The sequence below is a fragment of the Thalassovita autumnalis genome, assembly GCF_001458255.1.
Taxonomy (GTDB): domain Bacteria; phylum Pseudomonadota; class Alphaproteobacteria; order Rhodobacterales; family Rhodobacteraceae; genus Thalassobius; species Thalassobius autumnalis.
This window is the reverse complement of sequence record NZ_CYSB01000005.1, coordinates 1-55,134: the sequence shown is the minus strand read 5'-3', so window position 1 is coordinate 55,134 and position 55,134 is coordinate 1. Positions and strand designations below refer to the sequence as shown.

At 60.0% G+C, this 55,134-nt stretch carries 59 protein-coding genes (1 of these 59 only partly in view); 20 read left to right on the top strand and 39 right to left on the bottom strand.

Annotated features, from left to right (window positions below; translation table 11 throughout):
• Positions 1-101, bottom strand: the 5' end (the start) of a protein-coding gene (locus TL5118_RS01250; protein ID WP_058243373.1) for a DUF1467 family protein. The gene continues 181 nt to the left of window position 1, outside the view; only the first 101 of its 282 coding nucleotides appear in the window; the start codon lies at positions 99-101; its stop codon lies off the left edge, out of view.
• Positions 101-505 (bottom strand): methylmalonyl-CoA epimerase, encoded by a 405-nt coding sequence (gene mce / locus TL5118_RS01245; protein WP_058243374.1) that lies wholly within the window; start codon positions 503-505, stop codon positions 101-103. Before mce ends, TL5118_RS01250 begins: the two co-directional genes overlap by 1 nt.
• A gap of 146 nt (positions 506-651) precedes the next feature.
• On the opposite strand from mce, the gene TL5118_RS01240 reads away from it, so the two are divergent.
• The gene (locus tag TL5118_RS01240) at positions 652-1,368 is read left to right on the top strand and encodes a response regulator (protein WP_058243375.1); all 717 of its coding nucleotides are present in this window, start codon (positions 652-654) and stop codon (positions 1,366-1,368) included.
• On the opposite strand, the gene TL5118_RS01235 is transcribed toward TL5118_RS01240, so the two are convergent.
• From TL5118_RS01235 to TL5118_RS01205, 7 genes are all read right to left on the bottom strand, one after another.
• On the bottom strand, positions 1,365-2,063 hold the full coding sequence (locus tag TL5118_RS01235) for a GNAT family N-acetyltransferase (protein WP_058243376.1): 699 nt from the start codon (positions 2,061-2,063) through the stop codon (positions 1,365-1,367). The genes TL5118_RS01240 and TL5118_RS01235 overlap by 4 nt on opposite strands.
• Positions 2,064-2,182: 119 nt before the next feature.
• Positions 2,183-3,418, bottom strand: coding sequence for a DUF1501 domain-containing protein (locus TL5118_RS01230; RefSeq protein WP_058243377.1), 1,236 nt, complete (start codon positions 3,416-3,418; stop codon positions 2,183-2,185).
• Positions 3,419-3,428: 10 nt separating this feature from the next.
• Positions 3,429-4,934 carry a DUF1800 domain-containing protein gene (locus TL5118_RS01225; RefSeq protein WP_306345411.1) on the bottom strand — a complete coding sequence of 502 codons (1,506 nt, stop codon included), beginning with the start codon at positions 4,932-4,934 and terminating at the stop codon, positions 3,429-3,431.
• A 95-nt stretch (positions 4,935-5,029) separates the two neighbouring features.
• Entirely contained in the window at positions 5,030-6,811 is a 1,782-nt protein-coding gene (gene aspS / locus TL5118_RS01220; protein WP_058243378.1) for an aspartate--tRNA ligase, read from the bottom strand.
• A 131-nt stretch (positions 6,812-6,942) separates the two neighbouring features.
• On the bottom strand, positions 6,943-7,608 hold the full coding sequence (locus TL5118_RS01215) for a CPBP family intramembrane glutamic endopeptidase (RefSeq protein WP_058243447.1): 666 nt from the start codon (positions 7,606-7,608) through the stop codon (positions 6,943-6,945).
• A gap of 81 nt (positions 7,609-7,689) precedes the next feature.
• Positions 7,690-8,352, bottom strand: a complete 663-nt coding sequence (locus tag TL5118_RS01210; protein WP_058243379.1) for an aminotransferase class IV family protein — start codon at positions 8,350-8,352, stop codon at positions 7,690-7,692.
• Positions 8,289-9,428 carry an aminodeoxychorismate synthase component I gene (locus TL5118_RS01205; protein WP_058243380.1) on the bottom strand — a complete coding sequence of 380 codons (1,140 nt, stop codon included), beginning with the start codon at positions 9,426-9,428 and terminating at the stop codon, positions 8,289-8,291. The genes TL5118_RS01210 and TL5118_RS01205 overlap by 64 nt, the downstream gene beginning before the upstream one ends.
• 207 nt (positions 9,429-9,635) lie before the next feature.
• Between TL5118_RS01205 and carB the strand changes: the two genes are divergently transcribed.
• Positions 9,636-12,965 (top strand): carbamoyl-phosphate synthase large subunit, encoded by a 3,330-nt coding sequence (gene carB, locus TL5118_RS01200; protein WP_058243381.1) that lies wholly within the window; start codon positions 9,636-9,638, stop codon positions 12,963-12,965.
• A gap of 440 nt (positions 12,966-13,405) precedes the next feature.
• Here the strand turns inward: carB and TL5118_RS01195 are convergent, their stop codons facing one another.
• Positions 13,406-14,281 (bottom strand): helix-turn-helix transcriptional regulator, encoded by an 876-nt coding sequence (locus tag TL5118_RS01195; RefSeq protein WP_082626260.1) that lies wholly within the window; start codon positions 14,279-14,281, stop codon positions 13,406-13,408.
• Positions 14,282-14,285: 4 nt separating this feature from the next.
• Positions 14,286-14,744, bottom strand: coding sequence for a hypothetical protein (locus tag TL5118_RS01190; RefSeq protein ID WP_058243383.1), 459 nt, complete (start codon positions 14,742-14,744; stop codon positions 14,286-14,288).
• 371 nt (positions 14,745-15,115) lie between these two features.
• Between TL5118_RS01190 and TL5118_RS01185 the strand changes: the two genes are divergently transcribed.
• Positions 15,116-15,709 (top strand): thymidine kinase, encoded by a 594-nt coding sequence (locus TL5118_RS01185; protein WP_058243448.1) that lies wholly within the window; start codon positions 15,116-15,118, stop codon positions 15,707-15,709.
• Positions 15,710-15,886: 177 nt separating this feature from the next.
• Here TL5118_RS01185 and TL5118_RS01180 read toward each other — a convergent pair whose 3' ends face one another.
• The 6 genes from TL5118_RS01180 to TL5118_RS01155 all read right to left on the bottom strand — a co-directional run bounded on the left by TL5118_RS01180 (position 15,887) and on the right by TL5118_RS01155 (position 20,383).
• Entirely contained in the window at positions 15,887-17,008 is a 1,122-nt protein-coding gene (locus TL5118_RS01180) for a beta-ketoacyl-ACP synthase III (RefSeq protein ID WP_058243384.1), read from the bottom strand.
• Positions 17,009-17,129: 121 nt separating this feature from the next.
• Complete coding sequence (locus tag TL5118_RS01175; protein ID WP_058243385.1) at positions 17,130-18,095, bottom strand: 2-hydroxyacid dehydrogenase; 966 nt, start codon at positions 18,093-18,095, stop codon at positions 17,130-17,132.
• A complete protein-coding gene (locus TL5118_RS01170) occupies positions 18,095-18,469 on the bottom strand; it encodes a tRNA-binding protein (protein ID WP_058243386.1) in 375 nt (124 codons plus the stop codon). The genes TL5118_RS01175 and TL5118_RS01170 overlap by 1 nt, the downstream gene beginning before the upstream one ends.
• Entirely contained in the window at positions 18,429-19,244 is an 816-nt protein-coding gene (gene proC / locus TL5118_RS01165) for a pyrroline-5-carboxylate reductase (RefSeq protein ID WP_058243387.1), read from the bottom strand. The genes TL5118_RS01170 and proC overlap by 41 nt, the downstream gene beginning before the upstream one ends.
• A 41-nt stretch (positions 19,245-19,285) precedes the next feature.
• Positions 19,286-19,786 (bottom strand): type III secretion system chaperone family protein, encoded by a 501-nt coding sequence (locus TL5118_RS01160; RefSeq protein ID WP_058243388.1) that lies wholly within the window; start codon positions 19,784-19,786, stop codon positions 19,286-19,288.
• 354 nt (positions 19,787-20,140) lie between these two features.
• Positions 20,141-20,383: an accessory factor UbiK family protein gene (locus TL5118_RS01155; protein WP_058243389.1), complete on the bottom strand. Its 243-nt coding sequence runs from the start codon at positions 20,381-20,383 to the stop codon at positions 20,141-20,143.
• A gap of 97 nt (positions 20,384-20,480) precedes the next feature.
• On the opposite strand from TL5118_RS01155, the gene lgt reads away from it, so the two are divergent.
• The 5 genes from lgt to TL5118_RS01135 all read left to right on the top strand — a co-directional run bounded on the left by lgt (position 20,481) and on the right by TL5118_RS01135 (position 24,499).
• Entirely contained in the window at positions 20,481-21,383 is a 903-nt protein-coding gene (gene lgt / locus TL5118_RS01150) for a prolipoprotein diacylglyceryl transferase (protein WP_058243390.1), read from the top strand.
• On the top strand, positions 21,380-22,441 hold the full coding sequence (locus TL5118_RS01145) for a class I SAM-dependent methyltransferase (protein WP_058243391.1): 1,062 nt from the start codon (positions 21,380-21,382) through the stop codon (positions 22,439-22,441). The genes lgt and TL5118_RS01145 overlap by 4 nt, the downstream gene beginning before the upstream one ends.
• Positions 22,438-23,193 (top strand): peptidoglycan editing factor PgeF, encoded by a 756-nt coding sequence (gene pgeF, locus TL5118_RS01140; RefSeq protein ID WP_058243392.1) that lies wholly within the window; start codon positions 22,438-22,440, stop codon positions 23,191-23,193. Before TL5118_RS01145 ends, pgeF begins: the two co-directional genes overlap by 4 nt.
• A 249-nt stretch (positions 23,194-23,442) precedes the next feature.
• Complete coding sequence (locus TL5118_RS21690) at positions 23,443-23,571, top strand: hypothetical protein (protein ID WP_278044369.1); 129 nt, start codon at positions 23,443-23,445, stop codon at positions 23,569-23,571.
• A 169-nt stretch (positions 23,572-23,740) separates the two neighbouring features.
• Positions 23,741-24,499, top strand: a complete 759-nt coding sequence (locus tag TL5118_RS01135; RefSeq protein ID WP_058243393.1) for a Hint domain-containing protein — start codon at positions 23,741-23,743, stop codon at positions 24,497-24,499.
• A gap of 16 nt (positions 24,500-24,515) precedes the next feature.
• Here the strand turns inward: TL5118_RS01135 and TL5118_RS01130 are convergent, their stop codons facing one another.
• Positions 24,516-25,016 (bottom strand): Lrp/AsnC family transcriptional regulator, encoded by a 501-nt coding sequence (locus TL5118_RS01130; protein WP_058243394.1) that lies wholly within the window; start codon positions 25,014-25,016, stop codon positions 24,516-24,518.
• A 197-nt stretch (positions 25,017-25,213) separates the two neighbouring features.
• Here TL5118_RS01130 and trxB point away from each other — a divergent pair, with 197 nt between their 5' ends.
• From trxB to TL5118_RS01110, 4 genes are all read left to right on the top strand, one after another.
• Positions 25,214-26,155, top strand: a complete 942-nt coding sequence (trxB, locus tag TL5118_RS01125) for a thioredoxin-disulfide reductase (protein ID WP_058243395.1) — start codon at positions 25,214-25,216, stop codon at positions 26,153-26,155.
• Positions 26,156-26,160: 5 nt separating this feature from the next.
• Positions 26,161-26,496: a ribonuclease E inhibitor RraB gene (locus tag TL5118_RS01120; RefSeq protein ID WP_058243396.1), complete on the top strand. Its 336-nt coding sequence runs from the start codon at positions 26,161-26,163 to the stop codon at positions 26,494-26,496.
• A 168-nt stretch (positions 26,497-26,664) separates the two neighbouring features.
• Complete coding sequence (locus TL5118_RS01115) at positions 26,665-28,749, top strand: bifunctional sulfate adenylyltransferase/adenylylsulfate kinase (RefSeq protein WP_058243397.1); 2,085 nt, start codon at positions 26,665-26,667, stop codon at positions 28,747-28,749.
• A gap of 149 nt (positions 28,750-28,898) precedes the next feature.
• On the top strand, positions 28,899-29,489 hold the full coding sequence (locus TL5118_RS01110) for an NAD(P)H-dependent oxidoreductase (RefSeq protein WP_058243398.1): 591 nt from the start codon (positions 28,899-28,901) through the stop codon (positions 29,487-29,489).
• A 33-nt stretch (positions 29,490-29,522) separates the two neighbouring features.
• Here the strand turns inward: TL5118_RS01110 and TL5118_RS01105 are convergent, their stop codons facing one another.
• Positions 29,523-30,158 (bottom strand): cation efflux transmembrane domain-containing protein, encoded by a 636-nt coding sequence (locus tag TL5118_RS01105; RefSeq protein ID WP_058243399.1) that lies wholly within the window; start codon positions 30,156-30,158, stop codon positions 29,523-29,525.
• A 73-nt stretch (positions 30,159-30,231) separates the two neighbouring features.
• On the opposite strand from TL5118_RS01105, the gene TL5118_RS01100 reads away from it, so the two are divergent.
• Entirely contained in the window at positions 30,232-30,648 is a 417-nt protein-coding gene (locus TL5118_RS01100) for a MerR family transcriptional regulator (RefSeq protein ID WP_058243400.1), read from the top strand.
• Between the two features lie 79 nt (positions 30,649-30,727).
• On the opposite strand, the gene TL5118_RS01095 is transcribed toward TL5118_RS01100, so the two are convergent.
• Complete coding sequence (locus TL5118_RS01095; RefSeq protein ID WP_058243401.1) at positions 30,728-30,964, bottom strand: DUF1150 family protein; 237 nt, start codon at positions 30,962-30,964, stop codon at positions 30,728-30,730.
• Between the two features lie 4 nt (positions 30,965-30,968).
• Positions 30,969-31,382, bottom strand: coding sequence for an Hsp20 family protein (locus tag TL5118_RS01090; RefSeq protein WP_058243402.1), 414 nt, complete (start codon positions 31,380-31,382; stop codon positions 30,969-30,971).
• 197 nt (positions 31,383-31,579) lie between these two features.
• On the opposite strand from TL5118_RS01090, the gene TL5118_RS01085 reads away from it, so the two are divergent.
• The 3 genes from TL5118_RS01085 to TL5118_RS01075 are packed head-to-tail and all read left to right on the top strand — an operon-like array spanning position 31,580 to position 33,412.
• Positions 31,580-31,804 (top strand): YdcH family protein, encoded by a 225-nt coding sequence (locus tag TL5118_RS01085; protein WP_058243403.1) that lies wholly within the window; start codon positions 31,580-31,582, stop codon positions 31,802-31,804.
• A 47-nt stretch (positions 31,805-31,851) separates the two neighbouring features.
• Positions 31,852-32,340 carry a 5-(carboxyamino)imidazole ribonucleotide mutase gene (purE, locus tag TL5118_RS01080; protein ID WP_058243404.1) on the top strand — a complete coding sequence of 163 codons (489 nt, stop codon included), beginning with the start codon at positions 31,852-31,854 and terminating at the stop codon, positions 32,338-32,340.
• Positions 32,333-33,412 (top strand): 5-(carboxyamino)imidazole ribonucleotide synthase, encoded by a 1,080-nt coding sequence (locus TL5118_RS01075; protein ID WP_058243405.1) that lies wholly within the window; start codon positions 32,333-32,335, stop codon positions 33,410-33,412. The genes purE and TL5118_RS01075 overlap by 8 nt, the downstream gene beginning before the upstream one ends.
• A gap of 99 nt (positions 33,413-33,511) precedes the next feature.
• On the opposite strand, the gene TL5118_RS01070 is transcribed toward TL5118_RS01075, so the two are convergent.
• The 3 genes from TL5118_RS01070 to TL5118_RS01060 form a co-directional block, all read right to left on the bottom strand.
• On the bottom strand, positions 33,512-34,633 hold the full coding sequence (locus tag TL5118_RS01070; RefSeq protein ID WP_058243406.1) for an alpha-D-ribose 1-methylphosphonate 5-triphosphate diphosphatase: 1,122 nt from the start codon (positions 34,631-34,633) through the stop codon (positions 33,512-33,514).
• 48 nt (positions 34,634-34,681) lie between these two features.
• Entirely contained in the window at positions 34,682-35,413 is a 732-nt protein-coding gene (locus TL5118_RS01065; protein WP_058243407.1) for an esterase/lipase family protein, read from the bottom strand.
• A 99-nt stretch (positions 35,414-35,512) separates the two neighbouring features.
• The gene (locus TL5118_RS01060) at positions 35,513-36,331 is read right to left on the bottom strand and encodes a DUF6473 family protein (RefSeq protein ID WP_058243408.1); all 819 of its coding nucleotides are present in this window, start codon (positions 36,329-36,331) and stop codon (positions 35,513-35,515) included.
• 177 nt (positions 36,332-36,508) lie between these two features.
• Here TL5118_RS01060 and TL5118_RS01055 point away from each other — a divergent pair, with 177 nt between their 5' ends.
• Complete coding sequence (locus TL5118_RS01055; protein WP_058243409.1) at positions 36,509-37,384, top strand: 3-hydroxybutyryl-CoA dehydrogenase; 876 nt, start codon at positions 36,509-36,511, stop codon at positions 37,382-37,384.
• 131 nt (positions 37,385-37,515) lie between these two features.
• Here TL5118_RS01055 and TL5118_RS01050 read toward each other — a convergent pair whose 3' ends face one another.
• The 7 genes from TL5118_RS01050 to TL5118_RS01020 all read right to left on the bottom strand — a co-directional run bounded on the left by TL5118_RS01050 (position 37,516) and on the right by TL5118_RS01020 (position 42,895).
• Positions 37,516-38,367 (bottom strand): lysophospholipid acyltransferase family protein, encoded by an 852-nt coding sequence (locus tag TL5118_RS01050; protein ID WP_058243410.1) that lies wholly within the window; start codon positions 38,365-38,367, stop codon positions 37,516-37,518.
• Positions 38,368-38,436: 69 nt separating this feature from the next.
• Positions 38,437-38,715: an HPr family phosphocarrier protein gene (locus TL5118_RS01045; protein WP_058243411.1), complete on the bottom strand. Its 279-nt coding sequence runs from the start codon at positions 38,713-38,715 to the stop codon at positions 38,437-38,439.
• Between the two features lie 3 nt (positions 38,716-38,718).
• Complete coding sequence (locus TL5118_RS01040) at positions 38,719-39,114, bottom strand: PTS sugar transporter subunit IIA (protein ID WP_058243412.1); 396 nt, start codon at positions 39,112-39,114, stop codon at positions 38,719-38,721.
• 10 nt (positions 39,115-39,124) lie between these two features.
• Positions 39,125-40,027, bottom strand: coding sequence for an RNase adapter RapZ (rapZ, locus tag TL5118_RS01035; RefSeq protein ID WP_058243413.1), 903 nt, complete (start codon positions 40,025-40,027; stop codon positions 39,125-39,127).
• Positions 40,028-40,030: 3 nt separating this feature from the next.
• Positions 40,031-40,468 carry an HPr kinase/phosphorylase gene (locus TL5118_RS01030; RefSeq protein WP_058243414.1) on the bottom strand — a complete coding sequence of 146 codons (438 nt, stop codon included), beginning with the start codon at positions 40,466-40,468 and terminating at the stop codon, positions 40,031-40,033.
• Positions 40,469-40,475: 7 nt separating this feature from the next.
• Positions 40,476-42,194, bottom strand: a complete 1,719-nt coding sequence (locus tag TL5118_RS01025) for a sensor histidine kinase (RefSeq protein ID WP_058243415.1) — start codon at positions 42,192-42,194, stop codon at positions 40,476-40,478.
• The gene (locus TL5118_RS01020; protein WP_058243416.1) at positions 42,194-42,895 is read right to left on the bottom strand and encodes a response regulator transcription factor; all 702 of its coding nucleotides are present in this window, start codon (positions 42,893-42,895) and stop codon (positions 42,194-42,196) included. Before TL5118_RS01020 ends, TL5118_RS01025 begins: the two co-directional genes overlap by 1 nt.
• A 379-nt stretch (positions 42,896-43,274) precedes the next feature.
• Between TL5118_RS01020 and TL5118_RS01015 the strand changes: the two genes are divergently transcribed.
• Complete coding sequence (locus tag TL5118_RS01015) at positions 43,275-44,873, top strand: phosphoenolpyruvate carboxykinase (RefSeq protein WP_058243417.1); 1,599 nt, start codon at positions 43,275-43,277, stop codon at positions 44,871-44,873.
• Positions 44,874-44,954: 81 nt separating this feature from the next.
• On the opposite strand, the gene TL5118_RS01010 is transcribed toward TL5118_RS01015, so the two are convergent.
• Together TL5118_RS01010 and TL5118_RS01005 are read right to left on the bottom strand one after the other, a co-directional pair.
• Positions 44,955-45,662: a hypothetical protein gene (locus tag TL5118_RS01010; RefSeq protein WP_058243418.1), complete on the bottom strand. Its 708-nt coding sequence runs from the start codon at positions 45,660-45,662 to the stop codon at positions 44,955-44,957.
• A 65-nt stretch (positions 45,663-45,727) separates the two neighbouring features.
• On the bottom strand, positions 45,728-46,603 hold the full coding sequence (locus TL5118_RS01005) for a helix-turn-helix domain-containing protein (protein WP_058243419.1): 876 nt from the start codon (positions 46,601-46,603) through the stop codon (positions 45,728-45,730).
• Between the two features lie 234 nt (positions 46,604-46,837).
• Here TL5118_RS01005 and TL5118_RS01000 point away from each other — a divergent pair, with 234 nt between their 5' ends.
• Positions 46,838-47,212 carry a helix-turn-helix domain-containing protein gene (locus tag TL5118_RS01000; RefSeq protein WP_058243420.1) on the top strand — a complete coding sequence of 125 codons (375 nt, stop codon included), beginning with the start codon at positions 46,838-46,840 and terminating at the stop codon, positions 47,210-47,212.
• Here the strand turns inward: TL5118_RS01000 and TL5118_RS00995 are convergent.
• Positions 47,209-47,979 carry a sulfite exporter TauE/SafE family protein gene (locus tag TL5118_RS00995; RefSeq protein WP_058243421.1) on the bottom strand — a complete coding sequence of 257 codons (771 nt, stop codon included), beginning with the start codon at positions 47,977-47,979 and terminating at the stop codon, positions 47,209-47,211. The genes TL5118_RS01000 and TL5118_RS00995 overlap by 4 nt on opposite strands.
• A 180-nt stretch (positions 47,980-48,159) precedes the next feature.
• Here TL5118_RS00995 and TL5118_RS00990 point away from each other — a divergent pair, with 180 nt between their 5' ends.
• The gene (locus TL5118_RS00990) at positions 48,160-49,848 is read left to right on the top strand and encodes an acyl-CoA dehydrogenase family protein (protein WP_058243422.1); all 1,689 of its coding nucleotides are present in this window, start codon (positions 48,160-48,162) and stop codon (positions 49,846-49,848) included.
• 89 nt (positions 49,849-49,937) lie between these two features.
• Here TL5118_RS00990 and TL5118_RS00985 read toward each other — a convergent pair whose 3' ends face one another.
• The 5 genes from TL5118_RS00985 to maiA all read right to left on the bottom strand — a co-directional run bounded on the left by TL5118_RS00985 (position 49,938) and on the right by maiA (position 54,940).
• A complete protein-coding gene (locus tag TL5118_RS00985) occupies positions 49,938-50,912 on the bottom strand; it encodes an SLAC1 anion channel family protein (protein ID WP_058243423.1) in 975 nt (324 codons plus the stop codon).
• Positions 50,913-51,113: 201 nt separating this feature from the next.
• Positions 51,114-52,436, bottom strand: a complete 1,323-nt coding sequence (locus tag TL5118_RS00980; protein ID WP_058243424.1) for a TRAP transporter large permease — start codon at positions 52,434-52,436, stop codon at positions 51,114-51,116.
• A complete protein-coding gene (locus TL5118_RS00975) occupies positions 52,433-53,017 on the bottom strand; it encodes a TRAP transporter small permease (protein ID WP_058243425.1) in 585 nt (194 codons plus the stop codon). Before TL5118_RS00975 ends, TL5118_RS00980 begins: the two co-directional genes overlap by 4 nt.
• A 121-nt stretch (positions 53,018-53,138) precedes the next feature.
• Positions 53,139-54,173, bottom strand: a complete 1,035-nt coding sequence (locus TL5118_RS00970; protein ID WP_058243426.1) for a TRAP transporter substrate-binding protein — start codon at positions 54,171-54,173, stop codon at positions 53,139-53,141.
• An 89-nt stretch (positions 54,174-54,262) separates the two neighbouring features.
• Positions 54,263-54,940 carry a maleylacetoacetate isomerase gene (gene maiA, locus TL5118_RS00965; RefSeq protein ID WP_058243427.1) on the bottom strand — a complete coding sequence of 226 codons (678 nt, stop codon included), beginning with the start codon at positions 54,938-54,940 and terminating at the stop codon, positions 54,263-54,265.
• Positions 54,941-55,134 lie beyond the last annotated feature (194 nt).

Below are 55,134 nucleotides of genomic sequence, written 5' to 3'. Positions count from 1 at the left end.
TCCCCGACATCGCCTTGGGTTTTCAAACGGATCGGCAGGACGATGAAAAGCGTCATAAACCAGATCACTGCATAAAGGACGATTGCCGAGGTGGGGCCCATCAGACTTGCTCCAATTCTACGAGGCAGCCGTTGAAGTCCTTGGGATGCAGGAACAACACGGGCTTGCCATGGGCGCCGATCTTGGGCTCACCAGAGCCCAGCACACGTGCGCCGGTTTCTTTCAGATGATCGCGGGCGGCGATGATATCATCCACTTCATAACACACATGGTGGATGCCGCCTGCGGGGTTTTTCTCCAGGAAGCCGTTGATCGGGCTGTCCTCGCCAAGCGGGTAGAGAAGTTCGATCTTGGTGTTTGGCAGTTCGATAAAGACAACGGTCACCCCGTGATCCGGTTCATCCTGCGGCGCGCCAACAGTGGCCCCCAAAGCATCACGATACTGCGCCGAGGCAGCTTCGAGGTCAGGCACGGCGATGGCGACATGGTTCAAACGCCCAATCATGGGGATCTCCTTTGGCTTGGCTTTTAAGTGGGGCTCTTATGCGCGGCGTCGAGGGGTCACGCAAGCGGCTAAGGGACGCAGCCGCGACGTTAACCTGCTCTTAGCCTGTTTGTTGTCATTGTAGACGGATCAGGAGGACAAGCGTCATGGACGACACTGAGCTTTTCAATACCGCCCGTTACCCGACCCCCGCCCGCCCGCTGCTGGGCATGACCCTACTGGTGGTCGAAGACAGCCGTTTCACCAGCGAAGCGCTGCGGCTGATGTGCCTGCACAGTGGCGCCCGCATCCGCCGCGCCGATACGCTGATCGCGGCAGAACGGCACCTGAAGGTCTATTGCCCCACCGTGATCCTGATCGATCTGGGCCTGCCGGATGGCAGCGGTCTGGATCTGATCCACCGCCTGTCCCGTCACAGCCCAAGGATTGAGGTTATTCTGGCGATCAGCGGCGATGACGGCATGGAAAAGCGCAGTCTGGAACAGGGGGCCGACGGGTTTCTGGCCAAACCGATCCTGTCACTGGCCAGTTTTCAGGAAACCATCCTGCACCACCTGCCCGCAGCACAGCGCCCGATGGATCCGCGTCTGGTCAATGAGGCTGAGATCACCCCTGACCCGATCAGCTACCATGAGGATCTGCAACACGCCGCCAGCCTGCTGGACGGGCGGCCGGATGAACGCACGCTGGACTATGTGGCGCAGTTTCTCACCGGTCTTGGCCGCAGCGCCAATGACGGTGCGGTGCGTGATGCCGGCCAAACGCTGGGCATCACTCGGATGCGCCGGGCCTCACCGGATAAGGCATTGCTGGCCCTGCGCGGATTGCTGCAGAAACGGCTGGCTGCGGCACCCATGTTTTAGGGCAAAAGCGCCGGATCCCCGGTCACCCGCACCAGACGGGTCAGATCGGCCAGGCTCTCCTTCTGCTGACCGGCGGCATCGAAATTGCCGGGATCCAGCCAAACCTCAAAGGCCTGCTGCAGCGCCGGCCATTCCTGATCGATGGCGGCAAACCAGGCGGTGTCGCGGTTTTTGCCCTTCACGATCATATGCTGGCGGAACACGCCCTCATAACTCAGCCCCAACCGCTGCGCCGCCCGGCGTGAACCGATGTTGCCTGCATCACATTTCCATTCGAAACGACGATAGCCATGCTCAAACGCCCACTTCAGGATGAGGTAGAAGGCTTCGGTCGCAGCGCGGGTTTTCTGCAGCTGCGGCGACAGGTTGATATGCCCCAATTCGATCGAGCCCAGCGCCGGGAAAATCCTGAGGTAGGAGGCGACACCGCCGTATTGCCCGGTTTCCAGATCCTTGATCGCATAGAAATGGGGATCGTCCTGCCTCGCCATTTCCTTGGCCCAACGATGATAGGCGGCGGCCGAATGAAACGGGCCATAAGGCAGGTAATCCCAGACCGCATCATGCCCCTCAAAGGCGCGGAACAACAGCGCCGCATGCGCCTCAGCCGAGAGCGGTTCCAACCGGGCGTAGCGGCCTTGCAAGGGCATGTCACCGGGCGCAGGCGGGGCCTGCCATGTGCTAAGGTCTGTCATGTGCTGAGGCCTGTCATCGGGCTGTCCTTTGTCTGACGCCACGCTAACGGGCCACCGCTACAAAGGAAACCGCCAAACCCGCGCCAACACGCGCTGGCGTGACCAGCAGCGCAAACTGGCTACAGCAGCAGATCCGGCGTGTCAGACATATCCAGACCGGGGAAAATGCTGCCCTCGATCACCGCCCGGTTCAGACCAAAAAGGTCCCGCATGATCCGCCCGGCATAGGCGCGCACATCCCCCGTCGGCATCAGGTCGCGCCGGTCAAACAGATCCGCCTCAGACAGGCCGGGCCATTGACCGTAGACCTTGCCGCCCCGCAGGGCGCCCCCCGCCAACAGCATCGCCCCGCCAGTGCCGTGATCGGTGCCTTTGGTGCCATTGATCCGCGCGGTGCGGCCAAATTCGGTGACGGCCAGCACGGCGGTCTTCTGCCAGGTTGCGCCCAGACCGGTATACAGCGACAGGATGGCCTGCGCCAGCTGATCCAGCGCCGAGTTTAGGCCGCGGGCCTGATTGCGATGGGTGTCCCAGCCACCAATGGAAAAGGCGGCGATCCGGGTGTCTTGCAACAGCCGTTCAGCCGCGAAACCGGCGATCGCTTTGATCCCGGCGGGCCGGCCATTGGTCTGGCTGTCCATCACCATCCCCATATCCGGCGCCATTTCGGGCAGATCATGCGCCATGCCCTGCTCCATGCCCCCGCCAGTGATCAGCGCCTGCGCCTCCATAAAGGCATCGTGAAAGGCCGGATCATCATGCATCACCAACTCTGCCAGACGGGTGCCCTGTGGGCTGAGGGCCAGCGCGGTATCAGGTGACCAGTTCGCCACCTCCGCCGCGCCGCGCAGCAGCAGCATGTTTTCATGCCCCACCGCAAAGGCCGTCTGCCCGCTAAGCCCCTGTTCTGCCTGCAACATCCGGTTCAGCCAGCCATCCCGCCCCCCCCGGGCCAGATCCGCAGTGCCAGCTTCCAACAGGTCCTGGCCATCAAAATGGCTGCGTTTGTTGCGATAGGGGGTCGACACCGCATGCACAAATCCCAGCTGCTGGCGCCGCCACAGCGGCATCAACGGCGCCAAGGCAGGGTGCATGTGATAAAACCCATCCAGATCCAAACCCGGCTGCGCCCCTTGCAGCATGCCAGCGCGCAACCCGGCATAGTGCGGATCCCCCACCGGGCGCAGCACGTCCAGCCCATCCATGCCCCCGCGCAGGATAATGACCACCAGCCGGTGATCCCAGGGCGCGCTGGCCAGGGTGATCGGCGTGATCAGCGGGCTGGCGGCGGCGGAACATCCCAGCAGGGTGGCTGCGCTTAAAACGCTGCGACGGCTCCAGTTTTTCTGGCTCATCCCTTCCCCCTCACTTCCGCTGAAACGCTGGTGAGGCCAGCACAAGGGCCACCCCTTCGCGCCGGTCCTCAGCGGCACTGGCGGCAAAACGCACCGCAGGCGGCGCCTCTGCCCCAAGGGCTTCCGTGACCAGAATCCGAGGGTCCGGCAATGCATCGGTCAAACGCTCCGGCGCTTTCAGCGCCCAGTGCAACCGGCTGGTGAGGCCCTGCGGCGTTAACCAATTGGCATCACCCTCCTCCCAGCCGTCCGGCCCAAGCGGCGACAGCCAAGGCTGCCCCATGATCTCCATCGGACGCTGAAACAGCTGCACGATGAACTGTTCCCGCGGCCGGCCCCGTTTCAGCTGGTAATAGCGATCCGGTGACACCGCCAAAGCCCGCATCGCCGCCGCCACAAACTCATCCGGCAGCCGGATGTTATGCAGCACCGGATCCATTGCGGCGGGATGGTTCAGCAAAACCTCATAGAGGGTGGGCAGATTGCCTTTGCTGTCCAGATAGGCGCGTTCCAGCGCGGTAATCAGATCTGCCGGGGGCGTATCCGAAATGAAATGCACCGCAAGTTTTTGGGCGATGTGACGGGCGGTGGCGGGATGGCGGGCCAGATCCTTTAGCACGGCATGGATGTCGCGCAGCCGCGCCCGTCCGCCGCCATAAAGCTGGCCCAGCACCTCCTCCGCGCCGGGTTCTGCCAATTCGGCACGAAACACCCGGCCCTTTTGCGGCGTGGCGGTCAGACCGGTCAGCAGCTCCGCCAGTTGGCGCACATCGCGCTGGCTGTAGGTGCCCTCCACGCCCAATGTGTGCAATTCCAGCACCTCACGGGCCAGGTTTTCGTTCAGGCCCAGCTGGCCGTTTTTGCGCCGTGCTTTCAGGCTGTTGGGGCCGGTGGATTGGATCTGATCCAGATAGTGCAGCATCAGGGGATGGGTGACCGCAGCGATCAGCAGATCCTCAAACCGGCCCAGCAGATAGGGCCGGATCGCAGTGTCGACATAGGCCGCAGCTGCGCGTTTGACGGCACCGTTTTTGCCACGCGCGGTGAAATGATCCCCCCAGAAGGCCACCAGCCGTTCGCGAAACGCATCACGCGTCCAGACCCGCCGCATCATCACTGACCAGAGCCAAGCGCGTTCCGCCTGACGGCCAGCCTTGAACAGGGTTTTCAGCCGCTTGTCCGCCGCTGCCTTCTGCGCCGCGCTGCGGGCTTGCCGGATTTGGCGCTGGATCTTCTGGGCCGTGGCGGCGCGTTTCTGCACCCGATCAAAGCCATCCACCGGGAAGGTCACCAGCATACGGTCGGCAGATCGCAACCGCGCCAGCATCTCGGCAACCGAGTGGGGCGGCGCCAATTCGGGCCGCGGCGACAGGCCATAGCCAAATCGTTTCTCCGCCAAGATGGGGTCAAATGTCATCCCAAGGGTCCTCAGTGCTGCCAGCCCGGTCCGGTCCTGCTCCAGCCCCAACTGCAAATGCCGCGCCGTTTGCCCGTCCACCGGGCCAGATACCGCCATTTCCTTACGGAATCCTGAGCAACACCCTGCCCGCGCACAAGAAAAAACCCGGCTGTCTAGGCAACCGGGTTTTCATAGTGTCAATTTGGTCAGGATCAGTCCTGTGGGATCACCCGCAGGCCCAGCTCCATCAGCTGATCGCTGGTCGGATCAGAGGGCGCGTTCATCATCAGATCTTCGGCCCGCTGGTTCATCGGGAACATCACAACTTCGCGGATGTTCTGCTGATCAGCCAGCAGCATGACGATGCGGTCCACACCGGCGGCACAGCCACCGTGCGGCGGGGCACCGTATTGGAAGGCCTTGTAAAGGGCGCCAAAACGCTCTTTCACTTCGTCTTCACCGTAGCCGGCCAGTTCAAAGGCTTTCAGCATCACCTCAGGCTTATGGTTCCGGATCGCACCCGAAACCAGCTCATAGCCGTTACAGGCCAGATCGTACTGGTAGCCCAGAACCTGCAGCGGATCGCCGTTCAGCGCCTCAAGGCCACCCTGCGGCATCGAGAAGGGGTTGTGTTCAAAGTCGATCTTGCCCGACTCTTCGTCCTGCTCATAGATCGGGAAGTCCACGATCCAGGCAAAGGCAAAGCGGTCCTTGTCGATCAGGCCCAGCTCTTCGCCGATGACATTGCGGGCGCGGCCGGCAACTGCCTCAAACGCTTTCGGCTTGCCGCCCAGGAAGAAGGCCGCGTCGCCCACACCCAGACCCAGCTGCTGGCGGATCGCCTCGGTGCGCTCCGGGCCGATGTTCTTGGCCAGCGGACCGGCGGCTTCCATGCCGTCAGCGCCTTCACGCCAGAAGATGTAGCCCATGCCCGGCAGGCCTTCGCCCTGGGCAAATTTGTTCATGCGGTCACAGAACTTGCGGCTGCCACCGGTCGGGGCCGGGATCGCACGGATCTCAGTGCCTTCGTTTTCCAACAGGTTGGCAAAGATCGCAAAACCCGAACCACGGAAGTGCTCAGACACGACCTGCATCTTGATCGGGTTGCGCAGGTCCGGTTTGTCGCTGCCATACCACAGCGCCGCATCACGGTAGCTGATCTGTGGCCATTCAGCGGGGTTGTCGACCTTGCGTCCGCCGCCGAACTCTTCAAACACACCCGCCAGAACCGGCGCAATGGTGTCAAAGACGTCCTGCTGCTCGACAAAGGACATCTCCATGTCCAGCTGGTAGAAATCGGTCGGCGAACGGTCGGCACGCGGGTCTTCGTCACGGAAGCACGGTGCGATCTGGAAGTATTTGTCGTAACCCGCCACCATCATCAGCTGTTTGAACTGCTGCGGCGCCTGCGGCAGGGCGTAGAACTTGCCCGGATGCAGACGCGAAGGCACCAGGAAGTCACGTGCCCCTTCAGGGCTGGAGGCAGTGATGATCGGGGTCTGGTATTCGCGGAAATCATTGTCCCACATGCGCTGCCGCATGGAGCGCACAACGTCCGAGCGCAGCTTCATGTTTTCCTGCATCACGTCGCGGCGCAGGTCCAGGAAGCGGTACTTCAGGCGGGTTTCTTCCGGGTATTCCTGATCGCCAAAGACCATCAGCGGCAGCTCATCAGCCTTGCCCAGCACCTCAAGGTCACGGATGAAGACTTCGATCTCACCAGTGGGGATCGCCGGGTTCACCAGGCTTTCGTCACGTGCCATGACGTTGCCTTCGATCTTGATGCACCATTCGGAACGCACCTTCTCCAGCTCGGCAAACACCGGGCTGTCGGGGTCAGCCATCACCTGGGTGATGCCATAATGGTCGCGCAGGTCGATAAACAGCAGACCGCCGTGGTCACGGACCCGGTGGACCCAGCCCGACAGGCGGACGGTTTCGTCCACGTTGGATTTGTTCAGCTCAGCGCAGGTATGGCTGCGATATGCGTGCATGGTGTGACCTTTCGTGATCGGGTCGTCTCTTCGGACATTCGGATAAGGTGCGCCCACAGGCACACGGAATTCATCAAGGCCGATACACTAGGTTGCGACCGTGTTGTCAAGCAATGTGGGGGCAAAGCCGCTCAAAACGGGCGCTGAACGTTGCCGGAGTAGAAATAGATCCCCAAACCCACTGCAAAAATGACGATCCCCGCCAGCGAATGCAGAACCACCGCCAAGGCAAAGGACCGCCGCGCTTCATAGGCCCAGGCGAAAATCACCCCACCGGCAAAGGTCATCAGCGCCACGACCCAGCTCCAATACATCAGGTGTGCCAGTGAAAACAGCGCCGCATTCAGCAGCAGCCCGACCCGGCCACCGGGCAGGAAGGCGCCGTAGCGGCGGAAATAGAGCGGGCGAAACACCACCTCCTGCGGCAGGGCGGAGGCGATCGGATAAAAGATCGCGATGGCCAGCATCAGACCGGGTTCCGTTCTCAGCAGCAGAAAAGCAGCGTCGGGCGCGGCGGTGTAGACCACGGCCAGACACAGGATCAGCATGCCCCCGGCAAAGGCCAGCAACTCCACAAAGTAAAGCTGATCAAACCCGCCGAGCAATTCACGCCATTCAACCCCTTCGGTGCCATTGAGCAAAGCCAAGCCCACAGCATTCAGCGTGAACAACGCCACAAACATCATTGTCGGCGGCAACACCAAGGCGATCAGCAGCGGCGCGATCAGATAGAACAACACAAATTCCGCCTTAAGCCGGGGCAAGGTGGCAGGGCGGGACGCGGTCAACAGGTTCATCAGGGCCTCAGGCGAAAAAGGACGATAACAGGTCGTCACATTTCCTTTAACATTGCCTGCTGAGAAAGAATTTCAAGCGCATCAGCGCTGCCAGACCGCTTGGGTGGAGCCACGCAGCGAATTGATCAGGTTGATCGAACGGGCTGCTTCCAGATCCGACAAGGTCAGCACGGCCTCCCGCAACAACCCTTTGTTCAGGCGGCTTTGACGATAAACCCCCGCCAGCAACCCTGAGGACAGCGGCGGCGTCAGGCGGTCACCGTCGGGCGTGGTGATCGAAATATTGGTGATCGTGCCCTCACACACCTCACCCCGTTCGTTCAGCATCACCGCCTCATGGATACCGTCTGGCAGTGCGGCGCGGGCCTGATCGTAAAGATCCCGGCGGGTGGTTTTGTAACGCAGCAGCGGATCGTGCGAGGGCAGGCGTATGTCAGAGATGACAAAACGCGCAATGCGCCAGGGGTCCGGCATCGGGGCGGTTGTCACCTCAACCGTGCCATCCTGCGCCAGGGTCAGACGGCAGCGCAAAGGCGCGTCACCAGTAATGGCATCTAGTTCCGCAATCAGCGCCGCCTTATCAAACGCAAACCCCAGCACCTCAGCCGATGTGGCAAGCCGAGCGATGTGCAATCCACGCCGCGCAATCCCCTGCCCCGGCACATAGCGGAAGGTTTCAATCAGGCGACATGTGGGATCGAGGGCGGAATGACCTGTCGCGTCCGGGCAAAACGGCTTTTCCATAGGGCTTCCTCATATTCTGATGTGGCGGTGCTGTCCCAGACGACGCCGCCCCCCACGTTCAGCCGCGCCGCGTCACCCTCCAACATCACGGTGCGAATGGCCACGTTAAATTCGGACCGCCCGTCTGGCGCGGCCCAGCCGATGGCGCCGCAGTAGATGTCACGCGGCCAGGGTTCCAGATCACGCAGGATCTGCATTGACCGCAGCTTCGGCGCGCCCGTGATGGATCCACAGGGAAAAAGCGCGGTGAAAATCTCACTCAGGGTCACGCCGGGGCGCAGTTCTGCCACCACCTTTGAAACCATCTGATGCACGGTGGCATAGCTTTCGACCTTAAACAGTTCCGGCACCTTGACGCTGCCCGCCTCAGCCACCCGCGAGATGTCATTGCGCAAAAGGTCCACGATCATCAGATTTTCCGCCCGATTCTTCTCATCCGTGGCCAGAAAATCGCGATTGCGCTGATCCTCAACCGGATCCGCGCTGCGGGGCTGGGTGCCTTTCATCGGGCGGGTCTCAATCGCGCCCTCCACCGAGGTGCGGAAAAACAACTCGGGCGAACGTGATAGAATCGCCGGTCCCCGGTCGGGCAGCACCAAGGCGCCGTAGCCCACCGGCTGTTGCGCCATCAGGCTGCCATAGATCGCCTCCGCCCCACCTTCAGCGCGCGCATCGATCGGAAAGGTCAGGTTGGCCTGATAGATATCTCCGGCGCCAATAAAGCCATGAACAGCATCAAAGGCGCGGCGATATCGGGCGGCATCCCAACGCGGACGCAGATTCTGCAAGCCACCGCCAACGGGCAAAGGTCCAGCGGCAACCGGGGTATCGTAGATGCCAAAACTCAGCAGGGGCAGGTGCCGGCCTTCGGGCATCAGGGGGGCAAGACGCGGCTCAAGCGCATAGCCCAGCTCATAAGAGGCGTAGCCCGCAACCCATTTGCCCGCCGCCAAAGCAGCGTCCACAGCGGCCAGGGCCGTGGGCACATCCCCGGCCTCCTGTGCGGTGATCACAGCGCTGGCGTTTCGGAACCAAACCGGCGTTTCTTCCGGTCCTCGATCCATTCTGATCTGCATGTCGCGTCCCCGCGTTGCCCCTCAAGGCCTCCCCGCCCTGTGTATAGGGTGAAACGCAGGATTTGACAGGTCCCGGATGCGGCACATTACACTAGTTTTCCGAACCCTCTTGCGCCTTGCCCCGCGATGTCTATAACCCACGACAATTTGCGCGGAGCCGAGTCACCTGCCCCGCGTCCAGCTGCCCGCGAAACTATGAGGTCCGTCATGCCCAAAAGAACCGACATCTCCTCGATCATGATCATCGGCGCAGGGCCGATCGTCATCGGTCAGGCGTGTGAATTCGACTACTCCGGTGCCCAAGCCTGTAAAGCACTGCGAGAAGAGGGCTACCGCGTAATCCTCGTGAACTCGAACCCGGCCACCATCATGACCGACCCGGGTCTGGCCGACGCCACTTATATCGAGCCGATCACCCCCGAGGTTGTTGCCAAGATCATCGAGAAAGAGCGCCCCGATGCGCTGCTGCCGACCATGGGTGGCCAGACCGGTCTGAACACCTCACTTGCGCTGGAAGAGATGGGCGTGCTGGAGAAGTTCAACGTCGAAATGATCGGCGCCAAGCGCGATGCCATTGAAATGGCTGAAGATCGTAAGCTGTTCCGCGAAGCGATGGACCGTCTGGGCATCGAAAATCCGAAAGCCACCATCGTCACCGCACCAAAGAAAGAAGACGGTTCTGCCGATCTGGACGCCGGTGTGGCACAGGCGTTGGAAGAGCTGGATGAAATCGGCCTGCCCGCCATCATCCGCCCCGCCTTCACCCTCGGCGGCACCGGCGGTGGCGTGGCCTATAACCGCGAAGACTACATCCACTTCTGCCGCTCGGGTATGGACGCCAGCCCGGTGAACCAGATCCTGGTGGATGAGAGCCTGCTGGGCTGGAAAGAATATGAGATGGAGGTTGTGCGCGACAAAGCCGACAACGCCATCATTGTCTGTGCGATCGAAAACGTCGACCCGATGGGCGTGCACACAGGTGATTCGATCACCGTGGCCCCGGCGCTGACGCTGACTGACAAAGAATACCAGATCATGCGGACCCACTCGATCAACGTGCTGCGTGAGATTGGCGTGGAAACCGGTGGCTCCAACGTGCAGTGGGCGGTGAACCCCGCCGATGGCCGGATGGTTGTGATCGAAATGAACCCGCGGGTGTCGCGCTCCTCGGCGCTGGCTTCCAAGGCGACCGGTTTCCCGATTGCCAAGATTGCGGCCAAGCTGGCCGTTGGCTACACGCTGGATGAGCTGGACAATGACATCACCAAGGTGACCCCGGCCTCGTTTGAGCCGACCATCGACTATGTTGTCACCAAGATCCCGAAATTCGCCTTTGAGAAATTCCCCGGCTCCGAGCCCTACCTGACCACCGCGATGAAATCCGTGGGCGAAGCAATGGCGATCGGCCGCACCATCCACGAAAGCCTGCAGAAAGCGCTGGCCTCGATGGAATCGGGTCTGACCGGCTTTGATGAGGTCGAGATTCCCGGTGCGCCGGAAAAGGTTGCCGTGATCAAGGCGCTTGGCAAACAGACCCCGGATCGTCTGCGCACCATCGCTCAGGCGATGCGCCACGGTCTGACCAATGCTGAAATCCAGAACGTCACCTCGTTTGATCCCTGGTTCCTGGACCGCATCCGCGAAATCGTTGAGGCCGAAGAGGTCGTGCGCGCCGATGGCCTGCCTGTGACCGAAGAGGGCCTGCGCAAGCTGAAGATGCTGGGCTTCACCGATGCCCGTCTGGCACTCCTGACCGGCCGCACCGAAGCCAACGTGCGCCGCGCCCGCCAGAACCTGGGCGTCAAGGCCGTGTTCAAACGCATCGACACCTGCGCCGCCGAGTTTGAGGCGCAGACCCCCTATATGTATTCGACCTACGAAGCCCCGGCGATGGGTGACGTGGAATGCGAAGCCCGCCCCAGCGACCGCAAGAAAGTGGTCATTCTGGGGGGCGGTCCAAACCGGATCGGTCAGGGGATCGAGTTTGACTACTGCTGCTGCCACGCCTGCTACGCGCTGACGGATGCCGGTTATGAAACCATCATGATCAACTGCAACCCCGAGACCGTGTCGACCGACTATGACACCTCGGACCGTCTGTATTTTGAACCGCTGACCTTTGAGCACGTGATGGAAATCCTGCGGGTTGAGCAGGAAAACGGCACGCTGCACGGTGTGATCGTTCAGTTCGGCGGCCAGACCCCGCTGAAACTGGCCAACGCGCTGTTCGAAGAGGGCATTCCGATCCTCGGCACCAGCCCCGACGCGATTGACCTTGCCGAAGACCGCGAACGCTTCCAAGCGCTGGTCAACAAGCTGGAGCTGAAGCAGCCGAAAAACGGCATCGCGTCGACCGACGCTGAAGCGCTGAAAATCGCCGAAGAGATCGGCTTCCCTCTGGTGATCCGCCCCTCCTACGTGTTGGGTGGCCGTGCGATGGAAATCGTGCGCGACATGGCGCAGCTGGAACGCTACATCGCCGAGGCGGTAGTGGTCTCCGGCGACAGCCCGGTTCTGCTGGACAGCTACCTGTCCGGTGCCATCGAATGTGATGTTGACGCCCTGTCGGACGGCAAAACCGTTCATGTGACCGGCATCATGCAGCACATCGAAGAGGCCGGCGTCCACTCGGGCGATAGCGCCTGTTCGCTGCCGCCCTACTCGCTGCCGGAAGACATCATCGTCGAAATCAAACGTCAAACCGAAGCGCTGGCTCTGTCGCTTGGTGTTGTTGGCCTGATGAACGTGCAGTTCGCGGTCAAAGACGGTGAGATCTACCTGATTGAGGTCAACCCGCGCGCCAGCCGGACCGTGCCGTTTGTGGCCAAAGCCACCGACAGCGCCATCGCCTCGATCGCTGCGCGCCTGATGGCCGGTGAGCCGATGGAAAACTTCCCGTTCCGTGGCGCCTACCCGTCGGATGCCAAACCCGGCACCCTGCCGATGGCCGACCCGATGACGCTGGCCGATCCCAACATGCCGTGGTTCTCGGTCAAAGAGGCGGTTCTGCCCTTCGCCCGTTTCCCCGGCGTGGACACCATTCTGGGCCCGGAAATGCGCTCCACCGGTGAGGTCATGGGTTGGGACACCTCCTTCCCGCTGGCCTTCCTCAAGGCGCAGCTGGGCGCGGGTACCGATCTGCCGCGTGATGGCCGTGTGTTCTTCTCGATCAAGGATGACGACAAAACCGCAGCCAGCGCCGAAGCCGCCCGCACCCTGCTGGATCAAGGTTTCACCATCGTGGCCACTATCGGCACCAAGACCTGGCTGACCGAACAGGGCATCGACTGTGAGCAGGTGAACAAAGTCTACGAAGGCCGCCCCAACATTGTGGACGTGCTGAAAGACGGTGGCATCTCGCTGGTGATCAACACCACCGAAGGGGCGCAGGCTGTGAAAGACAGCTCCGCCATCCGTTCGGTCGCGCTCTATGACAAGATCCCCTATTTCACCACCGCCGCTGGTGCTCAGGCGGCCGCTGAAGCGATCAAAGCCCGCTCGGAAGGTGACTTTGGGGTGATGCCGCTGCAGGGCTAAACCCACTTCAGACACAAAACAAAGCCCCTGCCATCTGGCGGGGGCTTTTGCGTTTCACAGAATCGTTAACAGATAAATCACTCTCTGCACACGCACTCACCTGCTGTTTCATGCAGGTTTCAAGTATTCACCTGCAACTAATAGCAGTCTAATTTGTGAAAAATTCGCAGATTCAGTCACGACAACGTCACGCGCCCCCCACTATACTTATGGGTAGGGCAACACGGTAGCGGTATCCCCAACGCCCGCCCCAAGGCCCAAACCAAGAAGTACCTATAGGTGTCGGCCCGTCCCGATACGGCTTTTCATAAGTCATTTTAGACTGCTTCAGGGGCTCCCTTCACGGGGAGCCTCTTATTCATTGTGCGGCAATGATGGGTCTTTGGATTGCCTCGAACGGCGCTGCAAAACACCGGTTCCAATGGCCCGATGCACCACCCTCAGGACAGGCTATCGTCCCCCAGATCCGTACGATCCATTTGGAACAAAGTATTCTCTGATTCCGGGTCAAGCGCCCGCTGCGGATCCGGCAACAGCCCAGCGCTCATCGCCAGCGCCGCGATTTCGGCTCGGTTATGTGCCCCCGCCTTGGCCATCAGATTGTGCATCCGCTGGCGCAATGCGGAAACCGAGATGCCCAGCTTCTCGGCAATCACCTTGTCCTGATATCCCAAGCCTACCAATACCAACATCTCACGCTGCTTTTCACTGATGTCGTTGCGGACAAAAAACTCACGGGCAAAGTGCGTCATGTAGCGCTGATGCGCAGACAGGGCAGCTACATGCAGAACCCAGCCATGTGCTTTCACGATGGCCAGCATATCCCGCCTGGAATGATCCCCTAGAAACGCAATCAATCCCACCTGTGGTGGCGCATGCACCCGCAGAGGCACCGCAAAACCTGACCGCAGACCACGGCGCGCTGCTTCGCGCAGGACACTGACCCGCACCTCCGGCAGGTGGAAGTTTTCCTCCACAAACTCCAACCCCAGCAGAATTGGGGTCAGATGATGTCTGGCGTGCCCCTGAAAATAGGACCACCGCATCACCTCGGGATCTTGGTTTGCCTCATGCAGCCAGCGCGAATCGTAGGACGTGCGTGAAAACAGCATATGGTCCCAGGTCGGCGCAGCACTGGCGACGTTGTAATCCACAAACGGCAGTTCAAGTGACCGGGCCAGTTGAACCAGCCGCAGCCAGACCGCTTCGGTCGTGTCGCAGTCTTCCAGATCACGCAGAAACCGGTGCAGCAGCTCAGGCGTATGCTGTTCGGCAGCGAACAACGCCCGAGGTGTATGCGATACGGTTCCTGTCATATGGCTATACGCTCTCTTCTTCCAAGTGCAGTTTCATTTCAATCAACACCCGCTGCAGCGCCAGAGTTTCGCGCAGCATGCGTTTGGCTTCATTGATACTGATCACTCCGTCTTCGATGGATTGGTTATATTCAGCCATCAGCATGGCGAAGCGCTGGCTGAGGGTAATCACATCCGCATTTATACCCCCTGAACCTTCTGAATTGCGCCGTTCTTCGTTCAGCGACAGTGTGATGCCTTTCAGGTCCGCCAAGGCCGAGGTCACATGCGGAAACGACGCCGCTTCTTCCAACGCAGCCACAGCATCCACAGGCATGAACCGGTCGGCGTGTTCCGCATGATCCGAGTAATAGCGGCCCAGCGTTGCCTTGGATTTGCCGGTTAACTGGCAAGCGGCTTCGATGCCTACGTCTTTCACCAGCGCCTCAGTGTGTTTCTTCAAATAGCCGGAAACCACAGTCATACTTCACCCTTATCTGTCCCCAATGGGGAAATCGCCCCTGCCTTTCCCATTAGCGCGATGTCGTGTTTTTGTCATTTATAAAACCACGCGGCACCCCTTGTGGCCGCGCGGGCAACCCCTCGGAACAGCCCATAATTTATGAGTGCAGCGCCTCCTCTCGTCCGGGTTGGGCGTTGATGAGTGACACAAGGCACGATCAGGGACATCCCCGGAAGGCCCTCGCCTTCCCCCTGATCGGACAGACCCATATCCCCAATTTCCTGTGTGATGTGGGTCTGTCGTGCCACGTTATTGCCGCCATCTGCTGCATGACTCAAAACCCGGCAGGATCAGCCTTGAAACTGTCGCTCCGGGCAGCGATAGATGCGGGCATGGCTAAGCTCTATTTCAATTTCTCCACCATGAACGCCGGTAAATCGACAGTCTTGTTGCAGGCGTCCTACAACTACCGCGAACGCGGCATGCAGACCTATCTGATGACCGCGCAGTTTGACAATCGCGCCGGCGAAGGCCGCATTGCCAGCCGCATCGGTATTGGCGATGACGCCGACACCTTTGCCCCCGGCGAAGACCTCTTTGCTAAGGTTGAGGCCCGGCTGGCCGAAGGCGGGGTTGCCTGTATCTTCATCGATGAGGCGCAGTTTCTGGAGAAAGAGCAGGTCTGGCAGCTGGCCCGTGTCGTCGACGACCTGAAGGTGCCGGTGATGTGCTATGGCCTGCGGGTGGATTTCCGCGGTGAGCTGTTCCCCGGCTCTGCTGCATTGCTGGCGCTGGCTGATGAGATGCGCGAAGTGCGCACCATCTGTCACTGCGGCAAGAAGGCGACGATGGTGGTGCGGATGGGCCCGGACCGGATCGCGCTGAAAGAAGGGGCACAGGTCCAGATCGGCGGCAATGAGACCTATGTCAGCCTGTGCCGCAAACACTGGCGCACCGCCATGTCGGGTGAACCAGTGGCGGGATAAAGCCACGTAGATAGAGTCCTGCGCCAGACCCTGGGTGGGCGCAGTAAGCCAATCAAACCTGACGCGCCAGGACCGAGGGGCGAAGCAAAGCGTCCGCCCCGTGGGGGCGGTTCGGGCGCTGCCAAATCAGAGATTTGGCTTCTGGTTCCTTTGACGTAGCGAGATTGGCCTTTACCCTCACGCCTTCTCAACGATCACCGAACCGACCGAATAGCCCGCCCCGAAGGAGCAGATCAGCCCGATATCGCCCTTTGCCATATCGTCGGAGTATTTGGAGAACGCAATGATCGACCCGGCGGAGGAGGTATTGGCGTAGTCCTGCAGGATGTTGGGCTGCTCGCCTTTTTCCGGCACCCGGCCCAGAACCTTCTTGCCGATGAAATCATTCATGCCCTTGTTGGCCTGATGCAGCCACATCCGGGACAGCTGATCCGCAGACCGGCCCTCTTCCTCCATATGCGCCAGAATATGGGCCGACACCATTGGCACCACCTCTTTGAACACCTTACGGCCGTTCTGCATGAACTGCATGTCCCGGCGGTCCGCTACGCCATCGGGGCGGGTGCGGCGCAGGAAACCGTTGTTGTTGCGGATGTTGTTGGAAAACTGCGTGGCGCAGCGGGTCGAATGCACGATGAAATGATCGCCCTTGGCATCCTCAGCCCGTTCAATCACCACCGCAGTGGCCACATCACCAAAGATGAAGTGGCAATCGCGGTCGCGCCATTCCAAATGGCCCGAGGTGATCTCAGGGTTCACCACAATCGCGCAGCGGATCGAGCCCGAGCGCACCATATCCGCCGCCGCCTGAATGCCGAAGGTGGCCGAAGAACAGGCCACGTTCATGTCAAAACCAAAACCACCCGCGCCCAGCGCTTGTTGGATTTCAATCGCCACGGCGGGGTAGGCCCGTTCCATGTTCGAGGCAGCACAGATCACCAGATCAACCTCTTCACCAGTGCGCCCGGCAGCGGCCAGCGCTTTCTGGCAGGCGTCCAGTGCAATCTCGGTCATGATGCCGGGTTCATCATCCGAGCGCTGGCGGAAATGCGGATACATCCGTTTCGGATCCAGCACACCTTCCTTGTCCAGCACATAGCGCTGCTCAATGCCGGAGGCCTTGAAGATGAACTCGGCCGAGGAGTGTTCCTTCGCCGCAACCTCACCGGCGGCGATCGCCTCGGCGTTCTCTGCGTTGTAGAGGTCAACATAGGCGTTGAAGCTCTCAACAAGTTCGTCGTTGGTGATGACATTGGAGGGGGTGAAGACCCCGCTCCCGGTGATGGCTGGCGTATACATGGGAACCCCCGGAAAATCTGGCTACCAGATCACCCGAGGGGGACCAAATGGTCAAGAGTTACCGCTAGGGCAGTGTCAGCGAAATCGGCAGCAAATCCACCGATTCCGCGGTTGCCAAAGGTCAAAGCGCGTTTGGCGGCGTCTCACCCTTGAAGAAGGCTTCGAGGTTGTCGAGCACCAGCATCCCCATGTCCGTGCGCACATCCAGCGCCGCCGTGCCCAGATGCGGCAGCAGCGTGACATTGTCCATCCGGCGCAGGGCTTCAGGCACCTCGGGCTCAAACTCATAAACGTCCAGACCCGCGCCACCGATCTGCCCCTGTTCAAGGGCGTTGATCAGCGCGGCCTCTTTCACCACATCGCCACGGGCGATGTTGATGAAATGGGCGTGGCTTTGCATCGCGGCAAAGAAGGCGTCATCGATCAGGTGGTAGGTCTCGGCGCTGCCGGGCACTGCAACCACAACCACATCGGCGCGCGCTGCCAGATCCAACATGGACACCTGTTCGGCCTCAAAATCCATCTGCTTGGCGGATCGATTGGCGTAAAGCACCTTCATGCCAAAACCAAAATGACAGCGCCGCGCGATGGCCTGACCGATCCGGCCCATGCCAACGATGCCAACCGTCTTGCCCGAAACATGCAGCCCCAGCATCTGCGTCGGATGCCAGCCCTGCCATTGCCCGGACCGCACCAGCCGTTCCCCTTCGCCTGCCCGGCGCGCGCTCATCAGCAACAGCGTCATCGCGGTATCGGCGGTGGCATCGGTCACCGCACCGGGGGTATTGGTCACGGTCACACCATGGCCGCGCGCGGCCTCAACATCGATGTGATTATAGCCGACCCCGAAATTGGCCAGGATCCGGCAGCGCGGGCGACCAAAATCGGCAAAGATCTTATCCGAAAATTTATCGCCCAGCGTCGGCATCATCCCATCATAAAGCGCCAACGCGGAGCGCATTTCGGCCTCACTCATCGGCAGGTTGCTGTCACGCCATTCCACGTCAAACAGCGTCTCAGCCCGTTGCGCAACCGCGTCGGGCAAGGGGCGTGAAATCAACACCCGTGGGGTTCCGGACCGCGCCATCAGTGCATCCTCCCGCCCAAAGGAACCTCTTGGTCCGGCGACAAGAGCACAATGCCGCCCTCTGCGTCCGAAACACCCAGCACCAGCACCTCAGACATGAAGCGGCCGATCTGGCGCGGCGGGAAGTTCACCACGGCCATGACCTGTTTGCCGATCAGCGCCTCGGGCGTGTAATGCGCCGTCACCTGGGCCGAGGTCTTCTTCTCCCCCAGTTCAGGGCCGAAATCGATCCACATCTTGATCGCCGGTTTGCGCGCCTCCGGATAGGGTTCTGCACGCACCACTTTACCGGCGCGGATATCCACCTTCAGGAAATCATCAAAACTCAACTCATCAGCCACGGGCCAGCTCCTTTGAGCGTTTGACGGCCGCATCCACGGCCTTGTTCAATAATGTGGGGAAACCTGACTGTTCATCCATCAGCACCTCCAGCGCAGCCTGGGTGGTGCCATTGGGGCTGGTCACATTCACCCGCAACTGCGCCGGATCCTCTGCCGCGGCCTCAGCCAATGCGCCCGCGCCGCCAACAGTGGCCTTGGCCAGCTGCATCGACAGTTCCGGCGACAGACCCTGTGCTTCACCGGCCTTGGCCAGCGTCTCAATCAGGTGGAAAACATAAGCGGGTCCCGAGCCAGAGACGCCGGTCACCGCATCAATCTGATCTTCTGTTTCCAGACGCACCACCTGACCCACCGCCTGCAACAGCGCCTCGGCCAGATCCAGCGCGGCGGCGCTGACATGGGTGTTGCCGATGATGGCGGTGATGCCGCGGCCGATGGCGGCCGGGGTGTTGGGCATCGCCCGCACAATTGGGGTTTGCCCACCCAGCACGGCCTCAAACTGAGCGATCGGGGTGCCCGCCGCGACCGAGACAAATACCGCCTCACCATTGCCCTTCGCCACCAGAGTCGGCAGGGCTTCGCCCATCATCTGCGGTTTCACCGCCACCAACACAATCGCCGGGTCGGTAGGCAGGTCGGTGTTGATGTGCACTCCCGTGCCCTTCAGCCAGTCAGACGGATAGGGATCCAGCACATAGACCGAACCCGCAGGCAGACCGTCGTTCAGCCAGCCCTCCAGCATGGCCGATCCCATCTTGCCACAGCCCAGTAGCACCAGCCCTTTGCTGGCCACATGTTGCATGTCCATGATTGCCCCTCCCGGTATCTTAAACCCTTTGGGGCGGAGTGTTACGCGCGTCCGTAAGCCTCTGCAATGGCGACTTGGATCGCCTCTTTCGGCGAACGGTCGCCCCATATCACCAGTTGAAGGGCCGGATAGTAGCGTTCAGCGTTGGCCACAGCCGCGCCGATCATCATATCCACCTGTTCCGCGCAGGCGTCCTGACCGCCAGCCAGCAGCAGACCATAGCGGAACACCATCAGGTTCTGCTTTTCCCAGAAGGTGAAGCTGCCGCTCCAGCATTGGTCATTCACGGTGTTGAGCATCTCATACACCGCCGGCAGCCGATCCTTGGGCGGTTCCAGCTCAAAGGTGCAGATCAGCCGCAGCGCCTCTTCGTGTTCGGACCAGGCCAGTGTCAGCGTATAGGTCCGCCACTGCCCCTCGACCGCCATGGCGATCTGGTCTTCGGCGATACGGTCAAAATCCCATTTGTGATGTTCAGCGATATATTCGACCAGATCGATCGGATGCAGATCACCCGCCATATACTCTTCAGTCAAAGCCATCTTGCCACCTCATGCTCTTGCCTCGGCAACCCATTTTCAGGTGTTTCCCTGGGAGGCTTGGCAGCGCCTCTATGGTTTGTTGCCTGCTCTAACGGTCGGTGAATTTCCCCCAGACCTTACAAGATATGGTGCCTGCGGCGCTGAATCCTGTAAACCCCTATCTTTGGGGATAACCTCAATAACTTGTGGATGAAATGAATCGAGACGCGAAAAGCTGTGGGTATCTCTAGGCAGAATACAGCTTCGCCCCAAAAAGAAAGGCGCCCCCGCATCCGGGACCGCCTGCCAAAGTCTTAGGCTGATTTGCGCCGATGACGTAGTCAGATGGCCCCAGCTACTGTGGGGCCGAACCGATCACTTATCCGCTTCCAGCGCATCAAGGCGCGCTTTCAGCGCTTCGTTTTCTTCGCGGGCCTTCTGGGCCATCGCGCGCACGGCGTCGAACTCTTCGCGGGTGACAAAGTCACGATCGGCCAACCAGCGGTCCATCACGCTTTTCATCGCGTTTTCCGCTTCGTCTTTGGCGCCCTGTGCCACGCCCATGGCGTTGGTCATCAGCTGCGACATATCATCGAGAAACTTGTTGCGGGTCTGCATGAGGCTCTCCAGCGTTGCAATTTGATCCCTATATGGGGTGGAACGACAAAAGTCACAAGGTTGACTTCACCCCAAAGCCAGAGGCACAGAGACGCATATGCAGGCTATGATCCCCTTTCCCGATATTTCGCCCGAGATCTTCTCGATCTCGCTCTTTGGCATCACCTTTGCGCTGCGCTGGTATGCGCTGGCCTATATCGGGGGCATCCTGATTGGCTGGCGGCTGATCGTCATGGCGGCATCACGCCCGCAGCTCTGGCCCGGTGACACGGCCCCGATGAGCAAAGAACAGGTGGAGGATCTGCTGACCTGGATCATCCTGGGCGTCATTCTGGGTGGCCGGCTGGGCTATGTGCTGTTTTACAAACCCGCCTATTACCTCGACAATCCCAGTGAGATCCTGATGGTCTGGCAGGGCGGTATGGCCTTCCACGGCGGGTTCCTTGGGGTGGTTGTGGCCGCCTGGATCTGGGCCGGACGGCAGGGCGTCAACCGGCTGAGCCTGGGTGACAGTCTGGCGTTGGCTGTACCGACTGGCCTGCTGCTGGGGCGGGTTGCGAATTTTATCAACGGTGAACTTTGGGGCCGCCCAACCGATGTGCCCTGGGGCGTGGCCTTTCCCGGCCCCTCTGCGCAGACCTGCGAAGGGGTGATCGGGCTTTGCGCCCGCCATCCCTCGCAGCTTTATGAGGCGGCGCTTGAAGGGCTGCTCCTTGGCGCGTTGCTGCTGGTACTGGCCTTCCGCCGCGACGGGCTGAAGGTGCCCGGCCAATTGATGGGCCTGTTTGTCGCCGGCTACGGGCTGTCGCGGTTTATTGTCGAGTTCTTCCGTCAGGCCGACGATCAGTTCATCACCCTCGACAATCCGATGGGCTATGTGATCCAGATGGGACAAGCAGGGGTGACAATGGGACAAATTTTGTCACTTCCTATGCTGCTGATCGGTCTTGCGATCTTCTTCTGGGCGCGCCGCCAGCCGCGCCAAGGGGCACCTGCATGAGCGCTATGCTGGGCCACCTGCTGGAACGCATCAATGACACCGGCCCCCTGACCGTGGCCGATTTCATGGCCGAATGCCTGCTGCATCCGACCTTGGGCTACTACACCACCCGCGATCCCCTTGGGGCCGCGGGCGACTTCACCACCGCGCCGGAAATCAGCCAGATGTTTGGCGAATTAGTCGGCCTGTCCCTAGCGCAAAGCTGGCTGGATCAAGGGGCCCCATCCCGCATCATTCTGGCCGAAGCTGGCCCGGGGCGCGGCACGCTGATGGCTGATATCCTGCGGGCCACCCGCGCCGTACCGGGATTTCACGCCGCCCTGTCGGTGCATCTGGTTGAAGCCTCACCGGTGTTGCGCGATCGCCAGCGCGACGCGCTGCAGGGCCATGAGGTGACATGGCATGACACTTTGGCGGATCTGCCTGAGGCACCAATGTGGCTGGTGGCAAACGAATTTTTTGATGCCCTGCCGATCCGTCAGTTCATTCGCGACGGCGAGGGTTGGCGCGAAAAACGGGTGATCGCCCAGGATGGCGAACTGGGATTTGCCCTTGGCGGGATTGCCCCGGTTGCCGCGCTGGACCACCGTTTGGCCGAGACGGAAATCGGCGATCTGCTTGAGGTCTGCCCCGCCGCCGCGCCCCTGGCGGCAGAGATTGGACGGCGCATCAATGAACACGGCGGTGCGGCGCTGATCTTTGACTACGGCGACTGGCACAGCACCGGTGACACGCTGCAAGCGGTGAAATCGCACCAAAAAGTGAACCCGCTGGCCGGCCCTGGTGAGGCAGATCTGACCGCCCATGTAGATTTCGAACAGCTAGCACTGGCCAGCCCCAGCGCCCATAGCTCCATGACATCACAGGGTGTTTTCCTGGAACGCCTGGGCATCACGCAGCGCGCGCAGGCCCTGGCGACACGCGCGACCGGCGCCACACTGGACGATCTGATTGCCGCACATCGCCGCTTGACGCACCCCGATGAAATGGGGACGCTCTTTAAGGTGATCGGCCTTTACCCCGCAACCCAACCCCCGCCGCCCGGACTTGACGCATGACTTTGGAAATCCTGACCTCTGACCTGCTGGCGCCAGTGCGCCACGGCTTCTTCACCCGCAAAGGCGGCGCCTCTTCGGGCATTTTTGAAGGGCTGAACTGCGGTCAGGGCTCCAGCGATCAGGCCGAAATTGTCGAGATCAACCGCAGCCGCGTTGCCGATGCGATGGAGGTGGCGCTGCCCGATCTGGTGACGGTGCATCAGGTCCATTCGGCCGAGGTTGCGGTGGTGGACGCACCGTTGACCGACCGGCCCAAAGCCGATGCGATTGTGACCAAAACCCCGGGCTTGGCACTGGGTATCCTGACCGCCGATTGTCAGCCTGTTCTGTTTGCCGACCACGCGGCGGGTGTGATTGGCGCCGCCCATGCAGGCTGGCGCGGTGCGGTGGCAGGTGTTTTGGACAATACGATCAGTGTGATGGAAGAGCTGGGCGCAAAGCGCGACCGCATCAACGCGGTGATCGGCCCCTGCATCAGCCAGCGCGCCTATGAAGTGGGACCGGAACTGCTGGATGATTTCATGGCAGAAGACGCCACAAACAGCCGGTTCTTTGCCCAAGGCGCAGGTGACCGGTATCAGTTTGACCTGCCTGCCTTTGGCCTGCACAAGCTGCGGACGGCTGGCATTGCTCAGGCAGAATGGAGCCGGCATTGCACCTATTCCGATCCTAACAGATTCTATTCCTACCGTCTGAGCACCCATGAGGGGCAGGCCGACTACGGGCGCTTGATCTCCTGCATACGACTGTAACGCGATTTCGACGCAACAAAGCGGCACAATTGCGACCGGTTCGGTGGTAGTGGGTGTCTGAATGTTGGATTTTAATAAATAATTGCAGCGACCTACGCGGATAACGGCCCGCGCAGTCACATTTCACCAAATTGCCTTATTTGCCCAGCCAGGCGCCGTATCTTGGCCCAAATGGACCCTCATATTGATCTCAACCAACCGGCACAGAAAGTGCCAGAGACTGAGAATAGAGTGAGCAGGAGCCAAGTGATGAAACGTCAGAAACGCTGGATGAAATCTGTGATCGAAACTTCGAAAACCGATCTGCCGGCAATGCCCTGGGCCGCACGCAAACTGGCGGGCAAACCATCCAAAGCTCCGATCAAACGTGCCGCCTAACGGTGGCCCACCCGAGTTTACCTACATTCTTAACCAGTGAGAATGTTGTGTGAGTGAAGGGCCGCCCCGAAAGGGGCGGTTCTCTTACAATTCAGGGTCGCGATTTGTGCCGCCCGCCTGTTGTAAACGCGCCCGCCCCCGGTGGGTGCTTTGAAGAAAGAGTATTGTTTTGAATTCCATCCTGCCCACCGCCCTGACGGCCAAACCGCATCGCCGCCCTGCCCCGCAAACCTCCAGCGGGCGCACCCTGACGAAACGTCCGCTGATGCGTCGCTATGAATGTCTGACCCAGACCACCACCCACACATTGGTTGCGCCTGCGATGCCGCTTTTTGAGGCAGCGTTTTCCGCCTTTGCCCGCGGAACGGTCTTCAAGACAAGTCAGGGCGCCTGCCCCGTGGAGGATCTGTATCCCGGGATGATGCTGGAAACGGTGGAATTTGGTGCTCAGCCGCTGTTGTGGCGGGGATCCATGAACATTGTACCCAACACCCCAACCGATCATCCCGAAAGCCAGCAACTGGCGCGGGTGATGCAGGGGTCGTTTGGGTTTGCCCGCCCTGAAAGTGATCTGATGCTTGGCCCGGCAGCGCAGGTTGTGCGCCCTGGCCCCGGCGGCCTGAGCGGCCCAGCGCAGCAGCTGACCCCAATCGCGGATCTGGAGGACGGCAATACGGTGTTTCGCACCGCGCCGCCGTCATCGGTACAGGTGTTTCACCTGTTGCTGCCGCAGCAGTCCAGCCTGATTGCCAACGGCGTGCAATTGGCCAGCTATCATCCGCAGATGGAAAAGCTGCGCCTCTTGGGACCGAACATGAAACAGCTGTTCATGTCCTTTTTCCCGCATATCAAACGACCCGAAGACTTTGGCGCACCATTGGTCGCCGGCAGCACGCGGGTGCGTGATGCGGAACTGAATTGGGCCTAACGGGTGGTTTTTAGGCTCAGGCCATCCGGCTGAGCCGTTCCTCCAGCACCTCAAAGGGTACGCCCGGTTCATCCTTGGCGCTGCGGATCACCAGTGAGGTTTTGACCGAGGCCACATTCGGCGCCTTCAGCAGATCACCGGTCAGGAAGGCCTGAAACGTGCTGAGATCCGGCGCGACGCATTTCAGGATGAAATCCACTTCGCCGTTGAGCATGTTGCATTCGCGGACCAGCGGCCAGTCACGACAGCGGGTTTCAAACTCACTCAGATCGCTTTCGGCTTGGCTCTGCAGCCCGACCATCGCGTAGACCTGAACCTCAAAGCCCAGTTCCCGCGAATCAACCTCAGCGTGATAGCCCTTGATATACCCCGCCTCTTCCAGCGTGCGCACACGCCGCAGACAGGGCGGCGCTGAGATGCCCACACGTTTGGCCAGCTCGACATTTGTCATGCGGCCGTCAGCTTGCAATTCAGCGAGGATTTTACGATCGATGGGATCCAGCCGCGATGAGGGCATAACACACTCTCCTTTGATCGGTTTCTTATACCACCACGCAAAACACGCGCAACATTATTTCGTTGACCAAAGGTCAGCTTTCCAGATGTTTGGAATTTGCACCTAAACGCGCTTTTGAAGAGCTGGGCCTTTTCTGACCTCACCGCCTTGTCTATATGCGTTTGTGACTGATTTTTCTGGAATGAGAGGGCCCCGAAATGGCCGAAACACGTCACACCAAGGTTCTGATCGTCGGCTCTGGCCCGGCAGGCTACACCGCCGGCGTTTACGCGGCCCGCGCCATGCTGTCGCCGATCCTTGTTCAGGGCATTGAGCCCGGTGGTCAGCTGACCACCACAACCGAGGTGGAAAACTACCCCTCCTTCGTCGAGGTTCAGGGCCCTGAGCTGATGATGAAGATGGAAGAGCACGCCCGCGCCATGGGCACTGAGGTGATCGGCGATATCATCACCGAGCTGGACACCAGCAAACGCCCCTTCACCGCCAAGGGTGACAGCGGCACCATCTACACCGCCGATGCTGTCATTCTGGCCACCGGTGCGCGCGCCAAATGGCTGGGGCTGGACAGTGAGGAGGCCTACAAAGGCTTCGGCGTGTCGGCCTGTGCCACCTGTGACGGGTTCTTCTACCGCGGTCAGGAAATCGTTGTGGTCGGCGGCGGTAACACCGCTGTGGAGGAGGCGCTGTTCCTGACGAACTTTGCCTCCAAGGTGACGCTGATCCACCGCCGCGATGAGCTGCGCGCGGAGAAGATCCTGCAGGACCGTCTGTTCAAGAATGAGAAGATCGAAACCCTCTGGTTCCATGAGCTGGAAGAGGTTGTGGGCGAAGACAACCCCAAAGGCGTCACCGGCGTGAAGGTGAAACACACCGAAACCGGTGAGATCTCTGAGATCCCGGCCAAAGGTGTGTTTATCGCCATCGGCCACGCCCCGGCCAATGAACTGGTGAAGGATGTGCTGGAACTGCACAACGGCGGCTATGTCAAAGTGACCCCCGGCACCACCGAAACCTCGATCCCGGGTATCTTTGCTGCGGGCGATCTGACCGATCACAAATACCGCCAGGCTGTGACCTCGGCTGGCATGGGCTGTATGGCCGCGCTTGATGCTGAGCGTTTCCTGGCTGAGCAGGAGTAAGCGCCGTGGCGCATGATTTTGACAGTCAAAAGGCCGAGACATTCTCGGCCTTTTCCGATCTGCAGGCTGAGGGTCCCTTGCCCACTGAGGCGGATCTGGACCTTTTCTTTGTCCCGGCTGATGCGGATGCCGATTGGCGCCCTGCCGCGCAGGCGCTGGCGGATCTGGGGTTTGAAACCCAATGGATCACCAGCGCCGAAGATGAGCCCGACACCCTGATCGCCACTATGGCCGATCACCTGATCAGCGCCGCCGCCATCTGGACCGCTGAGGAGCTGGCCACCAAGGCTGCGCTTGAAAATGGCTTTGCCCCGGACGGCTGGGGTTTCGCGGAAAACTGATCTGACAGAACCACATCCCACGCCAGTAAGGTGGCGTGGGAAACCTGTCTTACTTTCCCGTCAAATGCTGCAACTGCAAAAAATTCCTTTGTGAAAACTGCATTCTGTGCAATGTGTTCACGCGTGAACAAACATTGAGTCGCAGTAAGAGTCGCAAAGAGTCCCGGTATGACCGCCCCGAAATCCAATATCTCAGCCGCTGAGGAAGACATGCGCTTCCGTCTGCTGCGCCAGCTGGACACTGCGCCTGACGCAACCCAGCGCGCCACGGCCGAGGCCCTGGGCATTTCGCTGGGACGGCTGAACACGCTTCTGCGCAAAACGGCCGAACAGGGGCTGATCGACATTTCAGCCCGCGATGGCCCCGACAAACGCCAACGCTATGCCTATGCCATCACGGCGCGCGGCGCGGCCGAGAAGAACCGGCTCACCGATCAATTCCTGAAACGAAAATTTGCAGAGTATGAAGCTCTGCACGCAGAACTTACCGGAACAACCAGCGGGTTGGTTCCCTTCAAGAGTAGGATGCAAATCATGCAAAACAATCTGGCTCCCATCCCTGAGCTTTATGTCTCTTATGAGTCGGCCCAGAAAATGAAGACCGAAGCAGCTGATCTGGTCAGCTGGGATCTAACCCCGCGCCAGATCTGCGATCTGGAACTGCTGATGAACGGTGGCTTCAACCCGCTGAAGGGCTTCCTGAGCGAAGAAGACTACAACGGTGTGGTTGAGAACATGCGTCTGGCCGACGGGTCGCTGTGGCCGATGCCGATCAACCTGGATGTGTCAGAAGAGTTTGCCAGCAAGCTGGAAGAGGGTCAGGACATTGCCCTGCGCGACCAGGAAGGTGTGATCCTGGCCACCATGACCGTCACCGACAACTGGGTGCCGAACAAAGCGCTTGAGGCCGAGAAGGTTTTTGGTGCTGATGACGATGCCCACCCAGCGGTGAACTACCTGCACAATCAGGCCGGCAAGGTCTATCTGGGCGGCCCGGTAACCGGCATTCAACAGCCGGTTCACTATGATTTCCGCGCCCGCCGCGACACCCCGAATGAGCTGCGCGCCTATTTCCGCAAGATGGGCTGGCGCAAGGTTGTTGCCTTCCAGACCCGCAACCCGCTGCACCGCGCGCACCAGGAACTGACCTTCCGCGCTGCACGTGAAGCGCAGGCCAACCTGCTGATCCACCCTGTTGTGGGCATGACCAAACCGGGTGACGTGGATCACTTCACCCGCGTGCGCTGCTATGAGGCGGTGCTGGACAAATATCCGCAGGCCACCACCTCGATGTCGCTGCTGAACCTGGCGATGCGGATGGCGGGCCCGCGTGAGGCTGTCTGGCACGGTCTGATCCGCGCCAACCACGGCTGCACCCACTTCATCGTTGGCCGCGACCACGCAGGCCCCGGCAAGAACTCGGCTGGTGAAGATTTCTACGGTCCTTACGATGCGCAGGATCTGTTCCGCGAGTATCAGGATGAAATCGGCATCGAAATGGTCGACTTCAAACACATGGTATATGTGCAAGAGCGCGCCCAATACGAACCTGCCGATGAGATCGAAGATAAGGATGACGTCACCATCCTGAACATCTCGGGCACCGAACTGCGCCGCCGTCTGGCCGAAGGTCTGGAAATCCCTGAGTGGTTCTCCTTCCCTGAGGTAGTGCGTGAACTGCGCCGCACCAAACCGCCGCGTTCCAAACAGGGTTTCACCGTCTTCTTCACCGGTTTCTCGGGTTCCGGCAAATCCACCATCGCCAACGCGTTGATGGTCAAGCTGATGGAGATGGGCGGCCGCCCCGTGACCCTGCTGGACGGGGATATCGTGCGGAAAAACCTGTCGAGCGAGCTGGGCTTCTCCAAGGAGCACCGCGACCTCAACATCAAACGCATCGGTTATGTGGCCTCGGAAATCACCAAGAACGGCGGTATCGCCATCTGTGCCCCGATCGCCCCCTACGCGGCCACCCGCCGTCACGTGCGTGAAGAGATCGAACAATATGGTGCCTTTGTGGAAATCCACGTTGCCACCTCGATCGAGGAATGTGAACGCCGCGACCGCAAGGGCCTCTACAAGTTGGCGCGCGAAGGCAAGATCAAAGAGTTCACCGGCATCTCGGATCCCTATGACGTGCCTCAGAACCCCGAACTGTCGGTTGAGACCGAAAACGTCGAGGTCGACAACTGCGCCCATCAGGTTCTGCTGAAGCTGGAATCCATGGGCCTGATTTCGGGCGCCTGGGCCTAAGCACCGGGACATATGCACTGGCACATATGACAGAGGAAGCCCTGCCAACTGGCGGGGCTTTTTCTTTGCGGCGGGCAAATTTCCCTTGATCTAAACCACCCTTGAGGTCCTAGAAAGCCTGCATCATCACATAAACACACAGGCCAAAGATGCACGTTCTCACCGTTCTGGATCATCCCAATCCCAACTCCTTCAGCCATGCTGTGGCGCAGTCCTTTATGGCGGGCGCCGAGGCGGCGGAGCATACAGCTGAACTGGCGGACCTCAATGCCGAAGACTTCAATCCGCTGTGGTCCCAGTCTGACATTGACCCGGATGCGCCGGGCGCTGACCTCTCAGATGTGAGTGCTGAGCAAGAGCGCATCGCGCGGGCTGATGCGGTCTGTCTGGTGTTTCCGCTGTTCTGGTGGGGGATGCCTGCGATGACCAAAGGCTGGGTTGATCGGGTCTGGCGCTGGGGCTGGGCCTATGATCAGTTGGATGACCCGGAAAAATCGCTGCAACGTCCCCGGACCGGGGTTTTGCTGATCCCGGCCGGTGCGCGGTCAGATGAGATTGAGCAGGAAGGTTATGGCGCCGCGCTGGAAACCGCCTGGATCAAAGGCACCTTTGGCTACTTTGGCCTCAGCCCGCGGAAGATGGAACTGCTGTGCGGATCCACCGGATCTGAGCCGCGGCGCAAGGCCTTGCTGGCGCGCAGTTTTGAGGTGGGGCGCACCCTGCCCCCACCTGCCAAATGACGAAAGCCCCGCGACGGACGCGGGGCTTTTTCTTTAGGCGTGGGATTGCGCGTGATCCACAACCGCGCGCCGTTCTGCCAGCGCCTGTTTGATGATCTGGAAGGCTGAGGAGAGGAACAGCGTGGCCATGATGCCCGCCACGATCACATCCGGCCAGCCCGAGCCTGAGCCCCAGACCCCCAAGGCCGCAAACATCACCGCCACATTGCCGATGGCATCATTGCGCGAACACAGCCAGACCGACCGCACATTGGCGTCGCCGTCTTTGTATTTCACCAGAAGGGCCACCGAAATCAGGTTGGTTGCCAAAGCCATAAAGCCGACAACGCCCATGATCTCAGCCTCGGGCACACCGAGGTACATCACCCGGTAGATGGTCGAGCCAAAGACCCAGACGCCCATCAGCAACAGGCTGATGCCCTTGCCCAATGCCGCCATGGTCCGCACCTTGATTGAGGCGCCGATGACTGCCAGCGACACGCCGTAAGTCAGCGCATCGCTGAAGAAATCCAGCGCATCGGCCTGCAGCGCCTGCGACTTGGCCATATGGCCTGCCGTCATCTCCACCGCGAACATGATGGCATTCAGCGCAATCACCAGCCAGAGCCGGCGTTTGTAATCCTTCGACACCCCGTCGAATTGCGCGTTTTGCCCACAGCAACCTGCCATGATTCTCTCCTTGATTTCGTCTCTAGCCTATCTGTAATTTCTCTAGCAGCTAGAGGTTCAAGAGGTTTCTCACATGTTTTCCATCGGCGCGTTGTCCCGTGAAACCGGGGTCAAAGTTCCCACCATCCGCTACTATGAACAGATGGGCCTGATCGATGCCCCGGCCCGCACCGAAGGCAACCAACGCCGCTATGGCCATAGTGAGTTGGAGCGGCTGGGTTTCATCAAACACGCGCGCGATCTGGGGTTCTCAATCGAGGCGATCCAGTCCCTGATTGAACTGCAGGATCACCCGGATCGGTCCTGCGCCGAGGCCAATGCCATTGCGGCCGAGCAGCTGGTGGATGTCCGCGCCAAGATCGAACGGTTGAAACGGCTGGAGGGGGAATTGGCCCGCATTTCTGAGGGCTGTTCAGGCGATGGCACCTCGGCCAAATGTTATGTTCTGGCCTCCTTGGCCAGCCATGATCACTGCAGCAGTGAACATTAATCGCCGCCCCAGATAAGGCGCACGAAAAAGGGGCGCCCAGGCGCCCCCCGCATGTTCTTTGAGATTGGTGAAACCGGGCTTAGTGCAGCGTCACCGGAGCCAGATCATTTTCACGCGCCAGGAAATAGGCCGTATCCCGGTCCCCGGTCAGTGCCAGCTGCTCACCATCCGGGCGCGCCACCTCATAGAGCACCTCACGGCCACCGGCCTGATCGCGCACCTCTTGCGGCAGATCCTTCACCCGAACCGGGCGGACATAGACGATCTGCTTTTTCGCAGTCAGGTCGAACCCCTGCATCGCAACTTTCGTATCCATATGTTTACCCTTTCTTGATGTTAATCGTTTGCACCACAGTCTCAGGCTGTATGCGCGACAGATCAACGTGCAGCAGCCCGTTTTCCATCACCGCCTCACCCACTTCGACCCCATCGGCCAGCACAAAGGAGCGCTGGAACTGACGTGCCGCGATGCCACGGTGCAGGAACACCCGGCCTTCGCTGTCGTCGGACTGACGGCCCCGGATGACCAATTGCTGGTCCTCAACGGTAATCGCCAGATCATCCTCACCAAACCCCGCGACCGCCAGCGTGATGCGATACGAATTCTGCGAGGTCTGTTCGATGTTAAACGGCGGATAGCCTTCGTTGCCGGATTTGGCATTGCGTTCCAGAAGGCGTTCCAGCTGGTCAAACCCCAGCAGGTAGGGATGCGATCCCAGGGTAAGCTTTGTCATCGACACGTCCTTACGATCAAGCGACTGTGCAATCAGCCCGGTCTGCGCGACGGCAGATGACGTAACTGACTGAATCAGGCCCCATTTCGGCGGCCCTCATTGAAATATGGGCACCCGTTGGCCCGTGCGCAAGGTCTTTGCGGCGGCGGCTGATTGAAGTATCCTGTTGCGGTAGCCAGCGAAACGGAATCACGGCCATGAATATTACCGCCGACATCTCGATGAAAACCGATGACGTGCTGCGCGTGGAACTTGAGGTGTTTCGCGAAGAACACCGCGATCTGGATGCCGCCATCAAGGCCCTGATTGAGGTTGGAACCGCCGATCAGCTGACCATTCAGCGCCTGAAAAAGAAAAAGCTGCGGCTAAAAGACATTATCGCCATAATCGAGGATCGTTTGACCCCGGATATCATTGCGTAATCCGCAAGGCTGGCTATAGTGCGCGCTCCTTCATCTGGGGACGCTAAATGACACAGATCCAAGTCGGCATCATCATGGGCAGCCAATCTGACTGGCCCACGATGAAAGAAGCCGCTGATATTCTCGACGAACTCAACATTCCATATGAGGCCAAGATCGTCTCGGCTCATCGCACGCCGGATCGGCTGTGGGATTACGGCAAGACCGCGGTGGACCGCGGGCTGCATGTGATCATCGCAGGCGCAGGCGGCGCGGCGCATCTGCCGGGCATGATGGCCAGCAAGACCCGCGTGCCGGTGATCGGCGTGCCGGTCCAGACCAAGGCGCTTTCTGGGGTTGATAGCCTCTATTCGATCCTGCAGATGCCGCGCGGTTTTCCGGTTGCCACCATGGCCATCGGGGCCGCAGGTGCGAAAAACGCAGGCCTGATGGCGGCGGGGATCCTTGCCAATAACGACGCTGAGATTGCGGCCCGGCTGGATGCCTGGCGTGATGCGCTTTCAGCCTCCATCCCGGATGAACCTGTCGATGAGTGAGATGCTGAAAACCGGCGCCGTGATCGGCATTCTGGGCGGTGGTCAGCTGGGGCGGATGCTGTCAGTGGCAGCCTCCCGTCTGGGGCTGCGCACCCATATTTTTGAACCCAGTGCCAACCCGCCCGCGGCGGATGTGGCGCATCAGCTGACCACGGCCAGCTATGAAGATCACGATGCCCTGCGCGCCTTTGCCGCCACCGTGGATGTGATCACCTATGAGTTTGAAAACATCCCGACCTCGGCCCTAGATGTGCTGGAAAGCCTGCGCCCGATCCGGCCAGGCCGCGAAGCCCTGCGGGTCAGCCAGGACCGCCTGACGGAAAAGACCTATCTGGCAGAACTGGGCCTGAAAACCGCGCCTTTCGCAAATGTGGAAAACGCCGAGGACATGGAAAAGGCCGTTGCCGAGATCGGTACGCCTTCGATCCTGAAAACCCGGCGGTTTGGCTATGACGGCAAAGGCCAGTCGCGGCTGAAATCGACTGAGGATGCCGCCCAGGCGCTGGCCGATATGGCAGGTGCCCCTGCGGTTTTGGAAGGCTTCGTAAACTTCAGCCATGAGGTTTCAGTCATCGGCACCCGCAGCGCGGATGGTCAGGTGGCCTGTTTCGATCCCGGTGAAAACGTCCACCGCGACGGCATTCTGCACACCACCACCGTGCCGGCCCGTCTAAGCGCTGGCCAGCGGATGGATGCTGTGTTGATGACCGCCAATATCCTGAATTCCTTGGATTATGTCGGGACCATGGGGGTGGAGCTGTTTGTGACGCCTGAGGGGCTGATCGTGAATGAAATCGCACCGCGCGTTCACAACTCAGGCCATTGGACGCAGAATGGCTGCGCGGTGGATCAGTTCGAACAGCACATCCGTGCCGTTGCTGGCTGGCCGCTGGGTGATGGAAAGCGGCACAGCGATGTGGTGATGGAAAACCTGATCGGCGACGATATGGAGCGGGTTGGGGAGATTGCACTGGAAACCAACGCCGCGCTGCATCTTTATGGCAAGGCTGACGCCAAGCCGGGCCGTAAGATGGGCCATGTGAACCGCGTACAAGTCGCGGCTAAAGGCTAAAGCCGTTGTAAACTAACGGCAGCGCCTGCCTGGGTGGGCGCGAATGCGCCTGCCAAGGGGGCAGGCAGGCGCTGCCCGACCTATCAGCCGGGCGAAACATCACCTCATGAAACGCTCAGCCACCGCTCCGCTGAGGTAGGTGATCCGCCCGCCCGCAAGCGTCGCGCCGATCCGGCCTGCACCATCCAAAATCACCAGATCCGCACGTTTTCCGGGGGTCAGCTCACCACGATCCTGCAGCCCCAGCAGCGCCGCAGGGCCAGAGGACACAAGCGCCCAGGCACGTTGCAACCCGACCTCCTCCGCCAAGATCAAAGCGGCCTGTCGTGGTGCCGGGTAGTGATAATCCGACGCCAAAGCATCCCCAAGGCCACCCGTTATCAGATCCGCGGCGCTAACATTGCCGGAATGGCTGCCGCCGCGCACCACATTGGGGGCGCCAAGGACGATCCCGCCCTCAGCCGCCTCAGCCGCCACGCGGGTTTCGGGAAACTCACTGACCGAAACACCACGGGCCTGCCATGTGGCGCGGCCTTCCGCCGTTGCATCGTCATGGCTGCCCAGAATCACCCCGCGCGCAGATAGGCGCTGCGCCAGATCCGCGACTGCGCCCTCCGCCTGCGGCATGGCGGCATGTAACCCCTGCATCAGCTGCAGATGCGCCTCAGGGCTGCGGCCCCCCTTCAGGGCCTGACCGGTCAGCCGCGGCGGCTTCTTACCTTTTTCCAGTGCCTTATGCGGCAGGTGGTCGTTGAAGACGACATAGGGCACCGCATGTTCTGCCACCGTCGCCTCAAATGCGCTGTAGTCTTCCAACATGGCATATTCGAACCGCAGCTGGACCTGCAGATCGGTGCCTGTGCCTTGATATCCCTTGAGGGCGTTCAGAAACCGCAGGGCAAAATCGCGGCCGCGCATCCCGCCCTCCCAGGACCAGAATTGCGCCAGAACCGCTGTGGTGATGCCATTGGCCGCCAGTTCCGCCTCGGCGCTGGCCAGACCTTGGCCCAGATCCTTCATCGCGCCACGGCGAGGGGCCAGATGACGTTCAAACCCATCGCCATGCATGTCCACAATGCCCGGCAGGATCCGCATGCCCGAAAGGTCAATGACACGGCCCGCCTGCCCTTCGACAATGTGCCCGTCAGACAGGCTCAGCGTGCTCGTGCTCAGCCCGTCGGGGCGCAAGACCTCGGCACCGGTGAATGTCAGTTGCAGCATCGCCGCCTTCCCTCTTGCGCTTGAGCAACGGCGCAAGGCACGCCGCCGTCAGTCCGCCTCTTCCAGACGCTCCACCGCATCTGCCCAGGTCATCTCATGTTCGAAGGCCCCGTTTTCGATGAAATTCAGGGTCTGTGCAATAACCAAGGGATTGTTCATCATAAAGGTGTGGGTCACCGGCAGAACGATGTGATCCGCCATACCCTCCACCCGGGTGGATTCGACCGAAACCTTGCCGTCATCTTCGCCCTCAATCATCGCTGAAAACAGTGGGTTTAGCGACTGGTTTCCGGCAATCACCCCCAGTTCGAAATTGATCGGCGGCAGATGCGCCGGCAGGCCGCGATCATCGGTGCGCAGCTGCTGACCGGCCGGACCGTTGAACCACTCAAACGGCTCAAGATCGCCCAAGACATCAACAACCTCAGACCCTTTGTTTGGCGGTGACAGCATCACCACCCGGCCAAGGTCAGGCTGCGGATTGCCGCTAAGCCAGACGCGCAGCAGGATACCGCCCATCGAATGGGTGACAACATGGGTGGTCTGGCCGTCACAGGCCGCTATTGCCTTTGGCAGGGTGTTCAGCGCCAGGTTGGCAATGGTTTCTTCGGTCGAGGGGTAGCCCGGACGTTCCACATCATAGCCGTGATAGCGGAAGACCTGTTCCATGATCAGGAATGAGGCGTCGGTTCGCGCCAGCCCATGCAGCAGCACAACGCAATCGGCCCTGAGGGGCAGGCTGCTGAGCAGCAGGAGAAGGGGGGCGATGAACCATTTCATGAGGCAAAGATAGTGCGGCGCGACCGGCGAAAGAAGCCCCGGGCAAGTTGCCCCAACGTGAACGGCCAAAAGGCGCCTGCGGTCCGGGCCTAAGGGACGTCACACCTTATCGCTGTCCGTCGCCAGCATAGGGGGCAGCCAGCGGCACAGCGCCTCAGCGATGCGGGTGTGATAGGCGGCGGAGATCGCGGCCGCAGGGCCTGCCCCGCCGGAGGGGTGCAGAATCATCGGCGACGCGCTGCCCCGTTCCGGTCGCACCCGAAGCAGAGGCACCTCCGCCAGCCCGTGTTCACGCAGGCACCGACGCGACAGCCCAGCATTTGCGATGCCCATGCCTGCGTCCAGACCGTGATCGATCCAAAGAAATACGATTGGCCGCAGGTAGAGCCGCTGCATTGCGCGCAGATGCGCGACCCACTCCACCTGCAACCCATATTGCAGGCGACGATGGGCGAAACGATCCACCCGCTGCAGCACATCCAACATATGGCCCACAAAGGAAAACTGCGAAAAATCCACCTGCGGGAACAGCTCGCGCAAAGGCGCAAACCCTTGCAAAAACCGGTCGTTGCGCCGGGGGTGTACCTGGAAAAACCCGTTGGAACGATGCTGAGCGCCCATCAGCTGCATCACGATCAAGTCTGCCCGCCGTGCCCGCGCCACCACGGCGGGATCATGCGACAGCGCCTCCCAGCCGGCATTGGCAGCGCCAAGGTTTAGGCAGGGCACACCGCTACGCCTTTCAAAACGCTGCACAAAGGGGCGCGCCACACAGCGCCCGAAGGTTTCGGATCCACCAAGAAACAGCACATAAGGCCGTGCCGGCAGCTGCAGCGGGCCACGGAAGCGTAGTTTGCTGGCTGCACTACTGCGCTCCCCCTGCGGTCTTGGCGGAAAGGCATCTTTGATCAGAACCATGGGACCCCCGGTCTGTTTACCCGGGACCAGAATGCGCCGTGATTCCTTGCCAAAGCGCTAATCGCACCGTGGAACCACGGTTTACGGTTAATTTTACCATATCGGCCAGTGGCTCTGCCCTTGCGGCCCCTCCGGGAACAAGCCTATGGTTCGGCCAGATTTATAAAGGGATGGATCATGGAGATTCAGAAAATTGGGGTGATCGGGGCCGGCCAGATGGGCAATGGCATCGCCCATGTGATGGCAGTGGCAGGCTATGACGTTCTGCTGAACGACATCGACCAAGACGCGTTGGACAAAGCCGTGGCGCTGATCGCGCGCAACCTGGACCGCCAGGTTAGCAAGGAAAAGATCACGGCGGCCGACAAAGACGCCGCAATGGCGCGGATCAAGACCACGTTGCAGCTGTCCGATCTGGGCCAGACCGATCTGGTGATTGAGGCGGCAACGGAACGCGAAACCGTGAAACAGGCGATCTTTGATCAGCTGACCCCGCACCTGCAGCCGCATACGATCCTGACCTCAAACACCTCTTCGATCTCGATCACCCGTCTGGCCAGCCGCACCGACCGGCCGGAGAAGTTCATGGGCTTCCACTTCATGAACCCGGTGCCTTTGATGAAACTGGTCGAGCTGATCCGCGGCATCGCCACGGACGAGGAAACCTACAAATCCTGTCTGGCCATTGTGGAACGTCTGGGCAAAACAGCCGCCAGTGCCGAGGATTTCCCGGCCTTCATCGTGAACCGCATCCTGATCCCGATGATCAATGAGGCCTGCTATACGCTCTACGAAGGGGTCGGCAACGTTGCCTCGATCGACAGCGCGATGAAACTAGGCGCAAACCATCCGATGGGCCCGCTGGAACTGGCTGACTTCATTGGTCTGGACACCTGTCTGGCGATCATGAACGTGCTGCATGACGGTCTCGCGGACACGAAATATCGCCCCTGCCCGCTGCTGGTGAAATACGTCGAAGCTGGCTGGCTGGGCCGCAAAGCAGGCCGTGGCTTCTACGACTACCGCGGCGACAGCCCCGTTCCGACCCGCTGATTTGGACGCTTAATCCGGGTCCACCAAACAACAAACACCACGAGGTCCGGATGGCCTTCGTGGCGTTTTTCATTTCACGCGACGCTTATGGATCGTGGCCCTTGGGCAGATCAGCCTTTCAGGGCCCCAGATCAGCCTCTCAGCGCCAGGGTATGTTCCCGCAGCCAGGCGATAAACCCACGCGGGTCGGACTTCAGCCGCTCCATCTGTTCATCGCTCAGCGGCTCACCAACTACGGGGCGCTGCGGATGATTGCAGCTGTGCACGATCTCATGCAGCAGCAGACCCTGGCGTAGGGTCGGCGATAGCCGGTTGGCGATCTGATACCAGCGCGAGTTCTGGCCGGGGAATTTGATCGGCACCACTTTGGCGCCCGACCGACGGATCATCTGCGCGGTGAAAACGTTCCATTCACGTTCCTCGACCGGGCCAAACATCGTGTCGGAAGAGGCGACAACACCCGATGGGAAGACCGAAACCACGCCACCTGCCTTCAGGTGGGCCATGGCCGCAGCGCGCATCTCAACGCTTTTGCGCTGCGCATCTTCTTCATGCGGAAAGGGCACCGGGATCAGATAGGATGACGCCACCTCATCAATACCGGTCAGCAAGGCACGGGTCAGGATGCGGTAGTCAGGACGGCGGCGGCCAATCAGATCGGCCAGGATCATCCCATCAACCAGCCCATGCGGGTGGTTGGCCACGATCACAACAGGGCCGGTTTCCGGAATGCGGTTGATCTGCTCCTGCGGGGTGTCCAGCGGGATGCCCATGACATCCAGCGCACCGCGCCAGAAGGCCTGGCCCTCAGGCGCGCCCTGCTTTTCGAACTTGCGGATCATGCGCAGGATTGACCACTTGCCGGTCAGCCACTCGATGGTTTTGATCGCCAGCACCTGAGCACGGCTGTCAAAGGAATTGGCATAGGTGAGCGAACGGCGGTCGTAGGTCGTGGGGCTTTCGGCCGGCGTGGCCTGCTCCATCCCGCGGTTCTGAGAGCTGTCCACCAACGCTGCGCCTCTTACGTCTTTCCGGCACGCGCCACGGCGTGCTTACATATCCTCACCAAAGCGATCTGCCACAAGGGCTTCGATCGCATCCGCCAGCGCCTCTGCATCAGCACCGGAGGTCTGAACCTCAATAGTGGTTCCCTTGGACGCTGCCAACATTAAAAGCCCCATAATGCTGTCGCCTGAGGCGGACATGCCATCTTTGGAAACCTCTGCCGAGGCGTCAAATCCTTCAACAACCTCAACCAATTTGGCGGAGGCGCGGGCGTGAAGCCCTTTGACGTTGATAATCTCAAGCTGTCGCAAATTCGTTTGGCTCATGTCTTAGTGGTCTTTTTTAACGATCTGGCTGTCAATATATTTTCGGCCAGCCTCGGTCGCGGTGCGCACTGCATCCGCCACAGAGAGGTGGCGGGTCTTGGCCAGTTTGATCAACATTGGAAGGTTTGCACCATACATGATGCGACGGTTTTCAGGCTGGCAGGCCATCAGCGACAGGTTTGAGGGCGAACCGCCAAACATATCCGTCACCACCACGACGCCCTGACCCTGATCCACCTCATCCGCAGCTTTGCAGATCTCGCCCTGTTTGGTCTGGCGATCATGTTCCGCTTCGATGGAGATGGCCTTGATCCCGGGCTGATGCCCTACGACATGTTCAATGGCCGCCAGATACTCTCTGGCCAATCCACCATGCGCGACGATGACGATACCGATCACGCTTGCTTCCTTATCCTTGATCCGCAGCCTTGGCGGAGCGTTTGGGCTGATCTGCCCGTTCTAGCTCGCGGTGTCTAGTTGACACCTGCCAGCCACGCTCTGCAAGGGCTTGCGACATCTTTTCTGCAATTGCAACTGACCGGTGCTGACCACCCGTACAGCCAAACCCTAGCGCGAAGTGCGCTTTTCCTTCCTCCAGATATGCGGGCAGCAACAGCTCCGCCATCTCAAGGGTCTTGTCAAAGAACGGCTGAAACCGTTCGTCTTCAGCCACATAGGCGGCAACTTCGGCGCTGGTGCCGTTGAAACTGCGCAGCGATGGCTCCCAGTAGGGATTGCGCAGGAACCGGCAGTCCAACACCATATCCACACCACGGGGCAGCCCCCGCTTGTAGCTAAAACTGTTCACCGAAACCGCCAGCCGCGCGCCGCTTTCCGGGGTGATCAGTCGATCCACCTCAGCGCGCAGATCATGCGGCGTCATCTCAGAGGTGTCGATCAGGATATCTGCGCGGGCGCGGATCGGAATCAACAGATCCAACTCACGTTGCACCCCCTGATCGGGGCTTTCGGCCGGGGCCAGCGGGTGACGCCGGCGGGTTTCTGAAAACCGGCGCAGCAGCACATCCGCACGACAATCGATATAGAGCAGTTCGGGCGTGATGCCCTGCATGCCCTGCAGCCGGTCCAACGTCTGGATCAGCGCATTGGCCGAGAAATCGCGGTTACGCACATCCAGACCCAATACCAGATCATGGCTGATCGGCGGGCCATCCAGCAGGCGCGGCAGCAGGCTTAGCGGCAGGTTATCGATGGCCTCAAAGCCCAGATCCTCCATCGCGCGGATCGCAGTGGACCGCCCGGCGCCCGAAGGCCCGGTCAACAGAATGATCCTTTGATGTGCGTCCGACATGGGTCAGGCCCACCTTCCTGCTTTCAGAAACTGTAGAATCGCCGCCGAAAAATGCTGCGCTTGCACATTGTGCAACAGTGGTACGGAAAGGCCCAGCACAGAAATCTGACGCAGGGGCGGCAGACGTTGATCCTCAACCGTATCAAGCTGGATATAGGCAGCCACCTGCACCGGGCCAACGGCATCGGCGTTCAAGATTCCGAGATGACGCGCCTCAATCCGGCCGCGGATTGCTGCGGGCGCATCCACCATCAACTGCTGATCCTGCCGCCAGAGGCAGCAACGGTCATCCGCCACCAGCCCTGCCCCCAGCGCCATCAGCTGCAGGGCCAGGCCCGATTTTCCGCTGCCCGAGGGCCCCGCAATCAAAACGCCGCGGCCCCCGAGGGCCACGGCGCTGGCATGTTCTATATGGCAGTCCTGATCTGCGGGGCGGGACACCGTTGCCTCAGATCGGCAGGCCAACAACGAAACGCGCGCCCAGCGGTTCCGAGGTGGGATCCGCATCGGTCGGGCGAATGTTTTCGGCCCAGATCACGCCGCCATGGGCCTCAACGATCTGTTTCGAAATCGCCAGGCCAAGGCCCGAGTTGTTGCCAAACTGGTTTTCAGGCCGTTCCGAGTAGAACCGTTTAAACACTTTGGTCAGCGCCTGTTCGGGGATGCCGGGGCCGGTGTCTTCGACCACGATCAGCACCCGGTTTTCACGCCGCCGCGCCCAAACGCGGATCGCGTCGCCCTCTTCGCAGAAGGAAATCGCATTGGTGATCAGGTTGACAAAGACCTGCGCCAGCCGCGCCTCCAGCCCCATCATCTGCACCGGTTCGCCAGGCAGATCGGTGATGAAATCAACGCCGTTTTCGCCCGCCTGCTGGCCCAGATATTCGCTGAGGTTGCCCATCATCTTCATCAGATCGAAGGCTTCCTGCTCTTCCTTGACCAGTTCACTGTCCAGACGCGAGGCGTTGGAGATGTCACTGACCAGACGGTCCAGACGGTCCAGACGGCGCACATCGTGATCGATCACATCAAGCAGCTTCTCGCGATGTTCCTCTTTCTTGACCATCCGCAGGCTGCCAACTGCAGACCGCAGTGAGGCGAGCGGGTTCTTGATCTCATGCGCTACATCAGCTGCAAACTGTTCGTTGTTGTCGATGCGGTCATAAAGCGCTGACACCATCCCGCGCAGCGCGCCTGACAGGCGGCCAATCTCATCCGGGCGGGCGGTCAGATCGGGGATCCGAATACGGCCACCGGCCTTTTGTTTGTCATCCCGGGCGCGGCCAAGTTCAGCGGCAGCGGCCAGATCCGACAGCGGGTTGGCAATGGTCGAGGCCAGTACAAGGCTGAGCCCGATCGACATCAATGTGGCGATCAGGAACATCTGCAGCACGCGCTCCAGCTCCTCACGCTGTTGTTGATCGATCTCACCCGCCGCGCTGGACAGCGCCACAACGCCCAAGACACGGCCATCATGCTGCACCGGGGTGGCCACGGTGAAAATCGTGCCGCCGTCAGCGGACAGGCCGCTTTCGACCTTGGTGACACCGGTCATGGCCTGCTGTGACAGCAGCGCGGCGCGCTCTTCCACGCTGGGCAGTTGCGCCGCGGTGTCAGGCTGGATCGGTGCAGCCACTTTAGACCAGATCCAGGACAGGCTGTCGACAATCACGGTCGATCCCGCTTCGGGCATTTCGGCCTGCAACGGCAGCCCCTGCCCCTGTGCCGAGGCAATGGATTGTGCTTCGGAATCAAAAACGTAGAGGGAGATCCCCTGCCGCAGATCCAGCCCTTCCAGCGTGCGGCTAACATCGGGCACACCGCCCAGCTGCAGCGGCTCGGCCGCTTCCGGCAGCTGCGCCTCAACAACGTCTGCAATCAACTCCGCCTGGGAGACCAGCGCATTGCTGCGCTCAACCGCCAGACTGTCCTGAGAGGTCGACAGCATCAGCACCCCGACCACCAGGAAGTTCAGGGCAATCAGGTTGAAGAAGATGATCTTGCGGGTCAGCGGCGACCGGTTCAGAGACAACAGCCCACGGCGGTTGCGGCGGGCCTGCATCTCTTTTTCCACCAGGGCCTCAGGCGCGACAAAGTCATCGCCTAGAACAACATCCCCATCCTGACGTGGCCGCTGGGGCATGTTTATGCGCTCTGCCAGTGCCATCAGTCTTCGTTGTACCGGTAGCCGATACCGTAAAGTGTTTCGATGGCGGCAAAATCATTGTCGACCGAACGCATCTTCTTGCGCAGGCGTTTGATGTGGCTGTCGATGGTGCGGTCATCCACGTAGACCTGATCGTCATAGGCCACGTCCATCAGCTGATCGCGCGATTTCACAAAACCGGGACGCTGGGCCAGGGCCTGCAGCAACAGAAACTCGGTCACGGTCAGGGTGACGTCCTGGCCTTTCCAGCTGACCGAATGGCGCAGCGGGTCCATCCGCAGCTCACCACGTTCCATCACTTTGGTTTCTTCGGTTTCGGCAACCACATTGCCGCTGACCGCATCCTGACGACGCAGCAGCGCGCGGATCCGTTCGACCAGAAGACGCTGCGAAAACGGCTTTTTCACATAGTCGTCCGCGCCCATGCGCAGGCCCAGAACCTCATCGATTTCATCATCTTTGGAGGTCAGGAAAATGACGGGCATGCTGGTTTTCTGCCGCAGACGCTGCAGCAGATCCATGCCGTCCATACGGGGCATTTTGATATCCAGAACGGCCATATCGGGGAGCTTCTTGTTGAAAGCATCCAGCGCCGACTGGCCATCGTTATACGTTTCCACCTCAAACCCCTCAGCCTCAAGGGTCATGGCGACGGATGTCAGGATATTCCTGTCATCATCCACAAGGGCGATCTTTGACATAGGAGAATTCCTCTACTGCTCTTCTTGCCTGTTTTTTGCCTTATTATGCCCAAGTTTCACTGGGGCAATCAATCGAAATCGCGAATCAGCCGCGCCAGAGATTCGATTTGAGCGCGATTTCCTGTAGGAATGGCTAATTTGCCTCACATTGGCGGATTATGACTGCGCCTATCGGAAACTTTGTGCACGCTATATCCCACTGATTGCGCTAACCCTCCAATGGTTGCGCTAACTGCGCGAAAGCGTCCTGTTCCTTCACATAATCGACATGTTATGAGCCAGTTATTGGACCCAACGTCTGATCTGGCGTGAAAGTGGAGTTTCGCGCCCGGTGGCAAAAATTCCGCGCCGCATCGCGCGGATACAGGAGCTAGGCAACATGACATTTGGACGGGTAAACCCGCAATTCCGGCTTGAAGATCAAGGGATCAAAGGGCTGGGCGATGTCTATTATAACCTAATGGAACCCGCACTGATCGAAGCGGCTCTTAAGAACAACGAAGGCACCCTTGGACAGGGCGGTGCCTTTCTGGTGACAACCGGCAAATTCACCGGTCGTTCCCCCAAAGACAAACATGTCGTGAAAACCGCCGATGTTGCAGACAAGATCTGGTGGGAAAACAACAAAGCGATGTCACCCGAAGGGTTTGATGCGCTTTATGCCGACATGCTGGAGCACATGAAAGGCAAGGACTATTACGTGCAGGATCTGGTGGGGGGCGCTGACCCGACCCATTCGATCAACGTACGTATGGTGACCGAGCTGGCCTGGCACAACCTGTTCATCCGCCACCTGCTGCGCCGTCCTGAGCGTGAGGCCCTGGACGGGTTCGTTTCTGACTTCACCGTCATCAACTGCCCCAGCTTCAATGCAGACCCCGAGCGTCACAACTGCCGTTCGGAAACCGTGATCGCGATGAACTTCGAAAAGAAGCTGATCCTGATCGGCGGCACCCAATATGCCGGTGAGAACAAGAAATCGGTTTTCACCCTGCTGAACTACCTGCTGCCCGAAAAAGGCATCATGCCGATGCACTGCTCGGCCAACCACGCCATTGGCAACCCGGTCGACACCGCCATCTTCTTTGGCCTGTCGGGCACCGGCAAAACCACCCTGTCGGCAGATCCGTCGCGCACCCTGATCGGTGATGACGAACATGGCTGGTCCGATCGCGGCACCTTCAACTTCGAAGGCGGCTGCTACGCCAAGACCATCGGTCTGAACCCCGAAGCGGAGCCTGAGATCTACGCCACCACGTCGAAGTTCGGCACCGTGATCGAAAACATGGTCTATGACCAGGACACCTTCGAACTGGACTTTGACGATGCCAGCCTGACGCAGAACATGCGTTGCGCCTACCCGCTGGAATACATCTCGAACTCCTCCGAGAGCGCTCTGGGGGGCCATCCGAAAAACGTGATCCTGCTGACCTGTGATGCCTATGGTGTGCTGCCGCCGATTGCGCGCCTGACACCGGCGCAGGCGATGTACCACTTCCTGTCGGGCTTCACCTCGAAGACCCCGGGCACCGAACGTGGTGTAGTTGAGCCGGAGCCCACCTTCTCCACCTGTTTTGGTGCACCCTTCATGCCGCGCCGCCCCGAAGAGTACGGCAACTTGCTGCGTGAGAAGATCGCCAAGCACGGTGCAACCTGCTGGCTGGTCAACACCGGCTGGACCGGCGGCGCCTTCGGCACCGGATCGCGGATGCCGATCAAGGCAACCCGTGGCCTGCTGACCGCCGCCCTCGAAGGCTCGCTGAACGAAGCAGAGTTCCGCAAGGATGCCAACTTTGGCTTTGATGTGCCGGTGTCGGTGCCTGGTGTTGACACCGCGCTGCTGGACCCGCGTCAGACCTGGGCAGATCAGGCAGCCTATGACGCACAGGCGGCCAAACTGGTCGGCATGTTCGCCGACAATTTTGAGCAGTACCTGCCGCACATCGATGAGGATGTGAAAGCCGCCGCAATCGGTTAACTTTCACAGCCCTAACGCGAAACATCTGACAACGCCCCGGCCCCTCTCCGGGGCGTTGTCTATTCAACTACTCAAGCGGAATTAAGCCGTCACCCGTTCGTCCAGCGGCACATGCATCACATGCCGCAAGTCATTCAGCGCCATCCAGACCATGTTACAATCCAGCGGCTGATTGCGCCCCGCCACCTTCCAGCTGAGGCAATAGGGATCGGTGTGCATATAGCCCTCACGTTCGGCCAGCCCACGCCGTGCAACAGGGCGCAGAATGAAGCCGAACACATGGTCCGGTTGCCAGTGCAACATGGCCGTCAGAAAGGCAAAACGGGCCAGAACATCGATCAATCCACGGCCACGATAGGCCGAATCATCGGCCAACCACATCTCGCCATGATAGACGGCGCGGCCTGAAATCTGCGCCGCTCCGGGCCCCGGGCGGAACCAGGACCCGGCCATATCAATCTCCATGCCGCCGGGGGGAAACTCGGCGAAACGGGCACTGAGATAGCGCGCCAGGGTCTGATCACAGAGGTCCAATAGACGCATGGCCTGGGTATGAACCACCGTCCCCTTGGCATTGCGCCCGACGACCCAAATCCCTCGAGACTTTGGCAAAAAGGTCTTTACGGGATCAAACGGAGGGCCAAGCGGTTGTTCGGCCCGGTGCTTTTCGACGATCCGCGCGTAATCCTCAAAGTCATCCCCAACGGACAAATCCAATTGATGCGACGTGAGGGTATTGATCGTCTGAGTGAGATAGCGGGCGCCATCAAAGACATCATGAATTGTCATAGTGTTCTCCTGTGTTTCACACAGGAAATGATGACCAATCAAACGCGAATTGTCTCTGCACAGCCTCAACCGAGGCGTATGTCATCCATGATCAGGTCTTTGGGCATGCGCTCAATCATGCTTGCTGAAACGCCCTGAATCTCCAACGCATGACTGCGTACAACCAATGATGCGAGAGCAAAGCTATTGTCAGGATAGCGGCACCCCAGCAGCAAGCGCTTGAAGCTGATCGACTCATTCGCACCGGCTTCGCCGCGATCCATACGGGTGTGAATGTGATCGTAGAGCAGGCTGCCTGTCCCGCGGATTTCCTCAAAGGGCTGATGCAACTGTGATGCGTGTGTCGCCCCGCCCGGCAGCCGCGGCACTTCGCGGCCAACGGCGCTGTATTCCCAGCGGCGCCCATACCATGTGGCATAAGAACTGTCGCTGCCCACGGCGGAGCAGACCCAACCCACAGAGGCCCGGCGAAACACCATCAGATAGGATCGAACCGGGTCCAGCGCCTCAGATGTGATGTCCCCCTCAGCCTCCGCCCAGCATTGCACCCCTTGTCGCAGCAGGGCGGATTTATCCCTCCAGAGCTTGTCCAGCGAATGCTGCTGCAGATAGAAATACCAGCCGTCCTCATCATCTTTGGCGATGTGGTGCAAACCGCCAACATGGCCGGTTTCATTGTTCAGCCAGGCCAGCCCGCGTTCCTGCAAATCCTGCGCTTCCTGCAGGGCGTGGCGGCCCGCTTCGGTCAGGTGATATTGCCGGTCATCGACGATGAAAAGACGTTCCCCCTTGATCTCCTCAAGGGTGTTGATATGACGGCGCACAGTCTGCCGTGTTGAGCCCAAATGCTCCACCGCACGGGAGAGATTCAGGGTCGCCGCAAGGGTTGTAAACGAGCGCAACATTTCAAACAGCAATGGGTGATTCTTAAGCTCAGCCATGGCCTTCCTTTCAGGTTGCGAGGGGGTGCCAGAACACCCGGTTATCGTTAACAATCGCTAAAGTTGCGGAGACAAAACCCGGCAAACGCCTTAATTTACAGCGATCATAGTACCGGTAAACAAATCATACATCAATGGGTGATCTGTTTAACTCCGTGAAGAATTTCTAATCAATTGATTGAAACTACACATCCGAAATACTTCTTACGGTAGTCTCATTAACGGGAGAATTGCATGTCACACCCAGTTGATATCCATGTGGGTAAGAAACTAAAGAACCTGCGCGTTCTGCGCGGTCTCACTCAGACCGACGTCGCAAAAGGTTTGAACATCTCGTTCCAGCAGGTCCAGAAATATGAGTTGGGACGCAACCGTATTTCGGCCAGCAAACTGTTCGAAATCGCCAACATCCTGAACGTGCCGCCGGCATACTTCTTCGAAGGTCTGGATCAGACCGCCGATGACTCCACCCCTGTCATCGATGAAGAAACCGCCCGTATCGCCGCCGTGTTCAGCAAGATCCAGGACGATCGCCTGAAGGCCCAGATCCGGTCTTTTATTGACGCCGTGGCTGGTTACGTGCCTGCCGAAAACAACAGCGGCGCCTAACCGATCAAAGCGCGGCGCATCAGGTTGAGCGCCGCGACCAGCAGAACGATCAGCGTTGCCTTTTTGAACGCGGCCTGATCGATCCGCTCATGCAGTTGGAAACCAATCCAGGTTCCCAAAAGCGCTGGCACCAGCAGGGATGCGGAAAAGACCACCGTGTCCTTTGTCACCACTCCGGAACTGATGTGTGCCATGAACAGCGCCAGCGCCCCCAAGCCGTAGATCACGCCTTGGATGCGCAGCTGCTCTCCCTTAGGGGTCTCCAGCGCGGTGAGATACATCACCGTCGGAGGCCCCCATACCCCCGAGAGCCCGCCGATAAACCCGGCCACCAGACCAATCGCCACTTCGATCAATCCGCGCCCCTTTTCCGGCAGGCGCAGCTGCACGCCCAGCAGCTGGATCACCGCAAATACGGTGACCGGCGCGCCGATCATCAGCAACATGGTTTCGGGATCAAGGTAACGCACCAGCTGGGCACTGCTGATGATGGCAAGGCCACCCACAATCATGAACCAGCGAAACCGCTTCATCGATTCCCAGGCCGCCTGTCGCCCCTGCCGCAGGGCCTGCCAGCCGTTAGTTGCCAGGGTGGGCAACATCAGACCCGCCAGCGCCAATTCAGGCGAAATGACCGAGCTGAGACCGGAAATCAGGATCATCGGCATCGCGAATCCCACCATGCCTTTGATCACCCCGGCACCCAGTGCGACGATGAAGGCGAACAAATATAACTCGGGGCTCAGCAGAGAAAAAAGCGTGTCCATGTGGCCTCTTACCACGATGGAGGCGAAAGCGGCACAAGAAACGCAAGGGTAATTTATGAACTAGAATTAGTACGTATGGGTATTTTTGTTGCGCTGCAGATGCAAAGTGGATATGCACAGTGCAGCATTTTGACAGCCAGCGCCGAAGTCGTAATGGTGTAGCACAAGAGGAACGTAATCATGGCACATGACGGACAGGACGTGACAATGACCCAAGACGCCCTTCTTCCTGATCTTCTGACCCTCACCGGTGCGGCTGTAGCCCCGGTTGAGGCGCTGCTGGAAACGGCCACTGCGCGGGTACGTGAAACCGTTTCGCTGGATGGCCGCGTGTCAGGTGGCCTGCTGGAAGAAAACCAAACCGCCGCCCATGGGCTGGCCTGGCTTGCGACCTACGCCTTTTCGCTGAAGCAGATGCAGGCCTGGGCCGAGAAACTGTCGGCCGAGGGCAAGTTCGGCAAGATGGAGCAGCTGATCCACCAGATCGCCTTTGGTGAATATCTCTGGCAGATCTACGGCGGCATCCCGATGAGCCAGAATGAAATCATCCGCCTGCAGGATCTGGGCCTGACCCAGGATGAAATGCGCGGCCTGATGCAGCCGGCGGTGATGACGCTGTGTGACAGCGGCAACAGCCAGGCCGCACGCGCTGCGCTGGTTGAGCTGATGCAGGACAACGCAGGCTTCGCCACCTTCGGCGCCACGGGTCTGGACGAAGAGCTGGAAATGATCCGCGATCAATTCCGCCGCTACGCGGACGAACGTGTGGTGCCCAATGCCCATGAATGGCATCTGAAGGATGAGCTGATCCCGATGGAGGTCATCGAGGAACTGGCTGAGATGGGCGTCTTTGGCCTGACCATCCCCGAGGAATACGGCGGGCTGGGCCTGTCCAAAGCGTCAATGGTCGTGGTCTCCGAGGAACTGTCACGCGGCTATATCGGCGTGGGCTCCCTTGGCACCCGGTCTGAGATTGCGGCGGAGCTGATCCTGGCCGGCGGCACCGACGCGCAGAAAGAACAGTGGCTGCCGAAACTGTCCAGCGGCGAAACCCTGCCCACCGCCGTCTTTACCGAACCCAACACCGGCTCGGACCTTGGGTCGCTGCGGACCCGCGCGGTGAAGGGCGAAGATGGCGATTACACGGTGACCGGCAACAAAACATGGATCACCCATGCGGCGCGGACCCATGTCATGACTCTGCTGGCACGCACCGATCCTGACAGCAAAGACCATCGCGGCCTGTCGATGTTCCTGGCTGAGAAGACCCCGGGCGATGATGCCAACCCCTTCCCAACCGAGGGTATGACCGGCGGTGAGATTGAGGTGCTGGGTTACCGTGGCATGAAAGAATACGAACTGGGCTTTGACGGCTTCAAGGTGAAGGGTGAAAACCTGCTGGGCGGCGTCGAAGGTCAGGGCTTCAAACAGCTGATGAAAACCTTTGAGGCAGCCCGCATCCAGACCGCGGCACGCGCCATTGGTGTGGCCCAGAACGCGCTGGAGGTCGGCATGCAATATGCCAATGACCGCAAACAGTTCGGCAAGTCGCTGATCCACTTCCCCCGGGTGTCCGGCAAACTGGCGATGATGGCGGTGGAGATCATGGTGGCGCGTCAGCTGACCTATTTCTCGGCGTGGGAAAAGGACCACGATCAGCGCTGCGATCTGGAGGCCGGCATGGCCAAGCTGCTGGGCGCCCGCGTGGCCTGGGCCTCGGCGGACAACGCGCTGCAGATCCACGGCGGCAACGGGTTTGCGCTGGAATACCAGATCAGCCGTATCCTCTGTGACGCCCGGATCCTCAACATCTTTGAGGGTGCTGCGGAAATTCAGGCACAGGTGATTGCACGTCGCCTGCTGGGCTGATCGCACGGCAGCCTACTCCGGATTTTTCCCCGACTGATGCGGCCCCTGCGGGGGCCGTCTTTTTTTGAGTATTTTTGAAACAGTGAAGCCTAGTCCGGCACGCAGATCTCACCCTGGCGGACCGCTTTCAGGGTGCGCAGCAGCAGGCCGATGATGATCACGCTCAAAACCACCAGCAGGACCGTTCCGATCCACAGATGGGCGGTGCTGTCGGTGTTGGCGGCGAAGGTGAAGCTGGCGATGGTCACCGCCGCAAAAGGAAAGCTCAGCGCCCAGAAGCTGAGCGCAAAGGGCAGCCGCAGGATGCGGGGCAGTTGCAGTGCCACCAGCAGCGTGAAGAAATAGGCCGCGTTGATCAACAGACGCGCCAGCGCATCGACCTCACCATACAGGCGGACCCAAGCCAGAAAGGCCACCGCAGGCGGCGCGATCAGGATAACAAGTGTCGGCTGCAACCGGCCCGGCAGCGGGTCGTGAAAGATCAGCCGGTTCATCACCAGCGCCATCAGAACACCCCAGAAGACAAGACCCACCGACATGAAATACCAGCTAAGCTCAAAGTAGCCCAACGGCACGCCCGCGATCGGCACAAAGACGTTGCCCACCGCCGGAATGAACCACGCGGGGCTGAGGTGTCCGGTCTGAAACGACCGGGCCGAGATCCAGCCCGACACCACCGCCAGCGTCAGCACCGCCTGCATCCCCATGCCGATCAGCCACAGCGCCTCAGCCAATTGGGCGTGACGGCTGAGGCTGGCCACCCCGAGGAGCAGAAGCGAGATCGAGATCGCCGGGAAAAAAGCCATTTTCACCGGGTGGCGCCATTCGGCCAGCACCGCCTGCGGGTATTGCAGGCATTTCGCTGCATAGCCCATGAGCAGCAGGAAAAACAGGAAACCGGTGATTCCATAAAGCCCATGCGCCAGCCCCGGACCAAAGCCCAGGTTCTGCCCCGCCGATTGCACCGCAAGGGTCAGGCCGGACAGCCCCATGATGATAGCAAAGATGGTGATCGGGTAGTGTTCCAGCTTGCTGTGGGTCAGATCATCGGCACTGGTGGCCATGGGCAATTCCTTTTCTTGAGGTGTGACGCGCTGAGGCCGCACCACATTCCCTTAAATCCCTTTGCCGCATATTGGGCCACGCTTTCGGCACGCGGGCCTTGCGACAGATCAAGCCGTCGCCCGACTTGAACAGCTACAGCCGGCTAAGTCAAAGGGCCGGAGTTTCCCCCGGCCCTTTTTGATGTCACTTCGATCCCGCCCTTAGTGGAAGATCCGCAACAGGAACAGGGTGATACCTGGGAAGGCCACAAGGATGACCACCCGCACGATGTCGGAGGCGACGAAATACATCACAGCCTTATAGGTTTCGACCATCGGGGTCAGGCGGTCCATCGAGTTGATGACAAACAGGTTCATCCCCACCGGCGGCGTGATCAGCCCAACCTCAACCACGATCAGCACGATGATCCCGAACCAGATCGCGGTTTCTTCCATCGTCAGACCGAAATCGAGGGTCGAGATGATCGGGAAGAAGATCGGGATCGTCAGCAGGATCATCGACAGGCTGTCCATCAGGCAGCCAAAGACCAGATAGAGCGCCAGAATGATCGCCAGAATTGCCCAGGGGCTATAGCCCAGACCGACCACGTAGTTCGACAGTTCCTGCGGCACCTGTGTCAGCGCCAGGAAGCCGTTGTAGAACCCGGCGCCCAACACGATGAAGAAGATCATCGCGGTGTTCTTGGCGGTGGCGGTGAAGCTGCCGATCAGGCTGGATTTGGTCAGCCCGCCGTTCAGGAAGGCGATCAGACCGGTGCCAAAGGCCCCCACAGCGGCGCCTTCGGTTGGGGTGAAGACACCTGCGTAGATGCCGCCAACAACCGCAACGAAGACCAACAGAACCGGCCAGACATCGGCCAGCGCCCGCAGCCGTTCCCCCATGGGGATCGGTTCGCGCACACCCGCGCTGTCAGGATGCATCCGCACGTAGATCGAAATGGTGATCATATAGCCGATCGCCGCCAGAATGCCGGGCACGAAGGCCGCAAGGAACAGCTTGGCGATGTTCTGTTCGGTCAGGATCGCATAGATCACCAGAATGACCGAGGGCGGTATCAGAATGCCCAGCGTGCCCCCCGCCGCCAGCGTCGCGGTGGAAAAGCCGCCGGAATAGCCGTAACGGCGCAGTTCCGGCAGGGCGACCTGGCTCATCGTGGCCGCAGTTGCCAGTGACGAACCGCAGATCGACCCAAAGCCGGCACAGGCGCCAACAGCGGCCATGGCCACGCCCCCTTTGCGGTGGCCCAGGAAGGCCTCCGCCGCTTTGAACAGTGCCTGGCTCATGCCGCCAAGGGTGGCGAAATGGCCCATCAGGATGAACATCGGCACAATCGACAGCGAGTAACTGGAGAAGGTCGAATAGGTTTCATTCTTCAGCTTTGCCATCGCCATATTGGGCGTACCCGTGACGAAGTAGAGCCCCCCAAGGCCGACCAGAAACATCGACAGGCCGATTGGGATCCGCAGGAAGATCATCAACAGAAGGACTGGGAAGGACGTCAGCCCGATTTCAAGGTTAGTCAATGCTCCGCCCCTTCCTGTGCGGCGATAATCTCGCGGTTGGTGAGAAATTCGCCCAAACGCACGACGGCAACATAGGCAGAGACAACAGCAGCCAGCAGGGCCGCGGCAAAGCTGGCGGCATAGGCCCACCAGATCGGGAATTGCAGCAGGAAGGTGGTTTCACCGTAAAGCATCTTGGACTGCATCCCGGCGTAAAGACGCCACGCGATCAGCGCCAGCACCAGTGCAAACAGCACTTCGCCAACCAGCGTGATGAAGCGGTTCACCCGCACCGGAAGTTTTGAGGTAAAGATGTCGACAGAGGCGTGGCCCCCGGTGATCTGGCAAAGCGGCAGGAACGCAAAGATCGAGAAGGCAATCCCGGCTTCCACCAGTTCGAAATCCCCAAGGATCGGGCCAACGCCCGTGTCCAGCAATGTCTTGGCAAAGCCACCCAGCACGGCTTCGGCCAGCCCGCTGTGCAGCATTGTGTTGAGCGTACGCCCCAGAACCGACACACAGGTGATCAGGATCAACGCGGTCAGCACCACGCCCCCCAGCATCGCCATCGCGCGCGCAAGTCCAGTCATGAACCGATGCATTGTTATCCCCTTTTCAGGCCTGAGTGTGGCCCGCTAAGCAGTCCGAGGCAGCTGCGCGCCCCGTGTGTTGCAAGGGCCACGGCGTCACCGCCGCGGCCCATCGTTAAGATCCCGTCCGGGATTACATGCTGTGCTGTTTGATCAGCGCTTTGGCCTGATCCAGCAGCGCCTGACCGTCAAAGCCTTTGCCGTTCATTTCAGCGACCCAGTCGGCCTCTTCATTGGCGGCGGCAGCTTTCCATTCAGCAACCTGATCGTCGGACAGTTCGATGATGTTGTTGCCACGCTCCATCGCCTGTTTCAGGCCCGGCGCATCATAAGCCTGCATGGTTTTACCAGCCCAAGCCGAGGTGTCAGCGCCCGAGTTGGCGTCAATCACGGCCTTCAGGTCATCCGGCAGCGCCATGTACTTCTCTTTGTTCATCGCAAAGATGAAGGTGGTGGTGTAGAGCGAGCTGTCACCGAAGGAGGTGTGGTTTTCCACCAGTTCAGGCACTTTCAGGGCGCCGGTCACTTCCCACGGAATAACGGTTGCGTCGATCACGCCTTTCGACAGCGCCTCAGGCACGGCCGGAACCGGCATGCCCACCGGGGTTGCGCCCAGCGACGAGAACATCTTGTTGGTCACGCGGGTCGGGGCGCGCAGTTTCACACCGTTCAGATCCGATACCGAGGTGATCGGCTCTTTCGAGTGGATCAGGCCCGGGCCGTGAACCCACAGCGCGATGATCTTGAAGGGGGCATATTCCTTGTCCAGCATGTTGGCTTCGGCATATTCCCAATAGGCGCGGCTGGTGGCTTCGGCGTTGGTCATCATGAAGGGCAGTTCGAACACTTCGGCCTGCGGGAAACGACCGGGCGAATAGCCACCAACGGTCCAAACGATGTCTGCCACACCGTCCTGCACCTGACCGATCAGCTCGGGCGGGGTGCCGCCCAGCTGCATGGCGGGGTAGCGTGCAATTTCGATACGACCGTTGGAGTCGGCTTCGACCTTGTCAGCCCAGACATCCAGGATGTGCTTTGGCACGTTCGCCTGCGCCGGCAGGAACTGGTGCAGGTTCAGCGTCACCTCAGCGGCAAAAGCCGTTGCGGCTGTGCCCATCAGTACAGCGGCAGTTGCCGCACCACGCAGAGCGTTTTTCAAAATGGTCATGTCTTTCCTCCCATGGACCGTCTTCGTTGCCCCGCATGCGCGGGATGTGATGAGCGTCCGCCCCTCCTCGGGCGAACGCGGCACCCTTTTCAGGGCTCAAAGTCCGGCTGTTTGGCCGGGTGGGCCGCAGCAAAGGCCGGCAGGTCTGCGCAAGCGTTGCAGACCTCCCGCACCCGGTGCAACCCGGAAATATCAACGCCGAACCGTTCGGCGGAAAACACTTGTGGCACCAGACAAATATCGGCCAGCCCCGGCGTATCGCCGAAGCAGAATCGGCTGTCCGTGCCCTCTTCCTGCAGCAGCGCCTCGCAGGCGGTGAGCCCGTCGCCAATCCAACGATGCAGCCAGTCCATGACCGCCGCCTCATCCGCGCCCAAGGGGCCCTTCAGGTGCTGCAGGACACGCAGGTTTTGCAGCGGATGGATTTCACACGCGATGGACTGGGCAAAGCCACGCACCTTGGCGCGCTGATCCAGATCCTGCGGCAAGAGCGGCACGTCTGGGTGACGTTCATCCAGCCATTCCAGGATCGCAAGCGACTGACGCAGCACCGTGCCCTCAGGGGTCACCAGAACCGGAAGCAACTGTTGCGGGTTCAGCGCAGCAAACGCGGCCTCTTTCTGGGCGCCGTTTTTCAGGTGAACCGGTTCAAAGGTGTAGTCGAGGCCTTTCAGGTTGAAGGCGATGCGGCAGCGGTAGGAAGACGACGACCGGAAGTAGCCGTAGAACTTCGGCCCCTCTTCCAGTTTGATCGCTTCGTTCTGCATGACCGTCCTCCCCGACAAGTAATGCACATGTTAACTACATTCTGTTTTGGCTGGCAACATCTTCATAAGATTCATTGACCATGTCAATTAAATCAAAACCAACCCTTCGGTCAGCTTTGCTTGAAAGCAAAAGAAAAGGGTATCCGTCCGGTATCGGGGCGGTTTCAGGCTTTTTCGGGGCGCCAGTTCCATGG

Excerpts from the sequence above, each read along its gene's own strand:
- TL5118_RS01110 (WP_058243398.1), top strand. The coding sequence starts at position 28,899 with ATGCACGTTCTCACCGTTCTGGATCATCCCAATCCCAACTCCTTCAGC.
- TL5118_RS01025 (WP_058243415.1), bottom strand. The coding sequence starts at position 42,194 with ATGGCACTGGCAGAGCGCATAAACATGCCCCAGCGGCCACGTCAGGAT.
- rapZ (WP_058243413.1), bottom strand. The coding sequence starts at position 40,027 with ATGTCGGACGCACATCAAAGGATCATTCTGTTGACCGGGCCTTCGGGC.
- TL5118_RS01060 (WP_058243408.1), bottom strand. The coding sequence starts at position 36,331 with ATGGTTCTGATCAAAGATGCCTTTCCGCCAAGACCGCAGGGGGAGCGC.
- TL5118_RS01070 (WP_058243406.1), bottom strand. The coding sequence starts at position 34,633 with ATGCTGCAACTGACATTCACCGGTGCCGAGGTCTTGCGCCCCGACGGG.
- TL5118_RS01215 (WP_058243447.1), bottom strand. The coding sequence starts at position 7,608 with ATGAACCTGTTGACCGCGTCCCGCCCTGCCACCTTGCCCCGGCTTAAG.
- TL5118_RS01000 (WP_058243420.1), top strand. The coding sequence starts at position 46,838 with ATGTCACACCCAGTTGATATCCATGTGGGTAAGAAACTAAAGAACCTG.
- aspS (WP_058243378.1), bottom strand. The coding sequence starts at position 6,811 with ATGCACGCATATCGCAGCCATACCTGCGCTGAGCTGAACAAATCCAAC.
- TL5118_RS01045 (WP_058243411.1), bottom strand. The coding sequence starts at position 38,715 with ATGAGCCAAACGAATTTGCGACAGCTTGAGATTATCAACGTCAAAGGG.
- TL5118_RS01190 (WP_058243383.1), bottom strand. The coding sequence starts at position 14,744 with ATGACTGTGGTTTCCGGCTATTTGAAGAAACACACTGAGGCGCTGGTG.
- TL5118_RS01235 (WP_058243376.1), bottom strand. The coding sequence starts at position 2,063 with ATGACAGACCTTAGCACATGGCAGGCCCCGCCTGCGCCCGGTGACATG.
- TL5118_RS01205 (WP_058243380.1), bottom strand. The coding sequence starts at position 9,428 with ATGCAGATCAGAATGGATCGAGGACCGGAAGAAACGCCGGTTTGGTTC.
- mce (WP_058243374.1), bottom strand. The coding sequence starts at position 505 with ATGATTGGGCGTTTGAACCATGTCGCCATCGCCGTGCCTGACCTCGAA.
- TL5118_RS01175 (WP_058243385.1), bottom strand. The coding sequence starts at position 18,095 with ATGGCGCGGTCCGGAACCCCACGGGTGTTGATTTCACGCCCCTTGCCC.
- carB (WP_058243381.1), top strand. The coding sequence starts at position 9,636 with ATGCCCAAAAGAACCGACATCTCCTCGATCATGATCATCGGCGCAGGG.
- TL5118_RS01085 (WP_058243403.1), top strand. The coding sequence starts at position 31,580 with ATGAATATTACCGCCGACATCTCGATGAAAACCGATGACGTGCTGCGC.
- TL5118_RS00970 (WP_058243426.1), bottom strand. The coding sequence starts at position 54,173 with ATGACCATTTTGAAAAACGCTCTGCGTGGTGCGGCAACTGCCGCTGTA.
- TL5118_RS01160 (WP_058243388.1), bottom strand. The coding sequence starts at position 19,786 with ATGGCTTTGACTGAAGAGTATATGGCGGGTGATCTGCATCCGATCGAT.
- TL5118_RS00995 (WP_058243421.1), bottom strand. The coding sequence starts at position 47,979 with ATGGACACGCTTTTTTCTCTGCTGAGCCCCGAGTTATATTTGTTCGCC.
- TL5118_RS01050 (WP_058243410.1), bottom strand. The coding sequence starts at position 38,367 with ATGGAGCAGGCCACGCCGGCCGAAAGCCCCACGACCTACGACCGCCGT.
- TL5118_RS01225 (WP_306345411.1), bottom strand. The coding sequence starts at position 4,934 with ATGGCGGTATCTGGCCCGGTGGACGGGCAAACGGCGCGGCATTTGCAG.
- TL5118_RS01010 (WP_058243418.1), bottom strand. The coding sequence starts at position 45,662 with ATGACAATTCATGATGTCTTTGATGGCGCCCGCTATCTCACTCAGACG.
- TL5118_RS00985 (WP_058243423.1), bottom strand. The coding sequence starts at position 50,912 with ATGGCCACCAGTGCCGATGATCTGACCCACAGCAAGCTGGAACACTAC.
- maiA (WP_058243427.1), bottom strand. The coding sequence starts at position 54,940 with ATGCAGAACGAAGCGATCAAACTGGAAGAGGGGCCGAAGTTCTACGGC.
- TL5118_RS01105 (WP_058243399.1), bottom strand. The coding sequence starts at position 30,158 with ATGGCAGGTTGCTGTGGGCAAAACGCGCAATTCGACGGGGTGTCGAAG.
- TL5118_RS01185 (WP_058243448.1), top strand. The coding sequence starts at position 15,116 with ATGGCTAAGCTCTATTTCAATTTCTCCACCATGAACGCCGGTAAATCG.
- pgeF (WP_058243392.1), top strand. The coding sequence starts at position 22,438 with ATGACTTTGGAAATCCTGACCTCTGACCTGCTGGCGCCAGTGCGCCAC.
- TL5118_RS01095 (WP_058243401.1), bottom strand. The coding sequence starts at position 30,964 with ATGGATACGAAAGTTGCGATGCAGGGGTTCGACCTGACTGCGAAAAAG.
- TL5118_RS01130 (WP_058243394.1), bottom strand. The coding sequence starts at position 25,016 with ATGCCCTCATCGCGGCTGGATCCCATCGATCGTAAAATCCTCGCTGAA.
- TL5118_RS01170 (WP_058243386.1), bottom strand. The coding sequence starts at position 18,469 with ATGCGGCCGTCAAACGCTCAAAGGAGCTGGCCCGTGGCTGATGAGTTG.
- TL5118_RS00990 (WP_058243422.1), top strand. The coding sequence starts at position 48,160 with ATGGCACATGACGGACAGGACGTGACAATGACCCAAGACGCCCTTCTT.
- lgt (WP_058243390.1), top strand. The coding sequence starts at position 20,481 with ATGCAGGCTATGATCCCCTTTCCCGATATTTCGCCCGAGATCTTCTCG.
- TL5118_RS01145 (WP_058243391.1), top strand. The coding sequence starts at position 21,380 with ATGAGCGCTATGCTGGGCCACCTGCTGGAACGCATCAATGACACCGGC.
- TL5118_RS01065 (WP_058243407.1), bottom strand. The coding sequence starts at position 35,413 with ATGAAATGGTTCATCGCCCCCCTTCTCCTGCTGCTCAGCAGCCTGCCC.
- TL5118_RS01155 (WP_058243389.1), bottom strand. The coding sequence starts at position 20,383 with ATGCAGACCCGCAACAAGTTTCTCGATGATATGTCGCAGCTGATGACC.
- TL5118_RS01195 (WP_082626260.1), bottom strand. The coding sequence starts at position 14,281 with ATGACAGGAACCGTATCGCATACACCTCGGGCGTTGTTCGCTGCCGAA.
- TL5118_RS01005 (WP_058243419.1), bottom strand. The coding sequence starts at position 46,603 with ATGGCTGAGCTTAAGAATCACCCATTGCTGTTTGAAATGTTGCGCTCG.
- TL5118_RS01055 (WP_058243409.1), top strand. The coding sequence starts at position 36,509 with ATGGAGATTCAGAAAATTGGGGTGATCGGGGCCGGCCAGATGGGCAAT.
- TL5118_RS01230 (WP_058243377.1), bottom strand. The coding sequence starts at position 3,418 with ATGAGCCAGAAAAACTGGAGCCGTCGCAGCGTTTTAAGCGCAGCCACC.
- TL5118_RS01020 (WP_058243416.1), bottom strand. The coding sequence starts at position 42,895 with ATGTCAAAGATCGCCCTTGTGGATGATGACAGGAATATCCTGACATCC.
- TL5118_RS01180 (WP_058243384.1), bottom strand. The coding sequence starts at position 17,008 with ATGTATACGCCAGCCATCACCGGGAGCGGGGTCTTCACCCCCTCCAAT.
- TL5118_RS01075 (WP_058243405.1), top strand. The coding sequence starts at position 32,333 with ATGAGTGAGATGCTGAAAACCGGCGCCGTGATCGGCATTCTGGGCGGT.
- TL5118_RS01015 (WP_058243417.1), top strand. The coding sequence starts at position 43,275 with ATGACATTTGGACGGGTAAACCCGCAATTCCGGCTTGAAGATCAAGGG.
- TL5118_RS00975 (WP_058243425.1), bottom strand. The coding sequence starts at position 53,017 with ATGCATCGGTTCATGACTGGACTTGCGCGCGCGATGGCGATGCTGGGG.
- purE (WP_058243404.1), top strand. The coding sequence starts at position 31,852 with ATGACACAGATCCAAGTCGGCATCATCATGGGCAGCCAATCTGACTGG.
- proC (WP_058243387.1), bottom strand. The coding sequence starts at position 19,244 with ATGGACATGCAACATGTGGCCAGCAAAGGGCTGGTGCTACTGGGCTGT.
- TL5118_RS01240 (WP_058243375.1), top strand. The coding sequence starts at position 652 with ATGGACGACACTGAGCTTTTCAATACCGCCCGTTACCCGACCCCCGCC.
- TL5118_RS01210 (WP_058243379.1), bottom strand. The coding sequence starts at position 8,352 with ATGGAAAAGCCGTTTTGCCCGGACGCGACAGGTCATTCCGCCCTCGAT.
- TL5118_RS01115 (WP_058243397.1), top strand. The coding sequence starts at position 26,665 with ATGACCGCCCCGAAATCCAATATCTCAGCCGCTGAGGAAGACATGCGC.
- TL5118_RS01100 (WP_058243400.1), top strand. The coding sequence starts at position 30,232 with ATGTTTTCCATCGGCGCGTTGTCCCGTGAAACCGGGGTCAAAGTTCCC.
- trxB (WP_058243395.1), top strand. The coding sequence starts at position 25,214 with ATGGCCGAAACACGTCACACCAAGGTTCTGATCGTCGGCTCTGGCCCG.
- TL5118_RS21690 (WP_278044369.1), top strand. The coding sequence starts at position 23,443 with ATGAAACGTCAGAAACGCTGGATGAAATCTGTGATCGAAACTTCGAAA.
- TL5118_RS01090 (WP_058243402.1), bottom strand. The coding sequence starts at position 31,382 with ATGACAAAGCTTACCCTGGGATCGCATCCCTACCTGCTGGGGTTTGAC.